Origin of the sequence: Cellulophaga sp. Hel_I_12 (assembly GCF_000799565.1) — a bacterium.
GTDB lineage: Bacteria > Bacteroidota > Bacteroidia > Flavobacteriales > Flavobacteriaceae > Cellulophaga.
On record NZ_JUHB01000001.1, the window covers coordinates 2427227 to 2484897 of the forward strand.

General features: G+C 35.8%; 41 protein-coding genes (2 of these 41 running past the window's edge). 28 read left to right on the forward strand and 13 right to left on the reverse strand.

The window, feature by feature from the left end; genetic code table 11:
• The 5 genes from GQ45_RS10545 to GQ45_RS10565 form a co-directional block, all read left to right on the forward strand.
• A protein-coding gene (locus GQ45_RS10545) for a primase-helicase family protein (RefSeq protein ID WP_047417644.1) crosses the window boundary here: on the forward strand, positions 1-57 show its 3' portion. 1140 nt of this gene lie to the left of the window's left edge; 57 of the gene's 1197 nt are visible here — the last part of the coding sequence; its start codon lies off the left edge, out of view; the stop codon is at positions 55-57.
• 363 nt (positions 58-420) lie between these two features.
• A complete protein-coding gene (locus tag GQ45_RS10550; protein WP_047417645.1) occupies positions 421-1281 on the forward strand; it encodes a toprim domain-containing protein in 861 nt (286 codons plus the stop codon).
• Positions 1259-1768 (forward strand): mobilization protein MbpA, encoded by a 510-nt coding sequence (gene mbpA, locus GQ45_RS18240; RefSeq protein WP_231555186.1) that lies wholly within the window; start codon positions 1259-1261, stop codon positions 1766-1768. Before GQ45_RS10550 ends, mbpA begins: the two co-directional genes overlap by 23 nt.
• A gap of 2 nt (positions 1769-1770) precedes the next feature.
• Positions 1771-2634, forward strand: coding sequence for a relaxase/mobilization nuclease domain-containing protein (locus GQ45_RS10560; protein WP_047417646.1), 864 nt, complete (start codon positions 1771-1773; stop codon positions 2632-2634).
• A 16-nt stretch (positions 2635-2650) separates the two neighbouring features.
• Complete coding sequence (locus GQ45_RS10565) at positions 2651-2965, forward strand: DUF6730 family protein (protein WP_047417647.1); 315 nt, start codon at positions 2651-2653, stop codon at positions 2963-2965.
• 466 nt (positions 2966-3431) lie between these two features.
• On the opposite strand, the gene GQ45_RS10570 is transcribed toward GQ45_RS10565, so the two are convergent.
• Positions 3432-3977: an RNA polymerase sigma factor gene (locus GQ45_RS10570; protein ID WP_047417648.1), complete on the reverse strand. Its 546-nt coding sequence runs from the start codon at positions 3975-3977 to the stop codon at positions 3432-3434.
• A gap of 112 nt (positions 3978-4089) precedes the next feature.
• Here GQ45_RS10570 and GQ45_RS10575 point away from each other — a divergent pair, with 112 nt between their 5' ends.
• From GQ45_RS10575 to GQ45_RS10630, 12 genes are all read left to right on the forward strand, one after another.
• Complete coding sequence (locus GQ45_RS10575; protein ID WP_047417649.1) at positions 4090-5250, forward strand: FecR family protein; 1161 nt, start codon at positions 4090-4092, stop codon at positions 5248-5250.
• Positions 5251-5399: 149 nt separating this feature from the next.
• A complete protein-coding gene (locus GQ45_RS10580) occupies positions 5400-8828 on the forward strand; it encodes a SusC/RagA family TonB-linked outer membrane protein (RefSeq protein WP_197056943.1) in 3429 nt (1142 codons plus the stop codon).
• A gap of 10 nt (positions 8829-8838) precedes the next feature.
• Positions 8839-10236, forward strand: coding sequence for a SusD/RagB family nutrient-binding outer membrane lipoprotein (locus GQ45_RS10585; protein ID WP_081980913.1), 1398 nt, complete (start codon positions 8839-8841; stop codon positions 10234-10236).
• Between the two features lie 201 nt (positions 10237-10437).
• A complete protein-coding gene (locus tag GQ45_RS18135; RefSeq protein ID WP_197056945.1) occupies positions 10438-11070 on the forward strand; it encodes a heavy-metal-associated domain-containing protein in 633 nt (210 codons plus the stop codon).
• Between the two features lie 223 nt (positions 11071-11293).
• Complete coding sequence (locus GQ45_RS10595; RefSeq protein WP_156125411.1) at positions 11294-12259, forward strand: hypothetical protein; 966 nt, start codon at positions 11294-11296, stop codon at positions 12257-12259.
• A 345-nt stretch (positions 12260-12604) separates the two neighbouring features.
• A complete protein-coding gene (locus GQ45_RS10600; RefSeq protein WP_047417652.1) occupies positions 12605-14083 on the forward strand; it encodes an aminotransferase class V-fold PLP-dependent enzyme in 1479 nt (492 codons plus the stop codon).
• A 20-nt stretch (positions 14084-14103) separates the two neighbouring features.
• A complete protein-coding gene (locus GQ45_RS10605; protein ID WP_197056947.1) occupies positions 14104-17142 on the forward strand; it encodes an amidohydrolase family protein in 3039 nt (1012 codons plus the stop codon).
• Positions 17143-17156: 14 nt separating this feature from the next.
• Positions 17157-18470 (forward strand): amidohydrolase family protein, encoded by a 1314-nt coding sequence (locus GQ45_RS10610; protein ID WP_052188200.1) that lies wholly within the window; start codon positions 17157-17159, stop codon positions 18468-18470.
• Entirely contained in the window at positions 18463-19833 is a 1371-nt protein-coding gene (locus tag GQ45_RS10615; protein WP_231555187.1) for a sodium:alanine symporter family protein, read from the forward strand. The genes GQ45_RS10610 and GQ45_RS10615 overlap by 8 nt, the downstream gene beginning before the upstream one ends.
• Before the next feature lie 19 nt (positions 19834-19852).
• Positions 19853-21118, forward strand: coding sequence for a M14 family metallopeptidase (locus GQ45_RS10620; RefSeq protein WP_197056949.1), 1266 nt, complete (start codon positions 19853-19855; stop codon positions 21116-21118).
• Between the two features lie 505 nt (positions 21119-21623).
• A complete protein-coding gene (locus GQ45_RS10625; protein ID WP_047417653.1) occupies positions 21624-22814 on the forward strand; it encodes an ATP-binding protein in 1191 nt (396 codons plus the stop codon).
• A 349-nt stretch (positions 22815-23163) separates the two neighbouring features.
• Entirely contained in the window at positions 23164-24615 is a 1452-nt protein-coding gene (locus GQ45_RS10630; protein ID WP_047417655.1) for an ATP-binding protein, read from the forward strand.
• A gap of 20 nt (positions 24616-24635) precedes the next feature.
• Here GQ45_RS10630 and GQ45_RS10635 read toward each other — a convergent pair whose 3' ends face one another.
• The 5 genes from GQ45_RS10635 to rnr form a co-directional block, all read right to left on the reverse strand.
• Entirely contained in the window at positions 24636-25844 is a 1209-nt protein-coding gene (locus tag GQ45_RS10635; protein ID WP_047417657.1) for a site-specific integrase, read from the reverse strand.
• Between the two features lie 465 nt (positions 25845-26309).
• Complete coding sequence (locus GQ45_RS10645; protein ID WP_047417664.1) at positions 26310-29312, reverse strand: hypothetical protein; 3003 nt, start codon at positions 29310-29312, stop codon at positions 26310-26312.
• A 354-nt stretch (positions 29313-29666) separates the two neighbouring features.
• Positions 29667-30344 (reverse strand): LysE family translocator, encoded by a 678-nt coding sequence (locus GQ45_RS10650; RefSeq protein WP_047417665.1) that lies wholly within the window; start codon positions 30342-30344, stop codon positions 29667-29669.
• A gap of 121 nt (positions 30345-30465) precedes the next feature.
• Positions 30466-31146, reverse strand: a complete 681-nt coding sequence (locus tag GQ45_RS10655) for a head GIN domain-containing protein (protein WP_047417666.1) — start codon at positions 31144-31146, stop codon at positions 30466-30468.
• A 64-nt stretch (positions 31147-31210) separates the two neighbouring features.
• Positions 31211-33400, reverse strand: coding sequence for a ribonuclease R (gene rnr, locus GQ45_RS10660; RefSeq protein ID WP_047417667.1), 2190 nt, complete (start codon positions 33398-33400; stop codon positions 31211-31213).
• Between the two features lie 612 nt (positions 33401-34012).
• On the opposite strand from rnr, the gene rpiB reads away from it, so the two are divergent.
• Both rpiB and GQ45_RS10670 read left to right on the forward strand, forming a co-directional pair.
• Entirely contained in the window at positions 34013-34444 is a 432-nt protein-coding gene (gene rpiB / locus GQ45_RS10665) for a ribose 5-phosphate isomerase B (RefSeq protein WP_047417668.1), read from the forward strand.
• A 64-nt stretch (positions 34445-34508) separates the two neighbouring features.
• The gene (locus tag GQ45_RS10670) at positions 34509-34949 is read left to right on the forward strand and encodes a GNAT family N-acetyltransferase (protein ID WP_047417670.1); all 441 of its coding nucleotides are present in this window, start codon (positions 34509-34511) and stop codon (positions 34947-34949) included.
• A 52-nt stretch (positions 34950-35001) separates the two neighbouring features.
• Here GQ45_RS10670 and GQ45_RS10675 read toward each other — a convergent pair whose 3' ends face one another.
• Positions 35002-35376, reverse strand: coding sequence for a hypothetical protein (locus GQ45_RS10675; protein ID WP_047417673.1), 375 nt, complete (start codon positions 35374-35376; stop codon positions 35002-35004).
• 160 nt (positions 35377-35536) lie between these two features.
• Here GQ45_RS10675 and GQ45_RS10680 point away from each other — a divergent pair, with 160 nt between their 5' ends.
• The gene (locus GQ45_RS10680; RefSeq protein ID WP_047417676.1) at positions 35537-36733 is read left to right on the forward strand and encodes an SH3 domain-containing C40 family peptidase; all 1197 of its coding nucleotides are present in this window, start codon (positions 35537-35539) and stop codon (positions 36731-36733) included.
• 428 nt (positions 36734-37161) lie between these two features.
• Here the strand turns inward: GQ45_RS10680 and GQ45_RS10685 are convergent, their stop codons facing one another.
• Both GQ45_RS10685 and GQ45_RS10690 read right to left on the reverse strand, forming a co-directional pair.
• Complete coding sequence (locus GQ45_RS10685) at positions 37162-39309, reverse strand: type IX secretion system membrane protein PorP/SprF (RefSeq protein WP_047417678.1); 2148 nt, start codon at positions 39307-39309, stop codon at positions 37162-37164.
• A 28-nt stretch (positions 39310-39337) separates the two neighbouring features.
• Positions 39338-41596, reverse strand: coding sequence for a gliding motility-associated C-terminal domain-containing protein (locus tag GQ45_RS10690; protein ID WP_047417680.1), 2259 nt, complete (start codon positions 41594-41596; stop codon positions 39338-39340).
• Between the two features lie 273 nt (positions 41597-41869).
• Here GQ45_RS10690 and GQ45_RS10695 point away from each other — a divergent pair, with 273 nt between their 5' ends.
• A complete protein-coding gene (locus GQ45_RS10695; RefSeq protein ID WP_047417684.1) occupies positions 41870-43555 on the forward strand; it encodes a glutamine--tRNA ligase/YqeY domain fusion protein in 1686 nt (561 codons plus the stop codon).
• Positions 43556-44173: 618 nt separating this feature from the next.
• On the opposite strand, the gene GQ45_RS10700 is transcribed toward GQ45_RS10695, so the two are convergent.
• Together GQ45_RS10700 and gltX are read right to left on the reverse strand one after the other, a co-directional pair.
• A complete protein-coding gene (locus tag GQ45_RS10700) occupies positions 44174-45106 on the reverse strand; it encodes an SPFH domain-containing protein (protein WP_047417685.1) in 933 nt (310 codons plus the stop codon).
• A gap of 89 nt (positions 45107-45195) precedes the next feature.
• Entirely contained in the window at positions 45196-46698 is a 1503-nt protein-coding gene (gene gltX, locus GQ45_RS10705; RefSeq protein WP_047417690.1) for a glutamate--tRNA ligase, read from the reverse strand.
• A 191-nt stretch (positions 46699-46889) separates the two neighbouring features.
• Between gltX and GQ45_RS10710 the strand changes: the two genes are divergently transcribed.
• From GQ45_RS10710 to GQ45_RS10735, 6 genes are all read left to right on the forward strand, one after another.
• Positions 46890-50390: a hypothetical protein gene (locus tag GQ45_RS10710; protein ID WP_047417692.1), complete on the forward strand. Its 3501-nt coding sequence runs from the start codon at positions 46890-46892 to the stop codon at positions 50388-50390.
• Positions 50383-50802, forward strand: coding sequence for an rRNA maturation RNase YbeY (gene ybeY, locus GQ45_RS10715; protein WP_047417693.1), 420 nt, complete (start codon positions 50383-50385; stop codon positions 50800-50802). Before GQ45_RS10710 ends, ybeY begins: the two co-directional genes overlap by 8 nt.
• A 5-nt stretch (positions 50803-50807) precedes the next feature.
• Positions 50808-52676 (forward strand): tRNA uridine-5-carboxymethylaminomethyl(34) synthesis enzyme MnmG, encoded by a 1869-nt coding sequence (gene mnmG / locus GQ45_RS10720; protein ID WP_047420320.1) that lies wholly within the window; start codon positions 50808-50810, stop codon positions 52674-52676.
• A 552-nt stretch (positions 52677-53228) separates the two neighbouring features.
• Positions 53229-53789, forward strand: coding sequence for a hypothetical protein (locus GQ45_RS10725; protein WP_047417695.1), 561 nt, complete (start codon positions 53229-53231; stop codon positions 53787-53789).
• Positions 53767-54600 carry a bifunctional 2-polyprenyl-6-hydroxyphenol methylase/3-demethylubiquinol 3-O-methyltransferase UbiG gene (locus tag GQ45_RS10730; protein WP_047417698.1) on the forward strand — a complete coding sequence of 278 codons (834 nt, stop codon included), beginning with the start codon at positions 53767-53769 and terminating at the stop codon, positions 54598-54600. The genes GQ45_RS10725 and GQ45_RS10730 overlap by 23 nt, the downstream gene beginning before the upstream one ends.
• Before the next feature lie 447 nt (positions 54601-55047).
• A complete protein-coding gene (locus tag GQ45_RS10735) occupies positions 55048-55554 on the forward strand; it encodes an OmpH family outer membrane protein (RefSeq protein WP_047417700.1) in 507 nt (168 codons plus the stop codon).
• Positions 55555-55742: 188 nt separating this feature from the next.
• Here the strand turns inward: GQ45_RS10735 and GQ45_RS10740 are convergent, their stop codons facing one another.
• A complete protein-coding gene (locus GQ45_RS10740; protein WP_047417701.1) occupies positions 55743-56141 on the reverse strand; it encodes a hypothetical protein in 399 nt (132 codons plus the stop codon).
• 11 nt (positions 56142-56152) lie between these two features.
• On the reverse strand, positions 56153-57310 hold the full coding sequence (locus GQ45_RS10745; protein ID WP_047417702.1) for an ATP-binding protein: 1158 nt from the start codon (positions 57308-57310) through the stop codon (positions 56153-56155).
• Between the two features lie 205 nt (positions 57311-57515).
• On the opposite strand from GQ45_RS10745, the gene pgk reads away from it, so the two are divergent.
• A protein-coding gene (gene pgk, locus GQ45_RS10750; RefSeq protein WP_047417703.1) for a phosphoglycerate kinase crosses the window boundary here: on the forward strand, positions 57516-57671 show its 5' portion. It continues 1032 nt past the right edge of the window; the window shows 156 of its 1188 coding nt (coding positions 1-156); it begins with the start codon at positions 57516-57518; its stop codon lies beyond the right edge, outside the window.

Genomic DNA, 57671 nt, shown 5'->3' on the forward strand with positions numbered 1-57671 from the left:
GGAAGATATTATTCCATAACAAAAGATTTTCTGAGGGAACATTTTGGGGAAGCATAGCAAAATGATGAGACGATGATAAAACGATGACATGGAAAATGCAATGTTTGCAGGTAATACGAGCGTTTACGCATCATTTCTCATAAAAACCACTGATGAAAAAGAAAAACACGTCAACATAATATACTTTTTTTGATGAAACGATGACAGAATCGTAGAGCCCCAGTGTTTACAAGGGCTAAGGCTGTCATCATTCTGTCATCATTTTGTCATCAAAAATAATAATGATGACAAGATAGAGGTATAAAAAACCACGAATGCTGAAATGATGAAAAATTGATATCTCTAAACCTCTAGTGTTTATAAGGCTTAAGGGTGTGAATCATCAAAACATCAAATTTTTTACAAAAAACACATTGGCTAATGAAAAGAAAAATAAATTGTGAAACAGCCCGTAATTTTTCAGTGTTAAAGGCACTGGAAAAATTAGGACACTTTCCAAATCGAACAACGGAAAAAGAAGCTTGGTTTCTGAGTCCCTTTAGGTCAGAAACCCAAGCCTCTTTTAAGGTCTCTAGAACCAAGAATAGATGGTTCGACCATGGTGAGGGTGTTGGAGGTAACGTGATAGATTTAGTATGCAGGATTTTAAAATGTTCCATAAAGGAAACTTTAGAATTCTTGAATGATGGTATAGCAATTAGCCCATTTAAGCAACAACTAGTTTTTAATGAAAAAGAAACCCAGATTGATATAACGAAAATTCAAGAGCTTACACATCCAGCACTCATTCAATATCTAAGTTCCAGGGGAATTTCAATAACCATTGCCAGGACCTATTGCAAAGAGGTTTGGTACAGATATAAAGACGCCCAGTATTTCGCCATTGGTTTAAGGAACGTTAAAAATGGTTGGGAATTACGCAATAAGATTTTTAAAAACAGTAGCAGTCCCAAATCCTATACCTATATCCAAAACAACAGCAAGCAATTAATCATTTTGGAAGGCATGTTTGATCTGTTAACGTTGGCCACTTTAAATGAAAAATTATTAAAAGCTTCAGATATCCTTGTTTTAAATTCCATTGCATTTATAAAAGCTATTGAAAGACATATATCCAAATATGAATCAATTCAACTCTATTTGGATAATGACAGAGCAGGGCAACAGGCAACAGAGTATTTGACTAAAAAATACAAACACGTCATTGACAAAAGAGACACCTATAAAAACCATAAAGATTTAAACGATTTTATATGTCATGAAAAAGGAAAACAAATATGATTTTAAATCCTTAGATAAACAGAAGCAGACGGTCAAGATTCCTACCGATGTACTTAACAGTTCGGATAGCATAGCCTTGGATCTGGAAAAGAATTCTTCGGAAAAGGGAATGGTCTTGGGTAGGAATTCGAGATGTGTGTCTGTGGACACATTCTCATTTGCTCCCGAAGGTCGCAAAGAAAAAAAAGTGTTTAAGGGGAAAGGGGATCTGGTTAAGTTTCGATGTTCCATCTACGAAAAGAAACTTCTGAAAGTGAAGGCTAAACGAAGCGGATTGACCTTAAGCGAATATATACGACGTAGTCTTTTTGAACAAGAAATTACAGAACGCTTTACAGAGGAACATATTGAGCTTTACAAAATGCTCATTAAGTACCATAACAATTTTAAGTCCATTGGAAACATGTTCAAAAAACGAAACCCTAAACTCATGCAAACAGTCTATGATTTAGCAGACGACATCAAAGCACATCTTAAAAGATTCTAATAATGATAGGTAAAGGGAAAAGCATATCGCATACCAGAGCTTCAATGTCCTACGGATGGAACCAGGAAAAGGACGCAGAAGTCGTACTCAAGGAATTTCTCCATGGAGATTCACCTGCAGAAATCACCAAAGAATTCAAAATGCTCCAGGACCAAAATTACCATTGTACAAAAAACACCTTGTCTTTTGTGATCAGCCCAACGATAGAAGATGGCAAGCGATTGGATAAAAATGAGTTGCAAGCTATAACCAAACGCTTTATGCATGAAATGAAACTGGGAGAGCGGCAGGCCATTGCATTTGTACATCAGGATAAAGAGCATAAGCACATCCATTTATATGTCAACCGTATTGATTTTAAAGGCGTGGCTTATAACGACAGCTTTATAGGTAAACGTAGTCAACTTGCTGCAGAAAAAACAGCGGAGCATATGGGTTTGACCTCTGTCAAACAAATCCAATTTGAAAAAGAATTTAATTTAATTGAAATACGAACTGAGATCAAACGCAGGCATGATCTGACCATGAAACAATTCCAGCCCAAATCCTTTGATGCCTATGTAAAAGCCATGGAAGCCAATGGAGTTAAGGTCATTCCAACGATAAACAAACAAAACAAACTACAAGGCTTTCGGTTTGAGTTTGACGGACATAATCTTAAAGGGAGTGAGGTGCATCGCAATATGTCAATGGGCAATATAGGAAAAGAGATGTCAGGGATTCAAGGAAAAAGTATTTTAAAAGACAATAATGTAAGTATAAAGCTTGCTGGTAAAGTGGTTGACTTGACGCCAAATTTAGCTTTAAAAATCACCAAGTTCATTATTAAAAGAGCCATTGATAAAGGGATGGACATAGGATATTAAATTAAATATAACTATCATGACAAAACTTGAAGAACTAACCGCTTTATTGGTTAATGAAATTGATGACTTTAAGAATGGTGTTGAAAACCTAGAGAAAATTAATGACCAAATAAAAGACACCAAGATCAAGATGGATTTATCGGAATATAAAACCATGATTTATTCACACCAAAAAGAAATGGCATCTCACTTAAAAGCCATTGAACGCTTTGAAAATCGGTTTAACAATAAAATCATCCAAGCTAAAATTTATCCTACTTGGGCGGTGATAGTATTTATAGTTTGTATTGTAGTTACTGTAGTGCTAGCCTCCTATATGTTTTTGAAATAATATATTATGTTGAAAGAAATTTCAGTAAACCATTTATAACTCCAATTTCTTTTTTAACTTTAAAGTCTCCTTAAAAATTATTTAATAATAGTCTCATGAGTCGCTTTATTTATTAAAAAGAATGATACAATAAATGGTATTTACATGGTGGTAATTCTAGTAAAATATTTAATAAAACCCGTTGTGCATTATGATTTAAAATAAAAAAGTTGTTCGTCTTATTGAGAATCAGTAAATTGATTTAACTGCAAATCATTAATAATGAATAACTTAAATGCAAATCGCGAAAGAATTTGGAAGTATTAAAAAAACATCAAAGGATTAGCTTTTAGACCACCAAAGACACCAACCATCAAAAATACGTTCCGGCTATAACATAAGTGTGCGTTTCCTATTACCTATTAAAAAAATATCTTTTACATATTTGGTACAATGAATCCATTTAAAAAAACAGAAATAAAACAGTTTATAACTTTCCCTCCATTTTTTTACGGATGGTAGAAAACGCTATGCTCATTTGATTTTCAACGGTTTTGATGGATACATTGAGATATTCTGCTATTTCAACATATGTAAGGCCATCTTTCTTACTTAATAAAAAGGTTTCTTTACATTTAGGAGGCAATTGTTCAATTTCATTTTCAACCAAAAGCATTAAACGATCCAACTCTGCATTTTTTTCTTCATATAGTGGATTGATGGTCTCAAAATACTTTTTTTCCATTTTACTAATGGAAACTTCTTTTCTATATTGGTTTACAAATTCATTATAAACTGTTTTATATAGAAAACTTTTTAAAGAAAATCCTGGTTTTAGTTTACTGCGTTGTTCCCAGATTCTAATGAGCACATTCTGGACAATGTCTTCTCCTTTGAATCTGCTTCTAGAAAGCCCAAAAGCATAGTCGCATAATGGTTTGTAGTAAGTTTTTACAAGAAGTGCATAAGCATCTTCATCACCTTTTTTTAGATGTTTAATAAATTTTCGGTTTGTGGGAAAAAAATTTTTCAAGGATGCAAGCGGAATTAAATTTTATGTAAACATATAATTTTTTTATTATTATTTAGGGGTAAAGCAGGTTGACTTACGTAATTGTAATGAACTAGACGAAATTTTTTTTAAAATGAACATTGAGCCCTTAATTATTAAATTTCTTTCCAATAATGCTTTTAGTATTTCAAAAGAAGAACTAAAGTATTTAGAGACTTGGATTGAAAACCCTGAAAACGAATCTACTTTTTTAGAGTATGTAAAAATAAATGCTTCCATAGAAAAACATCTGAATATCTATGATATAGAAAAGGCAGAGCTAAACATAAGAGACCAAATAAGACAAAAGAAGAATTTATTCTTTAGAAGAAAGGTTAAAAAAGTTATAACCTACACCGCTGCAGCATCCATTCTATTAATGGTAGCACTAAGCATGTTTTTTAATAAAGGTAGTGATGCAGTCCATGCGAAGCCAATCATAGTAAACAATACCATTCCAATAGGTACCGATAAAGCAACTTTAACTTTGGAAGATGGCTCGGAAATTGCCCTGAATAAAGGACAAGAATACAGAGCCGATGGTATCATAAGCAATGGGGAAGAACTGGTCTATGATTCAGAAGTAAAGTGCAAAGTTACCGCCTATAATACTTTAACCATCCCTAAAGGCGGGCAATTTCATGTCATTTTATCAGATAGCACAGAGGTTTGGCTAAACTCTGATTCTCAAATAAAATACCCCGTGGTGTTTACCGATGGAAAAACAAGACAGGTAGAGTTGATTTACGGCGAAGCCTATTTTGATGTGTCCCCAAGTACCAAACATAATGGTGCAACATTTAAAGTTCTTACAAAAGCGCAGGAAGTTGAAGTTTTGGGAACGGAGTTTAATATTAAAGCATATTCAGATGAAAATAGTATCTATACTACCTTAGTTGAAGGTATGGTCGCTGTTGATTTTGGTTTTGAGAAAGAAACATTGAGCCCCAATCAACAATCCATTTTAAATATTGATAATAAAAAGGTAATTGTTGATTTTGTTGATGTATATAATGAAACCTCATGGAAAAACGGAATTTTTAGCTTTAAGGGCAAAGCATTAAAAGATATTATGAAAGTATTGTCCAGATGGTATGATACCGATTTTGTTTTTTCAAATAAAGATCTTGAAGAAGTTAAGTTTAATGGGGTATTAAGTAAAAATCAAAATATTGAAGATATTCTATTAACCATAAAAAACACTAATTTTATTAATGCCTATGAGATACATAAAAATACAATCATTTTAAGATAAAAGGGAGCTGAGTTTACACCGTTCAAAGTATCACTTTCCCTCCCTTTTTCAAAGTCAATCAATCGTTTAATTAACTAATTCACAAATTTATGAAAATTAAATTAACCAAAGTCCTTTTCTATTTTAGAAAAAAACTCTTAATCACTATCATGAGAACCTTTATTTTCTTGTTCTGTACGATAACTTTTGGCTTTTCGTCAGATAATATATTATCGCAAAACACGAAAATTGTAATAGACAATGATAAAACTGTGACTGTCGATGAAGTTTTTGACTTGATTCGAAATCAAACCGATTACACCTTTATCTATCAAGAAGATTTGTTTAAAAATGCACCAAAGGTACATCTCCAAAAAGGAGTGATCAAGGCCAATAAGTTGCTTGAAAAAAGTCTTGCTTTTGGGGATTTCAACTTTAGCCTGTCTGATAAAAACACAATCATTTTAGAGAAAACAGTCGAAGATATTGCCACCGTGGCCCAAAGGAAAATCAGTGGAATTACTTCAGACAACGACGGGTTGCCCCTGCCCGGTGTAAACGTTATTATTAAAGGAACAAATAAAGGTGTTATCAGTGATTTTGAAGGAAGTTATTCCATTGAGGTAGGCAACGAAGATGTTTTGGTTTTTTCATACCTTGGTTATGCCACCCAAGAAGTAAAAGTTGGCAACCTAGTAACCCTAAACATTGTCATGCAGCCCAATGCTGATGAGTTGAGCGAAGTAATTATTACTGCCATTGGAACAAAGATGCTCGTTGACGAATCCGGTTCTACAAGCTCTATTGTTAAAACCGAAGGTATTGTTAAATCAGGAGAGGCAGGAGTCATCAATGCCCTGGCAGGTAAAGCTTCCGGTGTCAGGATAGGAAAATCCAATGGAGACCCAGGATCTGGATCATCCATTCAAATACGAGGTGCTAACACCATTCAAGGTGCCAGCCAACCTTTAATCATCTTGGACGGTATCCCGGTGAGCAACGACAATATAGGAGATGTAACCATCAGCCAACAATCCAGGTTGGATGATATCAATTCCAAGGACATCGAATCGGTGCAGGTGTTAAAAGGGGCTTCGGCCGCAGCTCTATGGGGCTCTCGGGCCGCCAATGGCGTTATTGTCATTACCACTAAAAATGGAAGTTTAGGAAAGAAACCTACCGTTCAATATTCATTTACACAATCGTTTGACGATATAAATGTAAGAACACCATTACAAAATAAATTTGGCCAGGGACGGGACGGCGTTTGGCAGATCAGTAGAGCCGAATCTTGGGGAGACAAGATTGCCGATCGAGCCGGAGGTGCCGATGAAGTCAATGAAACCGGCAGATATTTCCTTTCAAACACCACAGGAAATATATATTATCCCGTAACCACAAAAAACTCCAGAGAGACCTTTGTTGACAGTAATTACGATCAGGTTTTTCAAACCGGTGTGTATGCACAGCACAATATATCCATAAGTGGTGGAGGCGAAAAGGCGTCCTATTTTTTCAGTTACGAAAACCTTGTCCAAGAAGGGATTATCAAAAATTTCGATTATAAACGCCAAAACCTACGCCTAAATACAAAAACACAACTTACCAAATGGTTAAGTTGGAGCAATAGAATATCCTATACCAATACAGACTCCAACAGGATCAGACAAGCGGGAGAAGACACAAATGGTATTTTGCTGGGGCTTTTGCGAACATCTCCAGATTTTGATATTTCAGATTACAAAGGCACCTATGTGGCGGCCAATGGCGATGTGTTTCCAGACAGACAGCGATCGTACCGCGTACAGTTTGGGGAATCGGAAAACCCGGTTTACAACAACCCGTTATGGACTATAAATGAACAAAAATCACCCAATCAGGTCAATCGGTTTATTATCAACCCAGAACTGACAATCGATCCGGTCAATTGGCTAAAAGTCATTTTAAGGGGTGGTCTTGATTATTACTCAGATTCCAGAGGTTCCTTTTTCCCAGTAAGTTCAGCTAGTGGTGCAAGAAGTGCCGGTTTATGGACTCAATCGGATATTACAAGTCGGGAGCTTAATTTTGACGGTATTGCTATAGCGACACAAAATATTAATAAGGACGTAGAAGTAACGGCAACCTTAGGATTAAATTTTAATGACAGGCAGCGATTTTCCAATACGAATACCATTAGCCCGTTTGCGGTAAATGCAAGTCTTCCAACACCCGATCTTAATCCGGACCAAGCAGCCTCATCCTGGAACAGGTTTATACAGAAAATACGTTCCAATAGAGGGTATGGTATTTTAGGGTTCAATTTGTTCGATCAACTATTCGTTAATGTTTCCGGGGCCATGGAAGCCTCTTCTACCATAAAAGGGAGTTTCTTTTACCCATCGGCAGATTTGGCTTGGCAGTTTAGCGATTTGATCGAATCGGAAACCTTAAGTTTTGGTAAGTTGCGATTTGCATGGGGGAAAGTTGGCGTACAACCGGCAGCCTATAAATTCAACACCTTGGCAACAACTGGTTTTTCAACCTTTGGGGGTAGTTTTTTGGTGGACTCCGAAAAAGGGAACTCAAATCTGAAACCCGAAATAAAAACCGAATGGGAAGTAGGAACAGATCTAAGGTTTTTTAACAACCGGATAAGTTTGGGTCTAACCTACTATAACAACGAAACAAAGGACATCCTTTTTGCCGTGAATACAAATCCTAGTTCCGGCTTTAGTACTAATTATACGAACGCTGCCACAATAGAAAACAAAGGGTTTGAAATTGACCTGAACGGCAAAATAATAGATAACCAAGACCTAAAGGTTTCACTAAATGCCAACTTCAATAATAATGAAAATAAAGTTGTGGATATTGCGGGGGCAGAAACTGTTGATATTGGGGGTACATCCAAAGCGGTAAAAGGCTATCCCATGAGTTCTTTCTGGTTGCCCGGAACGCTCCGTAACGATGATGGCAGTTTGGCACTGGATGCCAACGGATTCCCACAGTTGGATACCGACAGACGCGTTATTGGCGATCCCAATCCGGACTGGCGCGGTGGTTTGGGTATGGAACTAAAATGGAAAAATATTGATTTTAGCTTCCTGTTTGAGCACTCACAAGGTGGTGATTTCATCAATAGGACCAGGGTAGTACTAAATGGTTTTGGGATGTCAGAAGAAGTTGGGAACGAAGTAACACTTACCGAAGATTTAACCAATATTAATGGTACTGTTTTTACTGCAGGGACCACCGTGCGTGGCAATATACAAAATTTCGGTGGCGGTAATGTACTGCTTGACGAGCTGTACTATCGCGGTATTGGTGGCGGATTGGGCTTTAACAAGCTTAACGACCTTTACATTGAAGATGCCACCTGGACCAAACTGCGAAACGTAACCCTGGGTTATACACTTAAAGGGCTTAAATTATCTTCAAAGCTCTCGCTCGAATCTTTAAGGATTTCCGTTACCGGTAGAGATCTTATCCTCTGGACAGACCTGGTTGGGGTTGACCCCGAAACCAATAACTACGGGGTCAGTAATGCATTTGGGATGAATTATTTCAATAATCCGGGGACCCGATCCATATTGTTTAATCTTCAAGCTAATTTTTAAACCTTAAATTATGAAATCTATATATATAAAATACATATTTGTTTTTACGACCTTGCTAATATTGGGTTGTGAAAGTATGGTTGATAATCTTAACGAAAACCCAAATCAGTTGACACTTGACGATGTCGATCCGGGACTCTTCCTTAATGGGGCTGAATTATCCAATATTAATACACAATTGGGGGCCTATAGCAGAATGGCAGGTTACTATTCTGGACAATTAATTGGTTTTGAGCAAGTTGAACAAGAACGATTTTTATATAATGTTACAAATACAACGTTTGGTTGGGACGGCTATCAGAGTGTGATTACACCTATGCGAGAAATGCGTCGCAGAACAACCGATAATCCATTTTATCAGGGCATTTCAAAAGTCATGGAAGCACATCTTATAGGAACGTATGCCTCACTTTTTGGAGACATTCCATATTCAGAAGCTGTAAGCGATGTTGAAGAGCCCAAATTTGATGACCAACGTGCGGTTTTTGATGCCTTACAGATATTGCTTCAGGACGCCATTGATGATCTTGAAAGTGCAAGCGGAAGCGTTATCATAGAAGATTATATTTTTGATGGCAACCGGATAAAATGGCTGGAATCTGCATGGACCCTTAAAGCGCGTTACTATATGCACACCAAGCAGTACGATTTGGCCTATACGGCTGCCCAAAATGGTATTTCTTCCAATGGGAACAGTATGATGTTTAACCCATTGGATATTCCCGGTGAAAACTCCACTAAAAATAAATTTTACATTGTGTTGTCCGGTACTCCTAACACAGGTACCGGAAATAGTTATTTGGTTCAATTATTGGATAATAGCAGTGGTATCTCGCGCAATAATGCCAAAACCGATGAAACCGCACGCTTGGGGTATTATACCATTGATCCAAGTAGCCCCAATGCCAATTTGGGCATTGCCAATGAACTGGAGCCACAACCACTCATTACCTATCAGGAAAACCTCCTTATCCTTGCCGAAGCAGGAGCGCGTACGCAAAGTTTTGCAACGGGTTTAGGACATTTAAACCAACTGCGCACTTTTTTGAATACGGGGGCTTTTTTGAATACCAATTTTTCTTCAGAACCATTCACTTATGATGCCTACGTGGCTTCAGATTTTGATGCTGGTGGTATGGAAAACATGGACAATATAGATCCAGACAGGGCATTGTTGAGAGAGATCATAGAAGAACGCTACGTTTCAGGGTTTACGACCTTTATGCCTTTTGATGATGCAAGACGGTTGAAAAAAAGTGATATGGACGTTGCGGTGCCGTTTCCTTTAAACGTGCCGACCGCAACCCAAAATGTGGAACGGTTTTTATATCCTGAAGACGAAATACTCTCCAATTTAATGGCACCAGTTGATCCAGGGTTGTATTCGGTTACAGAAGTAAATCAATAAATTCTTTTTATCTACAATACAGGCTTGGGTATTAAACCCTGGCCTGTTTAAACCTAAATAAAAATAATTCCGCATAAACAGCAAAGTTAGCAAGGTATATGTAACGCCCTCACATGGGTGATATTAAATATTGAATACAATAATGAGACATATAGACAAAACATAACCCATAAATATTTTACATAAATAAAATTAATAAGCATGAAAAAATCAATCTTATCAGTTACCATTATTGGTCTAATGTTATTATTTGTTACCAATACTGGGTTTTCGCAGGAAACCACAAAAGAATTCAAGGTGATGGGTAATTGCAATGGTTGCAAAAAGCGCATAGAAAAAGCGGCATTAGGTGTTGATGGAGTTTCGTTGGCCGAATGGGACAAAGAAACTAAAATGATTAAGGTCACTATGGACGAACAGGTTAATATTGCCACAGTTGCAAGTGCTATTGAAGCCATTGGCCATGATACAGAATTTAATAAAGCTATTCAAACCGCTTACGATGACCTTCCAGGGTGTTGCCAATATGACAGGGAAGATGCAAACACTACCGCTGCAAAAATTGTGAATACTTTTAGTTTTAAAGTATCTGGTAATTGTGGTATGTGCAAAAAACGGATAGAAAAGGCGGCAAAAACCGTTTCAGGTATAGAAAGTGCAATATGGGACAAAGAGTCGAAAGTAATCACTGTTGAAACCTCCATAGGCACCATCGGTAAAAACGATGTTTCTAAAGCGATAGCCATGGTTGGACACGATACCGAATTTGATAAAGCCGATCAAACAGCTTACGATGACCTTCCTGATTGTTGCCAATACGATAGAAATCAATAAATTAATAGATGGCCCTTGTTGTAATTGATTGTTTTGATGATAATTTTTAGTTCGAGTAATAGTCTTATATAATCGAGATATTATTGCGAACAAAATTATCATCAAGACTATAAAAGCATACCCTTATGTAAATAGGAATTAATGCAATGGCTGTTTTTATATAGTTAAAATGAATAATCTTTTAAAATTCAATCAATAATTAAAAATTAAATCGCCCAAAAAAATGCGTAAAGATTTATTTATTAAAGTATTTTTTAGAAAAGGTATGATCTTTTGTTTGCTCTGTGTCACTGCCCTTTTTCAAGTGCAGTGTTCTAGCAGTGAAAAAATAATGAAATCATCCGATAAGGAAAATGGAATATCGGTAAAACAAAATACCTTTGATGATAGCTGGCTGGAAACCGTCAACGGCAACATGCCCTTGGTCATAAGTGCTCCCCATGGAGGCACCATTTCCCCAGAAGGAATTAAGGACAGGGATTGTGGTACAAAGGAAATGGACAACAATACAGCTCAACTCGCACTTGAAATTGAAAATGCATTCAAGACTTCTGAAAAGAAACCTTATCTAATTATTGCCAAATTGGCAAGGAAAAAGATAGATTTTAACCGAGACTTGGAAGAAGCGACATGTGGAAACCCCCAAATGGAATATACGTGGAAACAATACCACAAGTATATTGAAGAGGCCATCGATGCAGCCATAAAAAAATTTGGATATGTCATGTATATAGACCTGCATGGACAAAGTCATCCAGTAAAACGATTGGAACTGGGCTATTTTTTAAGCACGACAGCGCTTAGGGAAGTGCAAGAAAGCACAGAGATGAATTCGGAAGTGGGCGCAAAAACATCCGTCAAAAATTTGTTGAAAAACAACAACCAACTAACCCTTAAGGAGTTGTTGATGGGCGAAAATGCTTTTGGCACCCTGATGGAAAAATCTGGTTTCCCTGCAGTTCCAAGCCTTGGTAATCCTTATCCAAAACAGGGTGAGCCCTACTTTAATGGCGGGTACAATACCCGTAGATATACCTCTTCCGATTATCCAAAGGTTTTCGGTATGCAAATAGAGGCCAATTTTCAAGGCGTTCGGGACAGTGAGGAAAACCGTAAAAAATTTTCCAAAGCGTTTGCCCAATCGGTGACCAGTTATCTGGACTTTATAGAACCCAAATGGGATTATTAGGCCATTGCCATTTGATTATTGATCGGAATAAAATAATAACTATGGCGGGACATTAAGTTCTCATAGTATATGAATTCCAAGCGATATGGTTCAAATCAAATTAAAATCAATAAACTATTAAAAGGCTGTCCTTGTTAATTGAATACAATTTAATGAATGTACATTCTTCCATTATGGGTTTGGAAAAGACATTTACTAAGATTATTTGAGTTAGTACAATATATTCATTAATAAAGGGCAGCTTTTAAAAAAGACTTATGAAACTTCCATAACAAGAATTCGATACCCAAGGAGATGATTATATGGAAGCTACATGTGACCATTGAACAACAATAAAATAAACACATGAAACTGAAACAAAAAACATTAGAGCAATATTTTCAAGGATTCAGGGAACATATCATCGGGATAGATACAACAATTGAAACGCCTTACGGCACGAAACCCCTTGTATATGCCGATTGGATAGCCAGCGGAAGATTGTACAGGCCCATAGAAACGATATTACAAAACCGTATAGGGCCCATGGTAGGCAATACCCATTCTGAAGCCAGCCATACAGGCCGGTTAATGACCTCCATATACCATGATGCCCATCAAGTCATCAAAAAACATGTCAATGCTTCCCCAGAGGATGTAATCATTACATCCGATTCCGGTATGACCGGTGTTTTATGTAAATTTCAACGCATATTGGGGCTGAAAATCCCTGAAAAGTATGCTGACCAAATCCAAATTCCTGAAGAAGACAGGCCAGTGGTTTTTTTAACCCACATGGAGCACCATTCCAACCAGACCACTTGGCTGGAAACTATTGCTGATGTTGTAGTTTTGGAACCCTCTGAAAACTTATTTGTTGATGCCAATATTTTAAAAAAGGAATTGGATAAATATAAAAACCGAAAAATAAAAATTGGTTCGTTTACCGCCTGTTCCAATGTTACGGGCATCGGATCCAACTATCATGAATTGGCTGAAATAATGCATAAAAATGACGGATTATGCTTTGTGGATTTTGCCGCTTCGGCACCTTATATGACTATGGATATGCACCCACAGAATGAGGCCCAACACTTGGATGCCATATTTTTTTCCCCCCATAAATTTTTGGGTGGCCCGGGCAGTGCGGGCGTACTTATCTTTAATAAATCCTTATATAAAAACCGAATTCCCGATCATCCCGGTGGAGGCACCGTAACCTGGACCAATCCTTGGGGCGAGCACCATTATTTTGACAATATAGAAGTGCGGGAAGATGGTGGTACACCTGGGTTTTTGCAGGCCATAAAAGCAAGTTTGGCCATTAAGTTGAAGGAAAAAATGACGGTCGATAAAATTCGCGTTCGCGAAAATGAACTGGTTAAGGAATGTTTTGGGAAATTATCAAACATGTCGGGCTTACATTTACTGGCCAAGGATGTCAGATACAGATTGGGCGCCTTTTCATTTTATTTTGAAAACATCCATTATAATTTAGCGGTTAAATTATTGAACGATAGATTTGGTATTCAAGTAAGGGGAGGCTGTTCGTGTGCAGGCACTTATGGGCATTTATTATTGGAAGTTACCAAAGAGCAATCCAAACAGATCACCGACAAAATTGATCATGGCGACCTCTCATATAAACCGGGTTGGGTACGTTTATCGCTCCACCCCACCATGACCAATAAGGAATTGCGGTATATTTTGGAGGCCATCCAGCAACTAATCAAACATCGGGTAGCATGGAGCAAAGACTATACGTATTCAGAAATAACGAATGAGTTTTATCACAAAGACGAAACAAAATATCAAATAAACACAGCAAGCTTTTTCGAAGTATGATTGCTTTTGAATACATAGCCATGAAAATACATAATAGTATCACTTGCAAACACACCTTTTGGATAATGCTTTCATTTATCATCCTACGGGTTTTAAATGTAAATGGCCAAGAAACATTTCCTAAAAATGATGTGTTGGACCAAAGGCCAAATACCATTGCCATTACCAATGCAACCATAGTTTACGCACCTGGGATGATGGTACAAAATGCTACCTTGTTAATACGCGATGAACATATTGAAAAAGTGGCCAGCACAAGAAACGTGCCTTTGGGATATACCGAAATTGACGCCAAAGGAAAATACATTTACCCTTCTTTTATTGATATGTTCAGTACGTACGGACAACCCGAAGTGAAAATACCGCCAAGAGGAAACCCTTATGTGAAAAGGGAACAAATCCAATCCAATACAAAAGGACCTTATAACGCTAACGAAGCCATTAAAGCACAGTACAAGGCATCCGAACATTTTTTAATTGATAAAAAACAAGCGCAACAACTTCGAAAACAGGGGTTTGGGCTCATAACCACATTCAGGCCTGATGGCATAGCCAGAGGAACGGCTTCTTTGGTCAGTCTTGGCGAAAATAATGAGAATAAGAGCATGTTAAAGCCTAAAGCAGCAGTTCATTTTTCTTTTGATAAAGGCAGTTCAACCCAGGACTACCCCGTTTCGCCCATGGGAAGTATGGCGCTTTTGCGACAAACGTATTACGATGCACAATGGTATGGCCAATTTGAGCACAAACCTTTTATAGATCAATCTTTAGGCGCTATTCTGGAAACAAAAAAACTTCCACAAATATTTGAGACCAACGGTTGGTTGGAAGCCTTAAGAGCGTATAAAATAGCGAAGGAATTCAATATCGACTATATTATTAAAGGAGGAGGCAACGAGTACCAACGTATAGACGAAATTAAGGCGTTAAACGCAACATTAATAATTCCGCTTAATTTTCCGGATGCTTATGATGTGTCCAATCCTTATGAGACCGAAAAAATTACTTTGGCCGATTTAAAACATTGGGAGTTGGCACCATCAAATCCCGCACGTCTTGAGGCAAAAGGCATTGAATTTGCAATAACAGCTTATGGACAAAAAAAGATAGAGGATTTTTTGGCCAATCTTAAAAAGGCCGTGAATTATGGTTTAAGCCCTAAACAGGCGTTATACAGTTTAACGGTGCTCCCGGCAAAATTGCTGCATCAAGAAGACCATATTGGAACATTGGAAAGTGGAAAATTGGCAAATTTCCTGATGGCTTCAGGGGATATTTTTGATGAAAATACCGTCATCTACGAAAATTGGGTACAAGGTAAAAGATATGCCGTAAGTCAAGAGGATGATCCTTCAATTCTTGGGACGTATTCTTTATCCATTGATGGCGAAAAGGCTTCCTTGTCTATTAAAAAGGGTAAAAAAGATTACAGGGCAACACTATTTTACCCAGATTCAACCGAAATAAAAACAGATTTAAAGATGGACGGCGCCATGGTAAGTTTTGAATTTAACAAAGGTCCTGATTCATTTTATCGGTTGGGAGGATGGATTAGCAATGAACCGAAAAAAATGGTATTGCAAGGTAAAGGGCAGCGAAACGATGGTAAATGGGTTGATTGGGAGGCGACAAAATTAAAAGAGCGTTCAGAAAATATAAAAAGCCAGAAGAAAGAAACCCCTTTACGAGGTAAAGATTTAGGAAACGTTATTTATCCGTTTGTTGCCTTTGGGAGTGCTGAACAACCAGGACAAGAGGATATTTTAATAAAAAACACCACGGTTTGGACCAATGAAGATGCTGGCATTTTAACAGAAACCGACGTCCTGCTTAAAGATGGAAAGATATCCCAGATTGGAAAAAACATTAAAGCCTCAAATACAAGAATCATAGATGGCAAGGGAAAGCATTTAACCACTGGGATAATTGATGAGCATTCACACATTGCATTAAGCGCCGTAAATGAAATTGCCACGGTCTCTGCAATGGTAAGAATGACCGATGTATTGGATTCAGAACGGATTCAAATATACAGGGCATTGGCAGGGGGTGTGGTGGCAGCACAGATATTGCATGGCTCGTCCGATCCCATTGGGGGTCAATCGGCATTAATAAAATTGAGATGGGGTAAAAATCCCGAAGGGTTATTGATAAAAGAGGCCAAACCCTTTATAAAATTTGCTTTGGGTGAAAATCCAAAACGATCAAAAAGCGCATCCTCAATCCGTTTTCCAAGATCGTTAATGGGATTGGAACAGCTATATTCCGATGTTTTTACCCAAGCATTGGCATATAAAAAAAATTGGCAGGAGTTTAATGCTTTAAAAAATAAAGACAATGCCATAAAACCAAGAGTGGATTTAGTCAATAAGGTCATGTTGGAAGTTGTGGAAGGGAAGCGGTTCATTTCCTGTCATGCCTATCAACAGGGCGAAATGTTGATGCTTATGGATGTTACAGAGAGGTTCAATTTTAAAATCAACACCTTTACGCATGTTTTGGAAGGCTATAGAATTGCCGACAAAATGTTGGAACATGGGGTTGGAGGCTCCACTTTTTCGGATAAATGGAATTTTAAATGGGAAACCAGAAATGCCATACCCTATAACGCTTCAGTTATGTACAAAGAGGGTATTGTTACTGCCGTTAATTCAGACAGTCAGGAAACCATCCGCCATCTTAATCAAGAAGCGGCAAAATCGGTTAAGTATGGCAATATGAGTGAGGAAGAAGCCTTAAAATTAGTAACCCTGAACCCAGCGAAATTGTTGCATTTGGATGATACCATGGGAAGTATTAAGGTTGGAAAATCAGCCGATGTTGTATTGTGGTCGGACAATCCGTTATCCATTTATGCCAAGGCCGAAAAAACAATCATAGAAGGTACTGTATATTTCGATATTGAAAAGGATATCCAATTGCGAAAGGACATTCAAACCGAAAGGAACAGGATAATGAATGCAATGAAAAATACGATTAACACTGGAGCCAACGTTCAGCCACGTATATCCTCATCAAAACCGGATTTCACCTGTGAGTACGTAGGGAATTTAAATTAACATTAAAACCAAGCATGATGAATTTTAATAAATATCTTATAATCTTAATTGTTATTTACTGCATACCATTGAAACCGTATGCGCAAGATAAATTTGATATTAAAAAGCCAGTAAAACCTACCGCATTGGTTGGAGGCACCTTACATATTGGTAACGGTAAAGTGATACCAAATGGAATTATTGGATTTGATAATGGTAAAATCTCAATAGTAGGCACAACAGATTCCATAAAGCTTGATTTGGAAACCTATCGAGTGATCGATGTTTCCGGACAGCATATTTACCCAGGCTTTATTTTGCTCAATTCCTTGATTGGGATTGAAGAAATAAGTGGAGATGAATACACAAACGACAGTATGGAAGAAGGAGGCATCAACCCCAATTTAAATGTGGCATATGCCTTTAAATCAGATTCAGAATTTTTGCCGGTCTTAAGGTTTAATGGTATTCTCACTGTTGAAACCGCTCCAAGAGGCGGTCTGGTTTCCGGAACATCTTCTATAATGAAACTCGACGGAAGGGATTGGGAGGAATCTTTGTACAAATTTGGCGCAGCCATTCATTTAAATTGGCCAAATGCCACAAGGTCGTCTTATGATGCAGCCACGCATACCAGGCAATTAAAACCAAATAGCAGCTACGATACCACCAAAGAAGAGTTACAAAATCTATTTATCCAGGCGATTGCTTATGGCAAGCAGGATTCTAAAATCCCTAATCTAAAGCTACAGGCCATGCAAGGGTTGTTCAACGGTACGCTATCGTTATTTGTTCATGCCACAGACCCGAAGGAAATCATTGAAAGCATTCAATTTTCAAAAGAAATGGGCATAGACCATGTGGCGCTTGTAACAGCTGAATCAGCATTATTGGTGAAGGATTTTTTAAGGGAACACAATATCCCTGTTATATTGCCACCAACCCATAGTATGCCAAATGAAGAGGATATGGACTATGATATGCGCTATAAACTTCCTTATCTTCTTACAAATGAAGGTATTGTGGTAGCAATTAGCCATACGGGGATGCTTTCCACCTCAAGAAATTTACCGTTTTATGCTGGTGTGGCAGTTGCTTATGGTCTTGATAAAGAAGAAGCCTTAAAAACCATTTCCCTAAATGCGGCAAAAATTTTAAGGGTAGATGATACGCTAGGGTCACTGGAAGTTGGTAAGGATGCCACCTTGTTTGTATCAAAAGGCGATGCCTTGGACATTAGGACAAATAAGCTTACACAGGCCTTTATTCAAGGAAAAAAAATAGAGTTGGAAGGGAAACAACAGGAACAATATAAACAGTATTCAAAATTATTTGGCCATAATGAATAACCTATTGCAGCGTATTGAAGACGCAATCGTAGCGTTTAGCAATTGGATTTGGGACATTCCCTTATTGATTTTACTGATTGGTGGAGGGGTTTATTTTTTAATGTATTCCAGGTTATTGCCATTTAAACATTTTTGGTATGCCATAGAAATCCTTAAAGGTAAATATGACAATAAAAACAATCCAGGACAAATAAGTGCTTTTCAGGCATTATCCACCGCGCTGTCCTCAACTATAGGAATGGGCAATATTGCAGGTGTTGCCATTGCCATTTCCATGGGTGGCCCAGGTGCCCTGTTTTGGATGTGGATAAGTGCCATCATTGGAATGACAACCAAATATTTTACGTGTTCCTTGGCCGTAATGTATCGAGGGAAAGACGATTCGGGTGAAATGCAAGGTGGCCCCATGTATGTCATTACGGAAGGCTTGGGTAAAAAATGGAAACCCTTGGCGATATTTTTTTCAATGGCAGGGCTTATAGGGTCGCTGCCCATTTTTACCGCCAACCAGTTGACACAAGCCTTAAATAATATTTTACTTCCGGCTTTAGGTTATCAAGAGTCAATTGCATCATCACTTTTGTTAGGAATCATTATCAGTGTTTTTGTGTCCATGGTAATTCTGGGAGGTATAAAAAGAATTGCAAGTTTTGCCTCAAAACTTGTACCCGCCATGGTCATACTATATTTCTTATCGGTCAGCTACATATTAATTGTTAATCATACAGCCATTATCCCCTCGTTTTATCTTATTTTTCAAGATGCTTTTACAGGCAATGCCGTTTTGGGAGGAAGTATTGGCAGCATCATTATCATTGGCGTAAGAAGAGCAGCGTTTTCAAACGAAGCCGGGATAGGTACGGCACCCATGGCTCACGGTGCATCCAGAAATCAAGAGCCTGTGAGAGAAGGGCTTATTGCTATGTTAGGGCCTTTCATCGATACCATTGTTGTTTGCACCTTAACGGCTTTGGCCATTCTTGTGACCAATAGCTGGTTGCAACCAAATATGGAAGGCGTAACCATAACGTTGAATGCGTTTATCCAGACCATGCCAAGATATGGGTCGTTCTTGCTGGCATTTATTGTGTCCATTTTTGCCTTTACTTCTTTATTTACATATTCTTATTATGGCTCAAAATGCATCTCGTTTTTATTCGGGACAAAATTCAAGAAGAGTTATAATTATATCTATATAGTTAGTATTATCGTTGGTGCGGTTTCTTCCATGACAGGAATTGTGGCTTTAATTGATATAAGCTTTGCGCTTATGGCAATCCCTACAATGATATCAGCAATTATACTGTCTCCAAAAGTAATGCATGCCACCAAATTATATTTTAACAAACTTGAAAACAAATAAAATCATAAACAAAATTAAAATGAAAAACATATTCCTACTATTTGCATTCATCATTACGCTAAATATATATTCCCAGAAGCCTGTTTTTAAAGGGCAAGAACCCATAGAGCAAGTCTCAACGGTTTCAAAACCGGTACAAATACAATGGAAAGGCATTTTTCCTTTTGAAAATGATTCTGTTTACTTTTCAAATGATTTTGAAGGTGCCCGATTGAATGGTATAATAAAAGACTACGACAGCACCTATACGGCCCTTATAACTTCTGAAAACACGCCAATAAACGTTAGTCCTTGGTATGCTTTTAAAGTGTGGTCCAAACACAAAAAGCAAATTTATCTGACCCTCACGTATGGTGAAGGCTATAAACACAGGTATTACCCTAAATTAAGTAACGACGGATTACACTGGACATCGATGGATTCTACAGATTATGTTGAATTTGAAAAAGGGGATAAAAATTTTGGTCCTGGGTCGCTTCCATTAAAAGTACAGATGAAGTTAAGCATTAATCCCGATACGTTGTGGGTAAGCGCCCAAGAGCTCCAAACCTCAAAGCATGTCAAGAAATGGGTGGAAGCCTTGTCCGAAAAGCCATTTGTTTCAAATCAGCAAATAGGTTTAAGCAGGGAAGGAAGACCATTGACGGCTTTAACCATTGGCAAAGAAAAGACCGCAAGAATGCTGATTGTTATTTCTAGGCAACATCCACCGGAGGTAACTGGATATTTGGCTATGAAAGCGTTTGTGGAAACCATAAGCTCCAATTTAAAACTCGCTAAAAAATTCAGAAAAAAATTTACGGTTTATGTTGTACCCTTGATGAATCCTGACGGTGTTGACAATGGATATTGGAGGCACAATGCGGGTGGCATTGATTTAAATAGAGATTGGACATTTTTCAACCAGCCGGAAACATTGGCGGTAAGCGAATTTATAAAAGAACGGGAAAAAAAGACAAACGGGAAGTTCTATTTTGGCATTGATTTCCATTCCACATGGGACGATATTTATTACACCATAGCTGATAGCTTTAAAGGTAATATGCCGGGATTGGTACCGGAATGGTTGGAGAATGTAAAAATGGCAATCCCTGGTTATAATCCAAATATTAGCCCAAGTGATAAAATGGAACCTGCTATTATATCACGCAATTATTTTTATGTTTCTCATGGTATGGAAGCATTGGTTTTTGAGGTTGGAGATAATACAAACCGAGATTTTTTAAAAAAGAAAGGACAAACAAGTGCCATTGAATTGATGAAACTGATGCTTTCCAGATTATAACTGACATTGCCCAAAAAGTGTATTATGTAAAAATGGACTTACAATATTAGGCTAGACATTAAGATGCGAGATTTAGAGTTACATAAATTAACTTTGAATCATAAAAAAAAGAAACCGAAATTACGGTCCGTCATTTAAGAAGAAGGCAGTAGAATTAAGTTATTCCTGAGGTAATACAAAACAGTATGTGAAGAACTGGACATATCTTATTTGGTAATGCGCCGTTGGTGACATGGTAGCGCAAAGTGAAGGTGCAAATCCTGTATTGTTGAGATCGGATATTGATACTTTTATTAATCCTTATTGAAACCTGATATGTCCAGAATTATATGTTAAAACAATTTTTTGGTAGAATCGGTAAAAATTAAGAACCTTATCCAAAGCATCGTCCATATCTTTATGGATAAACTTTGATTGATAGATTATTATAGTTGTTATAGATTTTTAATAACAGCACATCCTAAAATGCAAAAAATAACCTATATTGCACATATAAATATGCAACATGGAACAATTACTAGAAAAATCGGCAGCATTGGTACAACGAATACGTTCTGAAAAGAAACGCTATTTATACAATGAGATTAACTGGAACAACAAATTAATAGGCATAAAAGGCGCTAGAGGTACTGGCAAAACGACCCTTTTGTTACAAAAATTAAAAGAGTTAAAGTTGTTACCAACCCAAGGAACCTATTGGTCCTTAGATGATTTTTATTTCACAACACATTCATTGGTAGAAACTGCCGAAGCATTCTTTAAAAAAGGCGGGCAATATCTTTTTTTGGATGAGGTGCACAAATACGAAAATTGGTCCATTCATATAAAAAACCTGTATGATTTTTATCCTGACTTAAAAATAGTTTTCACAGGGTCGTCCATAATCGATATTTCTAGAGAAGAAGGCGATTTAAGCAGACGGATGCTAATGTACACCTTATCTGGACTTTCATACCGTGAATATTTGGCGTTTAATGATTTGTATAATTTTGAACCTATTGTTTTGGAAGACATACTTTCCAAAGACCGTAAATGGGCTGAAATGTTTCCTGTGGAGTTTAGACCATTGGAGTATTTTGAGGATTATTTGCAATACGGTTATTATCCATTTTCCATGGAAGATAAACAAGGTTATGCCACACGGCTGCAACAACTGGTGCGCTTAATTGTGGAATACGATATGGCAGAACTAAAGGGTTTCGATGTGCGTAATGCAAAAAAAATGTTGCAATTACTTAATGTGGTTGCCGCTAATGTACCCTTTCAGCCCAATATCACCAATATTGCTAAAAAAAGCAATATCCATAGAAACTCCGTGGTAGCCTATCTTCATTTTTTAGAGCAAGCCCAGTTAATAAAATTATTGTATGCATCTGGAATCAGTTTGGCAACACTTCAAAAGCCCGAAAAAGTGTATTTGGACAATCCAAATCTCGCCTATGCATTTTCAACATCAAGCCCAAATGTGGGTAATTTAAGGGAGACCTATTTTATTTCCCAAGTTTCAGTAAGGCATAAAATGGCATACCCAAAACAAGGAGACTTTTTAGTTGATAATACATTTACTTTTGAAGTTGGGGGTAAAGACAAAACAAGCAAACAGATAGATACTGTAAAAAACGGTTTTGTAGTTGCAGATGATGTTGAATTCCCTATTACTAAACTACCTCTTTGGCTCTTTGGATTTTTATATTAACACCTTATCGATATTAAGCATAAATTTAGTTAACCATTTAATAATGTTTTTTTTTGATTTTTAAAAAATTCAGAATTTTTGTTTAAAAAGAACTTAATACACAAACTATTAGTTTGTGTATTTGAGATAAATTAAACTATAATTATATTTTGGTGGTTTAAAAGAGATGAAAACAGAAACTTCCACATATTAAATTTTCTACCTCGAAACGAAGCACTAACTTCCTTAATTATTTTTTGCAGAAATAAAGATTAATAACGACAAAATTAGCCTTATAATTACAAAAAATATAAAATAGATATATTTGAACAGCCTTATTTTGTGTATATTTGCATAAATAAGAAATAAAATGAAGTTTTCAAGTATTATTCCAACAGAAAAAATTATTGAAAGATTACATTACGAGAATCCTTGGTGGTTAACGAAAGAGATTTCCGAAGCATACAAATCAATGTCAAAACGTTTATATTTTGACTTGTTCTATCCTTTCGTTGTCGAAAAAGATATTCGTAGAGCTGTTGTGCTCATGGGCCCTAGACGTGTAGGGAAAACTGTGATGATGTTTCATACAATTCAGAATTTGATTGATGATGGTACAGATCCTCAAAAAATATTTTTCATTGGTATTGATAATCCTATTTATATCAATTTAAGTTTAGAAGACATTCTCGGTCTTTGCAAAGAAGCACTTAAATTAGAAAATCTTAATGGATGTTATGTGTTTTTTGATGAAATTCAATACTTGAAGGATTGGGAGCGACATCTTAAAGTATTGGTTGATTCTTATCCTAACATCAAATTTGTCGTATCTGGTTCGGCAGCTGCTGCTTTGAGATGGCATAGTTCAGAAAGTGGTGCAGGACGTTTTACAGATTTCATGTTGCCGCCACTAACATTTCAGGAATATATTCATTTAAAGAATATGAATCACCTCATAATTGATAGCAATATTCAGTATGACGGTGTTGAAATTCCTTATAAAATTACGCATGATCTTAAGGCGTTGAATAAAGAATTTGTTAATTACCTAAACTTCGGTGGTTATCCAGAAGTAGTTCTTTCTGAGAAAATTCAAAGTGATATGGGAAGATATGTTAAAAATGATATCATAGATAAAGTCCTTTTAAGAGATTTGCCAAGTTTGTATGGCATTAAGGATATTCAAGAGCTCAATAGATTTTTTACTTATATCGCTTATAATACTGGAAATGAATTTTCTTATGAAGCAATATCTAAAGATAGTGGGATTCAAAAGGTAACCTTGAAGAAATATTTAGAGTATTTAGAGGCCGCATTTTTAATAAAAGTTTTGAATAAAGTAGACGTTAACGCTAAAAAGCTAAAAAGAGTGACTAGTTTTAAAGTGTATCTTACCAACCCCTCTTTGAGAACAGCCTTGTTTTCTCCAATTATAGAGACAGACCAAGAGATGGGGAACATGGTAGAAACCGCAATTTTGTCACAATGGATGCATAGAGAGAATCTGGATTTAACATACGCACGTTGGAAAGAAGGAAGAAAAGAAGGGGTAGTAGATTTGGTTCTTTTAGATGACAAAAAATTTAAACCTGTTTGGGGCGTGGAAATTAAATGGAGCAATCGCTATTACATGAAACCCCAAGAATTAAATAGTTTAATTCAATTTTGCAAAACGAATGATTTTACCAGTGCCCTGGTAACGACTATCGATCAATTGGGCAATAAGGAGATTGGCGATTTAAAACTCACATATTTACCTGCTTCAATCTATGCTTATAACGTAGGAGAAAATACATTGAGAATGAAAAACACGAATATTTAGAGTGACCATCAGGGAAAGCTTCAAACCAAAATTTCAATCGCCTCATCTAAAACTGAGTTATCAAATTCCTTAAGATAAGTTTGTGTGATACTTAGATTTTTATGACCCATAGATTCGCTAATAATATCGGTAGCTACTCCTTTTTGTTTTAAACAGTTAGCAAAACTATGTCTGGCCACGTAACTGGTTATGGATTTATCAATTCCACATATTTCGGCAATCTCTTTTAATTCTTTGTTGTAGCGTTGAAGGGTTTTATGTTTTCTGTTTTCCAATTGGGATGGCGTCAAGCTGTTTTTCAAAAGTATAGGAAACACATATTTAGTATCAAGGGCAAACGCTTTATAATAATTCAAAATCTCTCGAACAGGAGGAAGAATTTTAATTTTAAAATTTCCCTTGGTTTTAGATCTCGTATAATATATTTTATCATTGTCAATTGCTTTCCATTCAAGTTTCATCATATCGGCAAAATTCATACCTCTAGTGTAAAAACTAAATATAAAATAGTTCCTTGTATTTACATACCCTGGATATTTTGCTAAGTCGAAATCTCTAATCTGAAGGATTTCTTCCATTCTTAAAGCCTTTTTGAGACTTCTACCTTTTAGTTTTGACACTTTATAAATTTTAAAAGGATAATCTTGTTCTTTAGCTATTTTTCTTTCAATAGCAAAGTTATATAGTGCTCTTATAGCTCTCATTCGCACCCCTATGCCACCATCGCTTCCGCCTCTTGACCTCAAAAAAGCTTCATATTTATTTAAAAAGGATGGAGTAATGTCTTTAAAGTTAAGTCTGGTGCTTTTATGAAATAAATTTAAAGAAGCGAACACCTCTTTGTTTATGCGTGCATTGCCAGTTCTTCCGGCATAAATAAATTCACCAATAATCTCATGCCAAAAATTAAAAACATTTTGCTGCACTGGATTGGACACAATTCTAAAGCGATTTTCAAAATCTCTTAGAGTGAAATCATCTGTTTCCATTTCTAAGTCTGAAAGGATTTTTAGTGCCCTGTCCTTGAATTTTAATAGCAACCTGTTATTCTGGATGCTGTTTGAATTCTTATTGGTAAAACTACCCGTTGTTTGGTTCCACTCATTCGGAAAAGCTCTGAATATCGTTTGAAAAAATTTGGATTTTCTATCTTTAGATACCCTTATAGAGATTGGGTAACTGCCATCAGCGAGCTTTGTTTTTTTTAATACGGTTTTTACTGTTGCCATAGGTTTCGAATAAATTAGTACAACACTTATGAATTATTTCGTCACTATCTCAAAAATATCAATACTTTAGATAGCTTAAAATCAGTACAACATCTGTACAACAAATTGCCTTTTAAAGGTAAATCAAATGCAAATAGAAACAAAATAAAAAATCATAAATAACTGATAATGAGAACATAAGATGCTAAATGTTACTAAATGAAAATCAAAATAATGCATCTCATAATCAGGTGGTCCCTGGTTCGAGCCCAGGTGGGACCACAAAAAACCCTTAAAAATTAGTCATTTTTAAGGGTTTTTTTAGTTCAAGATTTAAAAATAGCAACTTCTGCTCTGCGTCGCGGATCATTTCTATACCCTCTTGAATAGTGAGTTTATTTTTTAACAAAAACCCTTTTACTAGTAAACTACTATAATCACTACTGGTGACTTTTAGGTTTTCATCCCGCAATTTTACTTGCTTTTTTATAAGGTGACTTCTGACTTTAATTTCTTTAATTGGGAGACCAATTCTGTATACCGTTCCTTGGCATCTTTGCCTATCTCTTTATCCGAATCATCAACGATATACGACAAATAAGAAATTTGGGCCACTAGCATTTGTTGGGGATATGCACCCTCATCATTTTTAAGTTGTTTCAATATATTTTCAAGTTTCTCCTTTTCATCCTTGTCTTTGGTCTTTTCTAGTTGAGTCTCTAAAGCCGCTTGTAATTTTCTTGCTTCGGATAATAATTGAATTACTTTATTCTGAAAATTCAGTTGTTCAGCAATCATTTGCTGTGTTATACCTTCCGTTTCTAGCCTTGGGTCTACAAGGACTTGAAACGATTGTTCGAAAATCTCTTTACCTACTGTTAGCTTAACGGTATAGGTGCCAGGAGGTACTATTGGACCATTTTTAAAACTTCGTGCTTTTTTATCGCTCCAAGCGCCTTTTTGACGCAAATCCCATGCAAATCTATTTAATCCTTTTTTTGTTTCCAGTTTGGCATCCGCATAACTAAAAGTCATGCTCAAGCCCATGTCAACTACCTCTTCTGAGGTCGAAGATAATTGGGTAGAATCACTAACAATAGTAACTACCGATTGCTGATCTGCATCTAGTACTTCTAATTGAACTCCTTCTTTATAATCGCTTGGTAAGTAGTAATCAATGCTTACCCTATTGGAAGGGTAGTTTGGAAATTCACTTGAGCCCCTTGAAGTTCTATATCTAATAGTATTGTCTGGCTTAAAAAGTACGGGGGAGCTCTGTAAACTAGCCATTTTAGGATCTCTTAAAGAGGTAATATTATCTAAAATCCAAAATCCACGTCCCATGGTACTCAAAATTAAATCTCCTCGATGAATAACAATGTCTGTGATTGGTGTAACCGGTAAGTTTTGCTTAAATTTTTTCCAAGTGGTACCATCATCAAAGGAAACAAACATACCAAATTCGGTTCCTGCATATAACAAACCTTTCGTTTTTGGGTCTTCCCTCAAGACAAGGCTAGTAAAATCAGAAGGAATTCCATTGGAATCAGTACTAATTAACTCCCAGTCTTTTCCGTAATTTTCCGTTTTGTAAAAATATGGCTTTGCATCCCCTAACAAATGTCTATCCACTGCAATATATGCCTTGGCCGGGTCAAATTGTGAAGGTTCTATAGACTCTACACGCCCACCTTTGGGTAGCTTTTTTGGGGTCACATTTTCCCAAGTTTGGCCTGCGTCCTTGGTTAAGGATATAACACCGTCATTAGAACCTGTCCAAATTAATCCTGGTTTTAGTTTTGATTCTCTTATAGAATACAAGGTACTATAATACTCTTCTCCTGTGATATCACGGGTGATCGGACCTCCAGAAATCACCTGCTTATTTTTCTCAAATGCCGTTAAATCTGGAGAAATAATTTCCCAAATAAGGCCATCATTTCTAGTTTTATGAACAAATTGTGAGCCCATATAGACCACATTTGGATCATGTGGGGATACATGAACAGGTGCTACACGTTGAAACCGATAGGTTAAATCTTTAGGGTTGTGCCCATAAATATTAGAAGCACCGATGGAGTATTCTCGATCTGTTCCTGTAATTTTATTATATACACTAAAGCGTCCTTTACAATTATTATATACTATGTTATGATTTCCAGGTTTTGGAATGGTTGGACCTGTTTCACAACCCCCTACATCTATCATTAACTGTGTTCCTTGTGGTGAAGTTCCGCTTGGAGCAACGCTAGGAATGGCAATCGTGGTATTGTCTTGTTGAGCTCCATAAACCCAATAGGGATACTGGTCATCTACTGCCACTTGATAAATTTCCGCAGTGGGTTGATTGAATTGGGTAGACCAGCTTTTACCTCCGTTATGAGAAACGTTTGCACCTCCATCATTAGATTGGATTAATAAATCAGGATTGTTAGGATTAAGCCAAATATCATGATTATCACCGTGGGGTACAGCCATCTGTTTCCAAGTTTTACCACCATCTTTAGATTTTAACAAGGGGTTGGCATTGGAGTAAACAATATCAGGATTGGTAGGGTCTAACTCTATATTCGTATAATAAAAAGGTCTATTAACCAGACCTTCGTTACTCGAGGTTTGTTTGAATGTTTTTCCTTGGTCCACCGATTTATATACTCCCCCTTCATCTCCAGGAGCCTCAATAACCGCATACAAAATACGCGAATCTGCAGGCGAAACGGCCAAATCTATCTTACCGATTAAACCTTTTGGCAAGCCATTTTCTAATTTTACCCAATCCTTGCCTCCGTTAATGGATTTGTAGATGCCTCCTTCTTTATTTTCTCCCCCCGAAATAATGTTCCATGGGCTGCGTTGAGCTTTCCATGCCGCTGCGTATACTATATTTGGATTGCCTGGCAGTAATTCTAAATCGGCAAAGCCTGTTTGCTCTGAAACAAACAAAACCTTTTCCCAAGTTATTCCACCATCGTTAGTTTTATAGATACCGCGTTCTGAGTTCGGTTTAAAAGCATTTCCAATTGCTGCCACCCAAACAATATTGTTGTTGGTAGGGTCTATTTCAACAGCTCCAATTTGCCCAACATTACGCAAGCCAATATGCTCCCAGGTTTTACCAGCATCAATAGATTTATACACCCCTTTACCTTCAATGACATTGCTACGGAGCCCGTCAGAACCCGTACCCACATAAACAATATTTGGATCATTTATAGCAACTTCAATAGCCCCTATAGAAGGTGTTTCAAAGAATCCGTCAGATACGTTGTTCCAAGTAGTACCGTAATCATCAGATTTCCAAACGCCACCGCCTGTAGCACCTAAATAAAAAGTGCCCGGTAGCATGGGGGTGCCTGTTACCGTCGTTACGCGACCGCCTCGTGCTGGCCCCAAGGTACGATATTTAAATACAGAAAAGTCCTGAGCAAATAAACTCACGGAAACAAAAATTGATAGCAAACTAGTTAATAAACAGGATAAAGTCTTCATAAAATTCTTAATAAAGGTTGGTAAAACATAAAGTCAGTCAAACTGAAATAGATGACATAGTCATGGTAGTATTTTTATAATTTTCTAGCAGCATTTAAAAAATATCAATCTACTCCAATAAGTTTGTCATCTAGCAGAACAATTTAGAGAATTAAATTGAATATAAAATTTTGAGGCTTCAATTCTTATTAATTCAATGCTTGGTATTTGGTACCCGGGTTAAAAATGAGGTCTTGGTGACCAATACTAAAGCTACATTTAGCAAAATTCTCAACAGGCTGTTTTTATACCTCTTAACTGGTATTTGTCTGTTTTTTATCTCCACAATCTCAGTTATAAATATTTTAAAAATAGTTACTTCTGCTCTGCGTCTCGAATCATTTCTATACCCTCTTGAATATTGAGTTTGTCTTTTGGTAAAAATCCTTTTACAATTAAAACAACACCACAGATAATAAGGACCACGCCTAGTCCTTTTTTAACTAGAAAAATACGTTTTGGTGTTAGTTTTTTACGCAGTTGTTTCGCTAATACTATTTTTATAAGATCTGTTGCGAAATAAGCGGCCATTACAGTCGTAAAAAATACAAGTATTCTATCATTGTTATTTTCTAAACTTGGCCCTACGATAATAATGATGCCTAACCAAAAAACGAGTACTCCTATATTTATAAAGTTCAGTAAAAAACCTTTTACAAATAAACTAACATAATCACCACTAGTGACTTTTACGTTTTCATCCCGCAATTTTACTTGCTTTTTTTTAAAGGTGATAATACCATAAACGAGTAAAATAACACCTCCAAAAACATATAGCCCCGGCTGATTACTTAAATTTTGAAGCAATTGAAAACTACTGAAATAAGCTATTGTTATAAATATAATATCTGCCAATATAACGCCTAAATCAAAAACTAATGCGGCTCTAAAACCTTTGGTAGCACTGGTTTCTAAAAGCACAAAAAAAACAGGCCCAATCATAAAGCTTAAAAAAAAGCCCAATGGTATTGCTGCCTGTATATCGTCTATCATAAATCGTATTTCTGAAAATTCTTTATAGCTAATAAACTACTTCTCTATATCTTTTAGTTTAGAATTCACTGCAAAGAAAATACTTAAAAGGATGCTTTTAAGTAGGTATAAATTAGTAAAACTACATTCTTTTTATAGTGCCTCCAAAAACTGTTTTTTCATCCATTTTCTTGGGATCTCCGTAAACTAAAACTTCTCCTCCGGCTTTAACACTTGCTTTTACGTAATTAACGGCATATATCTCTGCTTTAGAGCCCGCATTTACATTTACGGTGGTGAAGTTAGTTTTAAAATTTTTCCCTTGGTAAATGCCTCCTGTGTTAATCATTACATCTTGATTATCCGAAAAACCTTTCGTAGTAATAATACCACCAGTAACAGTCTTTATCAGTAATTGTTCAACTTGTGTGTTGATGATTAATTCACCACCCTCCTGTGCTTTTAATTCTAATAAATCTTGTTTGATCACGTCTTTATTAACAATTTTAGCATCTTCGTTAACATCAATAGTGACTAATTTTTCTGTATAGTACAAATCAATGAAAGTCCGGTACCCACTAAAAATTTTTACAAATTCCATACGTAATTTAAGCACTCCATCGCTATTTACAATGACCACTTTATTGGTATTTGCGCCCGTAATAACCGCTTTATTTACGTCTGATTTAATCAAATTTATAGATAAACCATCAAATGCTTTGATAGTTGTAAATTTTTCAAGATTTTGAATTATTTTTTCGTTTTGCGCTTGTATAGTAACGAGCGTAAACACCGAAAAAATAAGAATCAAAAATTGTTTCATTTTTTTGTTTTTAGGTAATTGTATTCATTACTAAACAAATTCTGTTCCAAAGTACAAAAAATACCTACTCTGCCTTACCAATCAAAGTAAAATCGAGATGTCTTTTTACTAAATCGGTATTTTTTACCATGACAACTACTTCGTCGCCCAATTGATATACTTTTTTAGTCCGCTCCCCTATAATAGCATATTGCTTTTCATCAAAGTTGTAATAATCACCTTTAATGTCGCTAATACGCACCATTCCTTCGCATTTATTTTCAACGATTTCTACATAAATACCCCAATCAGTAACACCTGAGATAACCCCAATAAATTCTCTGTCTTGATGGTCTTGCATAAACTTAATCTGCATGTATTTGATAGAATCACGTTCTGCATTAGCTGCTAAAGATTCCATATCAGAAGAATGCTTACATTTTTCTTCAAAAACCTCTTCTTTAGCGGTCGCTCCGCCATCTAAATAATGTTGTAATAATCGATGTACCATCACATCAGGGTACCTTCGAATTGGTGACGTAAAATGGGTATAAAAATCAAAAGCCAATCCGTAATGCCCAATATTATCCGTAGTGTAAATAGCTTTACTCATACTGCGTATGGCAAGAGTATCTACTAAATTTTGTTCTCCTTTCCCTTTTACATCTTCTAAAAGTTGATTTAAAGAAGCACTGATAGATTTTTTATCTTTAAAATCTAATTTATGACCAAAACGAGATACAATACCGTTTAATGCCATTAATTTTTCTTCATTGGGTTCATCATGAACTCTATATACAAATGTTTTTTTAGGTTTTTGCTTCCCTATAAACTCTGCTACTTTTTTATTGGCTAACAACATAAACTCTTCAATAAGTTTATTGGCATCTTTAGCTTCTTTAAAATAAACACTTTCTGGTTCTCCAGCTTCGGTTAAATTAAAACGCACTTCTACTTTATCAAATGAAATTGCGCCTTCATTCATTCTTCTAGAACGCATTATTTTAGCTAATTCATCTAATTTTAGCGTTGCTTCTACTACATCATTGCCAACTTTATACGCATTTCCACGGATAGAAATATCCTCAGGAATGGTGTTTTGTTTAGTTTCTATAATATGTTGCGCTTCTTCATAGGCAAAACGCTCGTTCGAGTTGGTTACAGTTCTACCAAACCATTGATTAATAACATAGGCTTTTTTATCGATTTCGAAAACTGCGGAAAAGGTATACTTTTCCTCATTCGGTCGTAAAGAACAGGCATTATTAGATAATATTTCAGGCAACATTGGTACAACTCTATCTACTAAATAAACAGATGTGGCTCTTTCGTACGCTTCATCATCCATAATGGTATCAGGTACTAAATAATGCGATACATCTGCAATATGAATACCAATTTCATAGTTGCCATTTTCTAAAACTACAAAGGAAAGTGCATCATCAAAATCTTTCGCATCTTTGGGATCTATGGTAAAAGTGAGCGTTTCGCGCATATCTCGGCGCTTCGCTATTTCTTCTGGTTTTATTCCAGTGTCTAAAGTATTTGCATATTGTTCTACTTCAGCTGGAAATTCATAAGGCAATCCGTATTCTGCTAAAATAGCATGAATTTCAGTATTGTGTTCGCCAGGTTTTCCTAGAACGTTCGTTATTTTCCCAAAGGGAGAGTCTGTTTTATCTGGCCATTCTATAAATTCAACAATAACTTTGTCCCCATTATTAGCCTCATTGATATGTTCATTAGAAATAAAAAAATCGGTATACATTCTAAAATCGGAAATACGAACAAAAGCAAATGTTTTTTGCAATTCTACTACACCCACAAAACTTGTTTTGTAACGTTCTATAACCTTAGTAACTTCGCCTTCTAATTTTTTACCCTTTCTACGTGGATACACATAAACTTGAACGGTATCTTTATGAAAAGCTTTATTTAATTTATTAAAGGGTACAAAAACATCATCTTCAAAACCTTCAATGATGATATAGGCATTTCCTCTGCCCGTTACATCAACCCTTCCTGTATGGTAACTTTTTGTAGCTTCGATGGCTTTATATTTACCACGAGACTCTTCTAGTATTCTTTTCTTTTCTTTTAATTCAACGAGTCTTTTTATTAAATCATTGCGATCTGAGGCATTTTCAATTTTTAACTTAGCTGCAATCTCCTTATAATTAAAACTCTTATCAGGTGCTGCTTCAAGTACAGTAAAAATACCTTTGGTAATTTCGCGTTGTTTTTGATTTGAAGCGCTTTTTTTTTTCTTTGACATTAATTTTTTAAATTTTTGGAAAATTACAAATTATATTCCATAGCAGTCATTAACTAGGGAGTAAACTAAATAATTTCTATTTTCTATTGACTTATAAACAAGTATACTATTTATATTTCTTTTTTTTTAAATTAAATTAAATAAATGGTGATTATTATAGCTTGTTAATAGCGAGTATAATTATTTTTAGATAAACTTGATTTGTATTGATAAAAGAGTTTATTGAAAACTTATACCCTATATTATATTTTAAAAATCAGCGATTTAAACAAGTTATGAACCTATCTTAATAACCTATTTAAACATATAATTTTTAATAAGTAAATGTAAATGAATTGTTAATTTCTACTGAGTGAGGTATGAATATCTTCTTTGTATTCTTTTAGAAGTTTAAAGGAAAAGTATCAACTAGTTTTGTAATTCACTTTTTAAAGTTCTTATAAAAATTTACTAGTTACTTTTTGTTATCATGTTATGAACAGAATACAAATCTTCCTAATACGCTAAGAAACAACAGAACTAGCTTTTTAATAAATTTTTGTTGTTAATAACCTAAATTCTGTTGTGAAAGCATAGGTATTTGTACATTTACGATATCTTAAATATTACATTATGAAAATTTCTATTGGTAACGATCATGCGGGTACGGAATACAAATTAGCTATTGTTGGGCTTTTAAAATCGATGCATATCGAGGTTAAAAATTATGGTACGGACAGTAATGACAGTGTAGATTATCCAGATTTTGTGCATCCAGTTGCAAAAGATGTAGAAGCAAATGAGGCTGATTTTGGGATTATTATTTGTGGAAGTGGTAATGGGGCTAGTATGACGGCAAATAAACATCAAAGAGTACGTTGTGCTTTATGTTGGAATAAAGAAATTGTGTCATTAGCACGGCAGCATAATGATGCTAATATTCTAAGTTTACCGGCGCGCTATATTTCATTAGCACAGGCATTAGATATGGTACAAACTTTTTTAGAAACCGGTTTTGAGGGAGGTAGACATGAACGAAGAGTGGAGAAAATAGCCTGTCAATAAGTATAAATACCTTTAAATTATTTTAGTACCCATAACAAATCGTTCTATCTAACTAAATTCCCTAATGCTAACTATCAAAGTAAAAACCTTTCAAGAACTTTCGACCCTAGAATTGTATGCTATTTTACAATTGCGAAGTGAGGTGTTTGTGGTTGAACAAGATTGTGTGTATCAAGATGTAGACGACAAGGATCAGAAAGCATTGCATGTCATTGGTTTTAAGAATAACAAAGTAGTAGCGTATACCCGTATTTTTAAACCAGGTGATTATTTTAAAGAATCTAGTATTGGTCGAGTGGTCGTTGCATCTTCAGAACGCAAATACGGCTATGGGATCGAAATTATGAATGCCTCAATTTATGCGATTCAAGAACATTATAAAGAAACTAGTATTAGAATTTCAGCCCAAACATACCTGCTAAAATTTTATTCTTCATTAGGTTTTAAAAAAGTGGGAGAAGAATATTTAGAAGATGGTATTCCACATGTTAATATGATAAAATAAAAAAGCACCTATTTTCATAAGTGCTTTTCTAATTATTGGTTTTAAATGCTAGCTATAGTTTAATAGGCTCTTTATTAGATAGGTTAATATCTTCAAGCATCATATCGGTAAATTTATAATGACCTTTTGTGGTGATGATTCGAAAGCGATTTGATTTCATTCGGCTTATGGTATCTAAAAACAACCATTTACTCTTTAATAATCTTGGTTTTTTAGATTTTAAACTGATTTCAAAGTAGTATTTTCTACCATTTTTTATAGCTACAATATCTGGTGTTATTTTTGAATCGGTTCCTTTTCTTAAATAAGATTTTGGGATGTCGTATCCCTCCATATCAGCTTTGATTTGCTCAAAGCCAGTGGCTTCTAAATGTTGAATAGATTTTTCTAAAAAGGCCGAGTTTTGTGTTTTATCTGATGCTGTCATAATTTACAAAGTACAAAAATTAAATGAAAAATAAAAGTAAAATAGATTGATTAACAGCGGATTAACAAAAAGACGAGACTTGTTTGCTAAAGATTAAACTTAAAACCACGTCTAAGTTCTTATAATTTTATAATTTGTTCCTGTCAAAAAAGCACCATCTATGATTCAAAATACCATAAAAGCGAGCTTTATTTTTTTAGCTATTTTTTTCCTCTTTAGTTGTACGTCTAAAATTGAAAACACCGATTATTTAGTAGATGAACTAGAAGCTATTAAAAAAGAATTTGCTCCAGATAAGCGCGTGGCCTTGCTGGAAATTGATGTGGAAAAAATTGATACTACTTATGTTTTGAAGGGTGAAAGTAATTTACCTCATGCTGTAGAAGTTTTTAAAAATAACCTGAATAAGGCTAATATTAGTTTTATAGATAGCATTGAACTACTTCCTTCATCAGCCTTAAACAATAACATTTTAGGTTTGGTGACTATTTCTGTAGCTAATTTAAGAAGTAACCCAAAACACTCCGCGGAACTTGCTACTCAGGCAACCTTAGGAACACCGGTAAAGATTTATAAGAACGACGGTAGTTGGTCTTTAATACAAACCCCTGATAATTATTTGTCTTGGGTTGATAATGCAGGAATAGTTCCCATGACACCAGATGATTTTGAAAATTGGAAGGGCAGGCCTAAAATTATCTATACCAACATCTTTGGAAGTACCTATTCAGCGCCGGACACTAGTTCACAAGTAGTTTCAGACATTGTGGCGGGTGGCATTTTAATCCTTGTAAGCGAAGAAAGCGATTTTTACAAGGCTGAATATCCGGATGGAAGAATGGCATATATAAACAAAGCGGAAGCCGAAGTTTATGAGCTTTGGTTATCAGAAACAAATCCATCAGAAGAAAATTTAGTAGCCACTTCAAAACAATTAATGGGTTTGCCTTATTTATGGGGAGGTACTTCTACAAAAGGTGTGGATTGTAGCGGCTATACCAAAACAATTTATTTTTTAAACGGAATTATTTTACCCAGAGATGCATCACAACAAATACATACGGGTGAGTTAATAGACGAAAGCGAAGATTTTAAGAATTTAAAACCAGGTGATTTATTATTTTTTGGTAAAAAAGAAACCGATACTAGTGCAGAAAGAGTTATTCATGTAGGCATGTGGATTGGTAATAACGAGTTTATACACTCATCTGGTCAGGTACGTGTTAGTAGCGTGGATAAAAATGCAGCTAATTTTGATGCCTATAACCTAAACCGTTATTTACGTACTAAGCGCGTGGTGAACAGTACAACAGGTGCATTTATTAATTTAACGAAAACACCTGTTTTTACAAATTAAATTTTATTTCCTTGAGAGGTCTAACTAGTATAATTTTTGAATAAACCTAGCGTTAGTTTTCTTTGAAGGAGTAAGGCTTAGCTAAAAAAACTATTTAGGGTTGAATTGATTTTGCCAAAAGGGCCATGAAAGTAGTTCTCAATCTTCAGGCCAAGCATAAGATTTTTTCTTAGCACCGGGGTTTTCAATGAAGGACATAACAGACCAAAAACACCAATCAGCATATAAATAAGCTTTGTGAACTTGTTACCTACAAATAAAACAAGTTTTGTAGCACCTGGATCTTCTCAATGTAATAGTAAATGTAGTCCGTTTATTTTTTATGCCATCTCCTATACAGCTAATCAATACGGAGATATAAATAATTATAGAATGATTGGTATTTTTGCTTGTGATTTGTTCTAGAAAGAATTATAGCCTAGTGCTTTCTAAGCCATCAATTTTTGGGATACTTTCATGACCCACATCTTTTGTTGGTAGGCATTATTTATTTTTGAATAATAAGACACCAATGCATTACTCCAAGAATCGTGTTTTTTTAGATAAACATACCGATAGTTATTTTCTGGATTAATAAAATAACTAGCATTTAGTCCCTGAGAGTTTAAAAGCTTTACAAAGTTATTTGCATTTTTAGCACTAGCAAAAACATTAGCAATTATATAGTAGCCACCATCAACACCTGACACTTTGTAGCTTTGTACTTTAGGAGTTATAGCTACAGCCATATTATCTTTAGTAATCACATTTTTTTGTAAATTAGTAACACTGTATTTTGAGGATTTTTCTCTTATTTTTTGACTATTTTCTGCATAGGCAGTGTTGTCATAAGTAGAATTGTCAACATTCATAATCCATTTTTCGCCAGTATACTTCTGATCTACATTCGATGCATAAGAAGCCATTGCGCCATCTAAACTTTGATCATGTTTTAAATACACGTAATGCAATCCGGTTTTTTTGTTTTCAAAATAATCTGCTTCAATTCCCTTTGCTTTAAGTTCATCTATAAACTTGTGCATATAATGGGTATTCTTGTATACGTTGGCTACCACATAATAGCCATCACGTACCCCTTCTAAGTTTCTAAATTTTCTACTTTTAATAGATTTGCTTTTGGTAACTTGAGTAAAGGCATCTTTTTCCTGTTCTGGTACAATTGTAGTTTTTACGCTCGTGCTTTGAGGTATTGCAGTTGTAGAAGCGACAACAGTTTCTTTCGTGGTTTCTTGCTGGTCTGCGGCAGGTTTTTTGTTATTAGATGCGAGGGCAGCAGTATTATAATCTTCGGTATTTTTTGTCTCATTCGATGCCAAGCTTGTAGCATCTTGTGTTTTTAAGTTATTGAGTAAATATATTTGTTTTGCTTTTTCTTCGATTTCTGGGTTTTCCCCATTGGTTTCTCTTCGCACCATGCGCATAACCATATCAAAGCGGCGTTCTAAATCACTATTTCTACTGGCCTCAATAGAATCTTGTCTAAACATAAGTTCAGCTAAAATTTCATTGTTTTCTGCTAGGGCTTTTCTTAATTTATCAAGTTCTTCATCTTTTGAACTTAAAGGCATTACATCTTCTAGAGTGTTTTCTACCAGTTCATTGTCGTCTTCAAACAATACCCGATCTTCAGTTAGGTTTGGTGTAATAGAGTAGGCAAATGATATTTCATGGGTAAGACCGAAATCTGCAAAATTGTTAGACAAACCTTTCTCCATGGTATAGCCAAGGGACAACCTTTTACTAAGGTTAAACCCAATACCTGCCGAAGCTCCAAAAAAGTTATCATAGCCCCCTTGAACCCAACCCAATTTAGGTAAATCTAGTATTAGACTTCCACCCAGAATAAGATCACTGTCTGCAATTTGGTATTTTTCACCCCCTTTTTTAATCCGCGCCAAAGGCATTAAACGACCCCCTTCAAGAATGCCATTTCCATTTTCAAACTGATGGGTATATTGGATATGTCCTGAAAAGGTTTTATCTGCGAACTCAGTAAGTGAGCTACTTGTTTGTAAGTTATAATCGAAAAGGTTTTCGGCAAAAACGCCAAAGTCGAACTTGCCATATGAAATATTAAAACCTGGTTGAAAGGTCAATAAATTACTATCAGGAATGCCATTTAATAAGGGATCGTTTGGATCTACAGTACTACTTCTGCCTCTGTCAAGGCCACTGCGGTAATATGAAACGTTTGCACCAAAGGTAAAATTACTTTTATCGCTTAACTTAACGCCATAAGCGTAGTTGGCAAGTACGCCATAATTACTAATGGCACCAAATTGTTGTGTAAACAAACTTAGACCCAATCCAGTTCTATCGTTGATACGACCACTGTAACTTAAAAAATAGGTTTGAGCATTATCGTTGATCGTTGCCGATTGGTTTCTATGCAGTAAGTTAAAATACGATTTATCTTCCCGAACCGTAGAAAAGGTTGGGTTTATTAAAAATCGATTAAATTTTAATAGATTCTGACCAGGCATATCATAAGTTAAAAAAGGATTGCTATCCTGCGCATTAACTTTGAGTAGTGCTAGTAGGCCTATAAAAATAAAAAGTAAACTCTTCTTAAACATATTTTAGATACTGGTTATTGAATAACGGTTACTTGATAACGGTTATTGTTCCTTGTTTCAATATTTCACTGCCTTTTTTAATGGTGTAATAAAAAACCATATTTTGAGATGGAAATTCGGTGGTTGATTGTGGCCAATTATTTTGATAATCGGTTACATTAAACACTTCTACTCCTTGACTATTATAAATGACTACGCCGATATCGGCCTTTTTAGAGTAGGTATTGGGCAATAACCACGAGTCGTTAATACCATCACCGTTTACTGTTATAACGTTTGGTATTCTAAATGTATCTTTATAGGTAACTGTAATTTCTTTAAGGACTACACAGGCATCAATATAGGCTTTCAGCATATAAGTACCTTCTGTTGTTAAGGTAACAGAATTACTGCTACTTATGCTAGTGTTGGCGGCATCAGTCCACTCATAAGCAGTACCACCGCTGGCAGTAATTGTTTTAGAGCTGCCCTCTGGGAAAACTACGGCCGATGGGGTGTCTAAGCTTATTAAGGTGGCGTCAAAGGGCTTAATGGATATTTCATTTGAAGTTACTGGGCAGCCCCCTCTAGAAATAACCAATTGGTATATTCCAGTGTCTGTTGTCATTAAGGTGGCGTCTGTTGTGTTGATGCTAACACCATTTTTAAGCCACTGGAAAGTTTCTCCTGTTAAATTGGTAGCAGTGCTTATATTTATTGGATCTGTAGTATTACAAACCGTTAAATCACTTGCCGTAATTTCTAGAGTTTCGCTGGTAGTTAAAACTACACTTAAGCTGTTTGATACCATGTTAAAAGCATCTATACTTGCTTCTAAAACATAGTTTCCATTTTCTGATACATCGCTTAGGCTTAAACTTGATGTGGTTCCTCCACTAACAGCAGCACCATCTTTTTTCCACTGGTAGCTTAAGGCAGTCTTTAGGTCTGCGGTGACATCGATTTTTGTACCATTTGGTGCTACGGCGTTAATAGCAATAACATCTAAACCAATAGCACTGTTTTTACAATTTTCATAGGCTGTGGTGTAATTGGTACTAAGTTCTAAGCTCGCAGGAGCAACAACTGTTGTGTTTTTCGAATTTGTGTTGGCTGCACAGGCGCCACTTTGGCTTACTTGTACATAATACACCCCGCTCTGAGTTGTGCTTAAACTACTATTGGTTGCGCCCGATACAGCACTTCCGTTGCGATACCATTGGTATGTTGGGCTAGTAGCAGTAGTGCTAATACTTAAAGACTTAGTTTGTCCAGGAAGTATAACGAGGTCTAAGGCATTATTTTCAGTTATAGTAAATTCTCCTGTTTTACTAATGGCTACGGCCGTTGTTGTTTCAGAGCAAATGCCGTCACCTTCAATTTTTACAGTATAATCTCCATTAAAGTTAGCAGCGTTGGTATCTATGTTGTACGAAAATTTTCCTTGTGTTTTAGGACTTACGACTGTTCCATCTTTATACCAGGTGTAAAAAATAGCCGCATTATTTAAGGTAGCCTCTAATGGCGCCGCTGCTTCTCCAGCACAGAATGAAGTCTGTGCAGGTGTATTGATAGAAATACCGATTTTTGTCCCCGCTTCTACCGTAATTAAGTTCGATAAGGTTCCTGCCGAACCAGAACAAACTGGACCATAATCAATTTCAACGGTGTACATACCACTATCAGAAACTGCGATAGAGGGTCCTTTTGCGGCTAGTATGGTAGAACTTTTTCTCCATATATATTGGTAGGTCTCGGCATTTGGCACGTTATCTACGGCTATGACGGCAGATCCACCATCGCATACAGATATTTTCCCATTTCCAATAACGCCACTGCCGTTTTCTGTTATTCTAATCGGGCTTTTATAATCAATATAGTACATATTGTAGCCTATGGTAGAAGGGCTGTATAAAACAGGACTTGTACTTTTTACTCTGAGCTTGTAACCGCTCCCTCTAGTATTCGTGGGGAGTACAAATCTGATATTGAAGTCAGTGCTATTATTTTTATCAGTGATGGTTGTTAGGGCGGTTGGATTCGTAAAATCGCCACTGGCATTAGAAAGTTCTAGAACAAAATTATTGTCACTATTTACATTTGGACTTGCTACCCAAGTAAAATTGACAAAATATTCGTTGAATGTGGCAGAAGCACAGGCCGAAGTCCAAGCGCTACCACTTCCACCAAAATTTGGGTTTTTTATGGGCGTTGGCGTATTTAAGGTTTGCGCTATGAGCCCAAGGCTAAATAGCAGTAGTGCAAAGGTTAAAACGAGGTTTTTTGAGTGCATAGTAGGGTTTTTCATGAGTTCTAACTTTAGGTTAGCATTTGGGATTGTAGCGCTAATACGTTTGGTATTCCTTCAAATTACAGTTCAACTGATTTTTTCGACAACACACCTCCAGTTAGCTCTGCTACAGGAATTAACACCAAATATGGTATTTTATAAAGCATTACAATATTTTATGTTGTAGCTGGGTTTAAATATGTTGTGAAATACATTTTTTATAGGGTCTGCCTTTTTTTATATCGAGCTATCCTTGCATTTTTGCTACCTTTGCAAGACAAAATTTTTGTAATGAGTGATGTGTCAAAGTCTCTAAATTTTATAGAGCATATTATTGAAGATGATTTATCAAAAGGTTTCTCAAAAGATAAGCTGCGTTTTCGTTTTCCACCTGAACCTAATGGGTATTTACACATAGGTCATGCTAGTTCTATCTGCTTGAATTTTGGTTTGGGGCTGCGTTATTCGGCTCCAGTAAATTTAAGGTTCGATGATACCAATCCTGCAAAGGAAGAACAAGAGTATGTAGATGCGATTAAAAGAGATGTAGCATGGTTAGGTTTTACTTGGGATAAAGAGCTATATGCATCTGATTATTTTCAGCAGCTGTATGATTGGGCCATTAAACTTATAAAGGAGGGTAAGGCCTATGTTGACAGCCAATCCTCAGAAGACGTGGCAATTCAAAAGGGAACACCAACAGAGCCTGGTACCAACAGTCCGTTTCGAGATCGTAGTATCGAAGAAAATTTAGCTCTTTTTCAGGATATGAAGGCTGGAAAATACCAAGCGGGAGAACATGTACTACGGGCTAAAATAGACATGGCATCAAGCAATATGCTCATGCGAGATCCAATTATTTACCGCATCTTACATAAAGCACATCACAGAACAAATACCGATTGGTGTATTTATCCGATGTACGATTGGACCCATGGAGAAAGCGATTATTTGGAGCAAGTTTCGCACTCCTTTTGTACCCTTGAATTTGCAATGCACAGAGAGTTGTATGATTGGTTTTTAGATCAGGTCATTGAACCGAATAAGGTACGCCCAAAGCAACGAGAGTTTGCACGAAGAAATTTTAGTCATACGGTGGTAAGTAAGCGAAAATTACTTCAATTGGTTGAAAAAGGTGTCGTTACAGGATGGGATGATCCAAGAATGCCTACTATTTCGGGTTTAAGAAGAAAAGGCTATACGCCCGAAGCTATTGTGAATTTTGCAAATACAATCGGGATTGCAAAGCGCGATAATGTTGTGGATGTTTCATTGCTAGAATTTTCTATTCGAGAACATTTGAATAAAATTGCACCTCGAGTAATGGCTGTTTTAGATCCAGTAAAATTGGTAATTACGAATTATCCAGAGGGCCAAGAAGAATGGTTGGAAGCAGAGAACAATCCTGAGGATGAAACGGCAGGCACCAGAGAAGTACCTTTTTCTCGAGAATTATTTATTGAACAAGAAGATTTTAAAGAAGAAGCGAATAAAAAATTCTTCAGGCTTAAACTTGGTGGAGAGGTTCGCCTTAAGAATGGCTATATTATTAAAGCCGAGAGCTGTACTAAAGATGCTGATGGTACTGTTACAGAAATTCAATGTACCTATGACCCTAAAAGTAAAAGTGGTAGTGGCAATGAAGAAAGTTTACGAAAAGTAAAAGGTACTTTGCATTGGGTTAGTATTAAACATGCGGTTACTGCCGAAATCCGAATGTACGACCGCTTGTTTACCGATGAAACTCCAGACCAACATAAGGATAAAGATTTTATGGATTTTATTAATCCAGATTCATTAAAATGTATTACCGGCTATCTGGAACCAAGTTTGCAAAATGCAAAAGTTGAAGATATTTTTCAATTTCAACGTATTGGATATTTTAATGTAGATAAGGATAGTACTGCTGAGAATTTAGTTTTTAATAAGACCGTTGGGCTAAGAGATACTTGGGCAAAAATCCAGGACAAACACTAGAATAGATTTCTGTTATTAAAAACAAAATAACGATTGGTATTTATTATTTAAAACGACGTCTTACGGTAAGTTTTAAGAGCCTTTTAAATGGTAACAATACGAATGGTGTCCTAGTGTTGTCAAGTGCTCCTTAATCAATTTAAAATGTTTTTTTTGCATTTTTAATGAGATGCCCTAGACGATGAAGCGCTTAGTCGGCTATTGGAGTGATGTGAAAGGTATTGAATTTTAACCTAGTGTTTTTTGTGAGGATTAGACTCCTTTTTTTAAGAATTTTACAGGCGTAAAAAGCTGTTCTTATGATATGAGGTATAAATGAGGGTTTTGGGTTTATCTAGACCTTAGCTGTTTTACCTTAGCAATTCTTTTTCCTGAATATTTTCTCATCTAGTGTAAAAGGAAAATCATGGTATTGATGTGCGTCGTTTGAAAAGAATTTCTGAAGTAAGGGAGATGCAACATCCTATAAATAAAAAATCCGATTGATACCAATCGGATTTTTTGTACTGATGTTTCTCTAAACCTTAGTACGGTAAAATCATTTATGAATTTGATTATTCAATAAATACTTCTTATTACACCTGTTATCTTTTAAGTTTTATGAAAAGGTGCTATTATCTATTCCTTTTTTTTAGGAGGCAAGCCTTTATTTTTCTTCATGCTTTCACCAATCATATTACTTGCTGTAAACGAAGCAACCATATTATTCAGCATATCGCTTCCTGCTTGAGGTGAATTAGGCAACAGAATTAAATTGGCATTGGTATGTTCTCCTATAGATTGTAAGGTATCATAATGTTGGGTAACCACAATAAGGGCAGAGGCTTCTTGTGAATTTATCCCTACTTTATTTAATACTTCAACGGATTCTTCTAAACCTCTAGCAATTTCTCTACGCTGATCTGCAATACCCATACCTTGCAAACGTTTTGATTCAGCTTCGGCTTTTGCTTTTTCAACAATTAAAATACGGGCAGCATCACCTTCAAATTGGGCTGCGATTTTTTCACGTTCAGAGGCGTTAATACGGTTCATAGCTTGTTTTACCTGGGCATCAGGATCGATATCGGTAACCAAGGTTTTGATAATATCGTAACCGTAAACAGACATGTATTGTTGCAGTTCGCGTTTAACAGCAATGGCAATATCATCTTTTTTAACAAAGACATCATCAAGTTTCATTTTTGGAACTTCCGCTCTGACCACGTCGAAAACAAAAGAGGTTATCTGCTCATGAGGATATTCTAATTGATAAAACGCGTCGTATACTTGTTCTCTTAGAACAACATATTGTACCGAAACTTTTAATTTTACAAAAACATCATCTAAGGTTTTGGTTTCAATGACTACATCTAATTGCTGAATTTTTAAACCCACACGGGCGACAATTTTATCCACAAGCGGAATTTTCATATGTAAACCAGATGTTCTAACGCTCTGGAATTTTCCAAAACGTTCAATGATTACGGCGGTCTGCTGTTTTACAGTAAAAAAAGATGAGAATAAGATAACCAAAGCAAATAGTACTAGTGGTATTAATAGAAAATTCATAGGTTTTATTTTAAGTTATGGAATGAAGTTACAAACAGTTTAGTACATAGGTATATACTTTAACATTATTGTTACATAAGGAGCGTTAATTATGTTAAAACTGCAATGGCTGTTTTTATTCTTTGCATAGTCGGTTCTTTGCCTATTAGGGCAATGATGTCAAAAATATGAGGTCCTTTCATGTCTCCGACAATAACCAATCTCAACGGTGGCATTACTTTTCCAAAGGAATAGTCTTGTGAAGTTATCCAGTCTTTTACAATTCTTTCAATAGTTAAGGAAGAGAAGTCTTCAATAGCATTTAAAACAGGAAGCAAGTTGTTCATAATTTCAGAAGATTCTTCTTTCCATTGTTTTTTAACGGCTTTATCTTCATAGAAAGTTGGGCCAGTAAAAAAGTAATTGCTTAACTCCCAAAAATCTGAAACAAAAGTGGCGCGCTCTTTTATGAGGCTAATTATTTTTTCTAAGTGATGCGCGTCTTGGTTTAAAACACCGTGTTTTGAAAGTAGCTCTTGAAAGGCAGGAATCAATTCGAAATTATTTTTTTCTTGCAAATAGTGCTGATTATACCATTTGGTTTTATCAGGATCAAAACGAGCACCGGATTTTTGAACGCGTTCTAAAGTAAATAGTTCAACCAATTCTTCTAAAGTAAATACTTCTTGTTCTGTGCCAGGATTCCAACCTAATAATGCCAAAAAATTAATGACAGCTTCTGGAAAATAGCCTTTTTCTTTATACCCATCAGATTCTTTCCAAGATAAAGGGAACACGGGGAAGCCTAGTTTCTCTCCATCACGTTTGCTTAATTTTCCCTTCCCAACGGGCTTCATGATTAGAGGTAAATGAGCAAATTCTGGTGCCTTCCACTCAAAAGCGTCATATAATTGTTGGTGTAGGGCTAAGGATGGCAACCATTCCTCACCACGAATAACATGTGTAATTTCCATTAAATGGTCATCAACTATATTAGCTAGATGGTAGGTGGGCATGCCATCACTTTTAAAAAGAACTTTATCGTCTAGAACATTGGTGTCAATAATCATGGTGCCTCGGACGGTATCTAACAAGGTTAATTTTTCGTCGGGTGGTGTTAAAAAGCGAATAACATAGTCCTCTCCAGCAGTTATACGTCTCTGTACTTCCTCTGGCATCATTGACAACGAATTATCTAATTTTAATCGATTATGCCAGTTATATATAAATGTTTTTCCTTGTTCTTCGTGATTTTTTCTGTGGAAATCTAATTTTTCTGTGGTATCGAAGGCATAGTATGCTTTTCCCCTCTCTATAAGTACATCAGCATATTTTTTATACAAGTGTTGACGTTCGCTTTGTCGGTAAGGGCCAAAGGCTCCTTCTTTTCCCGGTCCTTCATCAAATGGTATCTGGCACCAATTTAAAGCGTCGATGATATATTGTTCAGCGCCTTGAACATACCTGTTTTGGTCTGTATCTTCTATGCGAAGAACAAATGTTCCTTTATTTTTTTTGGCAAATAGGTAATTGTATAGTGCAGTTCGGACGCCACCAATATGTAGTGGGCCAGTGGGACTTGGTGCAAAACGAACACGAATTTTTGTGGGCATAGCTTGTAATTTAGTGTGTAAAGATAATTAATTCAAATGGTGTAGTTGAAGAATACGGAAAGGTCTGTAGGGTTTAATTAACTAAAATTTATATTTTTTTTATTCGGTATGAACTAAATTTATATTGAAAATTGTTTTATGAATGGCTAAGGTTCTTTTTTCCAGTATCTTAGCAAAAAAAATGGTAGCGTTTGAGTAATTATATTAGGATACAAGACAAATTACAGGGCTTTATTAAAAAATATTATACACTTCAGTTGGTAAAAGGTGTTATTCTTTTTTTGAGTCTTGGAGCTCTTATATTTTTCTTTGTGGTCAGTTTAGAGTATTTTTTGTGGTTAGGATCTGTAGGAAGATTAATGCTTTTATTGGTGCTGGGGGCGTTCGAAAGTGTTTTGTTGTACAGATATATTCTGGTTCCTGTGTTATATTTATTAAAACTTAAAAAGGGACTAACGGATAGTACTGCATCGAATATCATAGGGAAGCATTTTCCTGAAATTAATGACAAGTTGTATAATTTGGTAGATCTAGCTGGGCAGCCTAAACAATCTGAATTGGTAGTGGCAAGTATTGAACAACGATCAAAAGGCATGGGATCCTTTAATTTTTCAAAGGCCATTAGTTTTAAGGGAGCATTTAAACATTTAAAATATTTGGGTGGCCCTTTGATTATTATCGCATTGTTGTGGTTGTCAGGTAATATTAGTTCTTTTTTTGGTAGCTATGATCGAGTACTCAGTTATAATGTTGGGTTTGAGCCACCAGCTCCTTTTTCATTTGTCTTAATTACCGAGAAAATGACGGTTTTGGAAAAGGAAGACCTTACGCTAAAAGTGATGACTGAGGGTAAAGTTCGACCAGAGGAAGTTTATGTTGATATCGACGGTACAGAATATAGGATGCAACAAAGTAATGGTTATTTTACCTATGTTATAAGGTCTCCTTTAAAATCTAAGAAGATCAGGTTTTTATCCGGGGAACTCAAATCTCGGGAGTATACCTTAAAAGTTTTGGAAACACCTGGCATTTTAGATTTTAGTTTACACTTAGAATACCCCAAGTATATTGATAAACAAACTGAAATAATCAAAGGGGTTGGGAATGCCCTTATTCCTGAAGGGACCAAAGTTAACTGGCGTATAGAGACGCAAAATACCAATACAATTCAGCTCAAAGTTAGAGATACAGCCTATGATTTTAATACCGAAGAGAGTCAATTTTTCTTGACTAAGGTAATACGCAATTCTATGGAGTATGCGATAAGTACATCAAACCAAAATGTGATTGATTTTGAAAGTTTAGAATATTCTTTGAAAGTTATTAAGGATGAATATCCATCGATTCAGGTGCAAGAAGTATTAGATTCTTTACAACCCAATGTGCGTTATTATAAAGGGCAGATAACGGATGACTATGGGGTGAGCGCTATTTCCTTGGTTTATTTTGAAACGGATCGACCCGATAAAATCATTAAAGTGCCGTTGAACACGATTGGGGGAGTAACGGACTCTTTTTATTATACCTATCCCTCTGGTATGGATTTACAGGAGAATATTCCTTATAGTTTTTACTTCGAAGTTGTTGATAATGACGGAGTTAATGGAAGCAAAGCTACGAAAAGTAACACCTTTAGGGCATCATTGTATGATGAAAATTACTTAATGGATAAACAATTAGAAAATCAACAAAGCTTAATTTCTAATTTTGATAAATCAGTTGAAAAGTTTAAAACACAAAGCAGGTCTTTAGAGGAATTAAATAAAGATCAAAAAGAAAAATCTGAATTAAATTTTAATGACAAACAAAAGGTAAATAGGTTTCTAGAAAATCAACAGGTTCAAGAAGCTCAAATGCAAAAATTTTCGAAGCAGCTGAGGGAGAACCTTGAAAATTTAGAAAAAGAAGATGAGCTAAATGAATTGCTTCAAGAACGGTTGGAACGTCAAGAAAGGCAAGCTGAAAAGAACAAAAAGCTTTTGGAAGAATTGCAAAAGGTGGCAGATAAAATAAATAAGGAAGAATTATCAAAACGTTTAGATGATTTGGCTAAAAAGCAAAAAGGGGCTCAACGTAATTTAGAACAGTTGCTAGAGTTAACGAAACAGTATTATGTAACTGAAAAAGCTTCTCAATTGGCAAAGGATTTAGAAAAGCTGGCGGAAAAGCAAGAATTGCTGTCTAAAATGAAAATGCTTGATTTTAAAGAAGAGGATGCGTATGAAAATCAATCTAAATTAAATCAAGAATTTAATGAGTTGGATAAGGGCCTACAAGAATTAGAAAAAGATAATGATGATCTAAAGAAACCATTGGTTCTGAATATCGATGAACAATTATCTAGGGATGTTAAGGCAGATCAAAAGTTGGCTTTAGAGGAAATTAACAAACAACAAGGTGTTGAACAGTCATCCGAGTCAGGAATAAACCAAACAGAAACTAATAAGGCAGCGAAAAAACAAAAATCGGCAGCCGATAAAATGAAAGAAATGGCTGCTCGCCTGCAACAATCGTCGTCCGGTGCTGGTGGATCGTCAGTGGCCGAGGACGCTGAAGTATTACGCCAAATTCTAGATAATTTAATTGTTTTTACCTTTAAACAAGAGAATCTATTAGAGCAGTTGACAAATGATGAAGGAGCTTTTAAAAATCAAGCCAAGGCTATTTTGGAACAACAAGAACTGAAAGCCTTATTTTCCCATATCGACGATAGTTTATTCGCCTTATCCCTAAGGGTTCCGGAGATATCGGAAAATATAAACACCGAAGTGTCTGAGGTGTTTTATAATACGGATAAGGCCATGGAGGCTATTTCTGAAAATAATATGTTCCAAGGAATATCCTATCAAAAATATGTGCTAACTTCTGGCAATACCCTTTCTGATTTGTTGGCCTCCATTTTGGAGAATATGAATCAGAGTATGCAATCAGGGAAAGGAGAGGGTCAAGGGGAAGATTTTCAATTGCCGGATATTATCAAAGCCCAGAGTAAACTAAATAAGGAAATGGAGAAAAAAGGTGAGGGTTCTTCATCTTCTCAAGCTAAGAACGGAAAGGATGGAGAAGAGGGTACTGAAGGAGAAGGAACAGCGAAAGGAGAATCAGGTTCAAATGGTCAAGATGGTAAGGAGGGTCAGCAGGGTAAAGGGCAAAATTCTACAAAGGATGGGCCATCTGGGACAGGAGAAGGAGGCAAGGGAGAATCCCAAGGCAAAGGGAACAAGAATGGTGCTAGTGGCAATGGTGGAACTGGGGGTCAGGGGATCTCAGAAGAGGAAATGAAAGAAATCTATGAAATTTACAAACAACAAGAATTGATCAAACAAAACCTGGAAGAGCAATTGAATTCCTTGATTGAAAATTCCGATCGTCAATTAGCCCAAAAGTTATTGCAACAGATGACAGATTTTCAAAATAATTTATTGGAAAATGGAATAACGCAAAGTACAATAGAAAATTCAAAGACAATACAGTATCAGTTGCTTAAGTTAGAAGGAGCTGCTTTAAAGCAAGGGAAGAAAGACGAACGTGAAAGCGATCGAGCAAGAGTAAATTTTGCGAACCCAATCACCACAAAACCCAAATCCTTTATGGATTTTCAGCAAGAAGAAGAGATTTTAAACCGACAAGCCTTACCTTTGCGCCAAAATTTTAAAAAGAGGATAAAAGAGTATTTTAAAAATAATGATTGAATTTAATTATGAGATAGATTTTGAAATTAGTAATGAAGTCTACTACACAGATTGGATAACTAGGGTTATTTTATCTGAAAAGTTTGAAGTGGGTCCTTTGTCCTTTGTCTTTTGTAGCGATGAGTACTTAATTGATATAAATATTCAATATTTAAATCATGAAACTTATACTGATATTATCACTTTCGATTATTGCGAAGGGAATAGGGTTTCAGGAGACATCTTTATATCTTCCGAAAGAGTAGAAGAAAATGCACGAAAGTATGAGGTTGGATTTGAAGAAGAACTTTTACGGGTTATGGCTCACGGGCTGTTGCATTTAATGAAGTATAAGGATAAATCTGTAAAGGATAGTGAAGAAATGAGACTAAAAGAAGACGAAAAAATAAAATTGTTCCACGTGGAACATTGATGCATATGTTTGAAAAAGAGTACGATGTAATTGTAGTTGGAGCAGGTCATGCAGGTTGCGAAGCAGCAGCAGCGGCAGCCAACATGGGGTCGAAGGTTTTATTGGTAACCATGAATCTTCAAACTATAGGACAAATGTCTTGTAATCCAGCGATGGGAGGTATTGCTAAAGGCCAAATTGTTCGAGAGATTGATGCATTAGGAGGGTATAGTGGCATTGTGTCTGACAAATCAGCTATCCAGTTTAAAATGTTGAATAAATCTAAAGGGCCCGCGATGTGGAGTCCAAGAACTCAGAACGATAGAATGCGTTTTGCAGAGGAATGGCGCATGGCTTTAGAAAACACTCCGAATGTAGACTTCTATCAGGAAATGGTTTCTAGCTTGGTGGTTAAAAACAATAAGGTCATCGGGGTGACTACTTCTTTGGGTTTAAGCATTTATGCGAAGAGTGTTATCTTAACGAATGGTACCTTTCTAAATGGCTTAATTCATATTGGTGATAAGCAACTGGGAGGGGGTCGAGCAGGAGAAAAGGCGGCTACTGGAATAACGGAACAATTATTAGGTTTAGGTTTTGAAAGCGGTAGAATGAAGACAGGAACACCCCCTCGTGTGGATGGTAGGTCCTTAGATTATTCTAAAATGATACCCCAGCCAGGAGATGAACATCCGGAAAAGTTTAGTTATTCTCCAACGAAAAAACTAAATTATCAGCGAGAATGCCATATGAGTCATACTAGTGCCTTGGTGCATGATTTATTAAGGGAAGGATTTGATAGATCACCTATGTTTAATGGTAGAATTAAAAGCTTAGGACCAAGGTATTGTCCGTCTATAGAAGATAAAATTAACCGATTTGCAGATAAGGACAGCCATCAATTGTTTGTGGAACCTGAGGGCTGGGATACGGTTGAGGTTTATGTGAATGGGTTTTCAACCTCACTGCCGGAAGATGTTCAATTTAAAGCCTTACGCTCTGTTGTTGGGTTTGAAAATGTGAAGTTTTTTAGACCGGGCTATGCTATAGAATATGATTATTTTCCACCAACGCAGTTAAAGCACACCTTGGAAACTAAACTAGTGTCTAATTTGTATTTTGCAGGGCAGATTAACGGTACAACAGGGTATGAGGAGGCAGCCTCACAAGGCTTAATCGCGGGTATAAACGCGCACCAAAAAATTAATGAAAAGGAAGATGTAATTCTTAAAAGAGATGAGGCTTATATAGGTGTTTTAATTGATGACCTTATCACGAAAGGAACGGAAGAACCGTATCGTATGTTTACTTCAAGAGCTGAATATAGAACTTTGCTTCGTCAAGATAATGCAGATTTGAGATTAACGCCGAAGGGATTTGCTATTGGATTGGCGAGACAAGATCGATTGGCACGTATGGAGGAGAAGTTAGAGAAATCCGAAAAGTTTATACAGTTTTTTAAAGATACGAGTGTATTGCCGGATGCTATAAATCCTATTTTAGAGGATGTGAATTCTGCTATCGTGAGTCAATCAGATAAGATGTTTAAGTCTTTCTCTAGGCCCAATGTGACTATGGAACATATGCTAAGCTTGCCAGAAGTTGCTAATTTTGTAAAAGAGAATGATCTGAATAGTGAGGTATTAGAGCAGGCTGAGGTACAGATTAAATATGCGGGGTATATTGCCAAAGAAAAAAATAATGCAGATAAGTTGCATCGTTTAGAAAATGTAAAAATACCAACTGATTTTGATTACGCTAAATTAAAATCTTTGTCAACAGAAGCGCGACAAAAACTGGCTAAGATTCAACCTGTAACTATTTCTCAAGCTTCTAGAATTAGTGGAGTTTCGCCGAGTGATATTAGTGTCTTATTAGTTTTTTTAGGGAGATAATGGCATCATTGATAGATTAAAAACCTCAATTGTTCCACGTGGAACAATTGAGGTTTTTTGTTTTTGTAGAAGAATAGTGAGCAAGTTAAGCTTTTGGTTTGGCTACTATTGTTTCGGTAAAGAATAGACGCAAAATAACAAAATAAATGTTGTAAAAGAGCTGGTAATTGTGGCTATGTGAAGTACAAAATCGTAGTCTTTAAAATATATTTGGTCCTTAGTATTGTGAGAGGCTACCTGTCGTTTTTTAAGAAAAGTTGAACAGGCGTATAACTTGCTTTATCGTTTTGAGGCTACAAGCCGAAGCATGTTGGGTAAGTCAACAACGAATAAAAGCCCGGGTAAGCTAAGAATAAAGCAATGAGGTACAGACTAGCGCTTCAATTGTTGCTTTGGTTAAGCTGAAGGATCTGACTGTATATTGTTTTGTACTAATGGTGTTTAATTGAGGTAAAAGTTTCGGTATATCTTGAGCTGTTACATTTGTAATGTTGCATTAGCATATTGGACTGATTTTTGATGTTAAGTATACATAAATACTGTAAAATTTTCATGAAAAAGGTGATTAGTTTTTTGCTGTTATTAGCTATGGTACATTCCTGTATTCCGCTACGCATTGCTCCTAGAATTGATGATTTTAAGCTTGTAAAAGGCAAGAAGTTTAAACGAAGCTTGCCAAAGCGTTATATGTTTGTTTTTACAGATACAAAAGAAGCTGATGAATTTTACGGCTTTATCAACGCGAAGTTTAAGCTACATCATAACGGTGTTTACGATGATGTTCCGTTTAAAATAGTCGAGGATCAATTTTTCTTTTCATTTTACGAAGTGGCTATTTCGGATAAAAACATAAATGTAGTTACGCCATTTTTAGCGGCTGTCGGAAATAAACTATTAGAAGTAGGTGACGAACCTGCAAGCATATTTAATACTGATACCAGGGTATTGCGAACTAGTCATTATTACATTGCCATAGAAGTATATTCCGATGATGAAAATGATTGTTTAGCTAAAGATTCAGTTTCAAAGGAGGCTGTTTTAAACTATCTTAGCGCATTAAAAAAACAATATTTAGCTACGCATAATTATAATGAAGTGTTATTTACAAACTAAAGACTATTCAGTTTCGAGAGAAGAGTTTGAACTCAGGCATGACGAAAACCTCGATATGCTTGTAACTTTTCCCCAGCCCGAAGATGTTGAGAAATACTACGAAAGTGAAGATTACATTTCTCATACAGATGCCAAAAAATCGCTAACAGAAAAAGCCTATCAAATAGTTAAATCAAAAAACCTTCAACATAAGCTTAGAATTATAAATCGACATGCAAGCACGAAAAAATCTATTTTAGATGTTGGTGCTGGAACAGGAGATTTTCTAAACTATGCCAAAAGAAATTCGTGGCAAATTAGTGGCGTGGAACCAAACGAGAAAGCGCGAAAAAAGGCGGCAGAAAAAGGCGTTTTTTTAAACGCAGGTATCGGTGAATTGAAGGACAGAACCTTCGATGTTATTACCCTGTTTCATGTGTTGGAACATCTACCCAACTTAAACCATCAAATTTTTAGTTTAAATAATTTGCTAAATCCAGGAGGTGTTTTAATAATAGCTGTTCCTAATTTTAAATCTTTTGACGCTGCTTATTACAAAGAACATTGGGCTGCTTTTGATGTGCCTAGACATCTTTGGCATTTTTCTCAAACGTCTATTTCAAAATTATTTACGAAGCACAGCTTATATGTGAACAAAACCTATCCTATGATTTTTGATGCTTTTTATGTTTCGCTATTATCAGAAAAATACAAACATAAAAGACAAGGCTACTTTGCTGCATTTTGCATTGGCTTATGGTCAAATATCAAAGCATGGTCTTCGGGAGAGTATTCTTCTTTGATTTACGTTATTAAAAGGACCAAACAGTGATTTTAAGCCTGTTTAAGCAAGTTTATTCTATTAGACTTAAGGATTTGTTGTTTGGCGAGAGAAGATGAATTTATAAGCACCTTAGAGTGGCTTTTTGGATTGTAAATCCCAATTAAAAAATAAAAAACAATAGATATTTCTTATAGTTGTTTTATGTGAACTATTCACGGGTCGCTTCAAGGAGCTGTTCTTTATGATTTTAAAAATCTTCTTGTACAGCGTTAAATGATAATTAGAAATCAAGATGAACTTTAAAGTAGGATGCAAAGTCAAAATGTTACACTTTGACTACCCAAAATAAGATTGATGTTAGAAGGCTGAGATATCTTATCATCAGGTACTTTATGTCTAAAGAGCCTTTTTAAATTACTTGTTGCGCTTTAGCACCAAACTTTTGCAATAAATCCAAAAGCTTTTCTATTTTTGCGCAACATTTAAAATTAAAAGATGAAAAAAATAATTATGGCATTTGTAGTTTTTACTGCACTATCATGCCAAGAAAGTAAAATTGGCTTTATTGACAATCAAAAAATAATGGCTGATTACCAAGAGAAAAAAGACGTTGAGGCTAAATTTCAAATCAAGGTTGATGCCTTTTCAAAAAAGAGAGATAGTATTTCACAATCTTTTCAAATGAGAGGACAGGCCTTTCAGGTTCAGGCACAAAAAATGTCACAAGCTCAAGTAGAAGAGCAATCCGCTCAATTTCAACAAGAAGGTCAGTTTATTGGCCAACAGTTACAAAAGGAACAAGAACAACTACAAATGCAAAACCAAACCGAAATGGATAGCATTATCAGTAAAGTAAAAAGAGAAATTCAGGCATATGGTAAAGCCAATGGGTATTCTTTTATACTAGGTGGCGGTGATGGTGGTAGCGTTTTGTACGGTGAAGAAACAAAAGACGTAACGGCACCAATATTAAAAGTGCTTAACGATAAGTACAAAAAATAAGTATTAGTTACTTTTTAAAATAAATAAAGCCTCAAATTTCTTTGAGGCTTTATTTATTTTAAAAACAGCTAGCCAAAGCAATTCCTTTGTTTTATAGGGCAAAAGGCGCACAACAGCGTTTTAGTGTTTGGAGTATGACGACCTAGTGTGTAGTAGCCTTAGTAATATGCGATCCATAGATTCAAGTATTAGGACTGCAATAAAAACACTAAAAACATCGCTGGAATAAAATATACCGCAATTGTTTTTGCACCTTCATAGTCTTTGGCCATTCGCTGACCAAAAAGTAACATCAGTAAAGAAATACAGGAAAAAATAGCACCGTAAAAGGCAAACTCCGTTTTCTCTAAAGCCAAAATTTGATACATACCAGCCACACAAAGCAGGCCTGCCAACATTTCAGTCAACAAAACGATGCTTAGCAATAGGAGAACACTATTCTTTAGCGGGCTTTTTGCAAAATGCGACTTTAACCAAGATAGATTACCTGACCAATCGGTAATTTTATCAATACCACTTTGTAAAAAAGTGATGATTAAAAAAAGTAGTAAAAGTAGTTCTGTGGCGTTATTTAGAACATTATTCATGGGTTTAAGTTTTAAATGGTTTCAGGTTTTTTATGAAGCAAACGAGTTAATTTTATGGATAAATCTGTTAAAATTATTTTTGCGTTACCGTTTCGTTCTATGTGATACATGGCTTTTTCTAATTCTTCGGTAATTGTAACGATATTATTTTCATGCACAAAGGGTGCAAATTTATTGAGGTCAAAGCCGTCAACATGAATTTTCATGTAGGCTAATTCTTTTACGTTATAATTTACAAGCATTGCTTGTCTGAAAATTGCAATACAATATAACAAGAATTTTTTTTGTGTTTCTCTGCCGGTTTTTGCTACTTCATTGCTCCAAGAAATTAAATCATGGATAACGGCTTTGTTGCCGCTTGCTTTAAAAGCGGTACGTACCCACTGTACAAACCATTTTTCAAACACCAAATCTTCAGAGTCATTGCGCATTAAATCCAAGGCTTTATTATAGTTTCCGTTGGCTTCGTGTGCTAATCGTAATGCTTGTTCCGTTGCAAGGCCTTGAGTTACTAGTCCGTCAGCAATGGCATCCTCAGCTAAAGGTGGAAAATGTAAAACTTGACATCTAGAGCGAATTGTTTGGATAATTTGTTCTTCATCCTCAGCAATTAGAATAAAAACAGTTTTTTCGGGCGGTTCTTCAATCAGCTTTAGTAATTTATTTGAAGCAGCCATATTCATTTTTTCTGCCATCCAAATAATGCAAATTTTATACCCGCCTTCGTACGACTTTAGGTATAGTTTTTTGACAATGTCTTGTGCTTCATCAACACCAATTTGTCCTTGCTTTTTTTCAATATCGATTAAACGATACCAATCAAAAAGGTTGCCATAGGCTTGCTCCTTGACAAAGGTTCTAAAGTCGCTAATGTACGAATCGCTGATCGCATGACTTTTTATTTTATCAGATGTGGCCACAGGAAATACAAAATGCATATCAGGATGCGCCAAGGCATTGCATTTTAAATGACAGCTACTTTTAGCTTCTTCTGTTTTTTCACTTGCTATACTACAAAGTACATATTGTGCATAGGCAATCGCCATAGGCAAGGTGCCGCAACCCTCAGGCCCAACAAATAATTGTGCATGCGGAATTCTACCTGCATCAGCACTTTGGCTTAAGTGCTTTTTAATGTGTGCTAAACCAAGAATATGATCAAATATCATAGGCCAAATATAGTGTATTTACAGTAATCGTTTTTGCTGTATAGTTTCGCTGAAAAAGGATAAGCTATTAACTATTTATCTGACAATTTCTTAATAATCAATAGCATTAAAACTCATTTTGTTAAAACATAGCTAATAAGCATGTTTCAATAGCTATCAGTGCCTATAAATTTTTACATTTGTCGTTAGACAAAATTTGTAAATAATGAAAACGGTAGATAATTTTAATTTTAAATCAAAAAAAGCTTTAATCCGGGTAGATTTTAATGTGCCTTTAGATGGGAACTTAAAAGTTACTGATGCCAGTAGAATAGCAGCAGCGAAGCCTACAATTATTAAAATTTTAGAAGATGGTGGAAGC

Bases quoted from the DNA above. Each gene is read 5' to 3' on its own strand.
- mbpA (WP_231555186.1), top strand. From the start codon at position 1,259: ATGAAAAAGGAAAACAAATATGATTTTAAATCCTTAGATAAACAGAAG.
- rnr (WP_047417667.1), bottom strand. From the start codon at position 33,400: ATGTCAAAGAAAAAAAAAAGCGCTTCAAATCAAAAACAACGCGAAATT.
- GQ45_RS10740 (WP_047417701.1), bottom strand. From the start codon at position 56,141: ATGAATAATGTTCTAAATAACGCCACAGAACTACTTTTACTACTTTTT.
- GQ45_RS10625 (WP_047417653.1), top strand. From the start codon at position 21,624: ATGGAACAATTACTAGAAAAATCGGCAGCATTGGTACAACGAATACGT.
- GQ45_RS10600 (WP_047417652.1), top strand. From the start codon at position 12,605: ATGAAACTGAAACAAAAAACATTAGAGCAATATTTTCAAGGATTCAGG.
- GQ45_RS10585 (WP_081980913.1), top strand. From the start codon at position 8,839: ATGAAATCTATATATATAAAATACATATTTGTTTTTACGACCTTGCTA.
- GQ45_RS10650 (WP_047417665.1), bottom strand. From the start codon at position 30,344: ATGATAGACGATATACAGGCAGCAATACCATTGGGCTTTTTTTTAAGC.
- ybeY (WP_047417693.1), top strand. From the start codon at position 50,383: ATGATTGAATTTAATTATGAGATAGATTTTGAAATTAGTAATGAAGTC.
- GQ45_RS10565 (WP_047417647.1), top strand. From the start codon at position 2,651: ATGACAAAACTTGAAGAACTAACCGCTTTATTGGTTAATGAAATTGAT.
- GQ45_RS10670 (WP_047417670.1), top strand. From the start codon at position 34,509: ATGCTAACTATCAAAGTAAAAACCTTTCAAGAACTTTCGACCCTAGAA.
- GQ45_RS10735 (WP_047417700.1), top strand. From the start codon at position 55,048: ATGAAAAAAATAATTATGGCATTTGTAGTTTTTACTGCACTATCATGC.
- gltX (WP_047417690.1), bottom strand. From the start codon at position 46,698: ATGCCCACAAAAATTCGTGTTCGTTTTGCACCAAGTCCCACTGGCCCA.
- GQ45_RS10745 (WP_047417702.1), bottom strand. From the start codon at position 57,310: ATGATATTTGATCATATTCTTGGTTTAGCACACATTAAAAAGCACTTA.
- GQ45_RS10575 (WP_047417649.1), top strand. From the start codon at position 4,090: ATGAACATTGAGCCCTTAATTATTAAATTTCTTTCCAATAATGCTTTT.
- GQ45_RS10725 (WP_047417695.1), top strand. From the start codon at position 53,229: ATGAAAAAGGTGATTAGTTTTTTGCTGTTATTAGCTATGGTACATTCC.
- GQ45_RS10630 (WP_047417655.1), top strand. From the start codon at position 23,164: ATGAAGTTTTCAAGTATTATTCCAACAGAAAAAATTATTGAAAGATTA.
- GQ45_RS10690 (WP_047417680.1), bottom strand. From the start codon at position 41,596: ATGAAAAACCCTACTATGCACTCAAAAAACCTCGTTTTAACCTTTGCA.
- GQ45_RS10685 (WP_047417678.1), bottom strand. From the start codon at position 39,309: ATGTTTAAGAAGAGTTTACTTTTTATTTTTATAGGCCTACTAGCACTA.
- GQ45_RS10675 (WP_047417673.1), bottom strand. From the start codon at position 35,376: ATGACAGCATCAGATAAAACACAAAACTCGGCCTTTTTAGAAAAATCT.
- GQ45_RS10680 (WP_047417676.1), top strand. From the start codon at position 35,537: ATGATTCAAAATACCATAAAAGCGAGCTTTATTTTTTTAGCTATTTTT.
- GQ45_RS10695 (WP_047417684.1), top strand. From the start codon at position 41,870: ATGAGTGATGTGTCAAAGTCTCTAAATTTTATAGAGCATATTATTGAA.
- GQ45_RS10700 (WP_047417685.1), bottom strand. From the start codon at position 45,106: ATGAATTTTCTATTAATACCACTAGTACTATTTGCTTTGGTTATCTTA.
- GQ45_RS10730 (WP_047417698.1), top strand. From the start codon at position 53,767: ATGAAGTGTTATTTACAAACTAAAGACTATTCAGTTTCGAGAGAAGAG.
- GQ45_RS10580 (WP_197056943.1), top strand. From the start codon at position 5,400: ATGAGAACCTTTATTTTCTTGTTCTGTACGATAACTTTTGGCTTTTCG.
- GQ45_RS10620 (WP_197056949.1), top strand. From the start codon at position 19,853: ATGAAAAACATATTCCTACTATTTGCATTCATCATTACGCTAAATATA.
- GQ45_RS10550 (WP_047417645.1), top strand. From the start codon at position 421: ATGAAAAGAAAAATAAATTGTGAAACAGCCCGTAATTTTTCAGTGTTA.
- GQ45_RS10635 (WP_047417657.1), bottom strand. From the start codon at position 25,844: ATGGCAACAGTAAAAACCGTATTAAAAAAAACAAAGCTCGCTGATGGC.
- mnmG (WP_047420320.1), top strand. From the start codon at position 50,808: ATGTTTGAAAAAGAGTACGATGTAATTGTAGTTGGAGCAGGTCATGCA.
- GQ45_RS10655 (WP_047417666.1), bottom strand. From the start codon at position 31,146: ATGAAACAATTTTTGATTCTTATTTTTTCGGTGTTTACGCTCGTTACT.
- GQ45_RS10615 (WP_231555187.1), top strand. From the start codon at position 18,463: ATGAATAACCTATTGCAGCGTATTGAAGACGCAATCGTAGCGTTTAGC.
- GQ45_RS10610 (WP_052188200.1), top strand. From the start codon at position 17,157: ATGATGAATTTTAATAAATATCTTATAATCTTAATTGTTATTTACTGC.
- rpiB (WP_047417668.1), top strand. From the start codon at position 34,013: ATGAAAATTTCTATTGGTAACGATCATGCGGGTACGGAATACAAATTA.
- GQ45_RS10595 (WP_156125411.1), top strand. From the start codon at position 11,294: ATGCGTAAAGATTTATTTATTAAAGTATTTTTTAGAAAAGGTATGATC.
- GQ45_RS10605 (WP_197056947.1), top strand. From the start codon at position 14,104: ATGAAAATACATAATAGTATCACTTGCAAACACACCTTTTGGATAATG.
- GQ45_RS10645 (WP_047417664.1), bottom strand. From the start codon at position 29,312: ATGAAGACTTTATCCTGTTTATTAACTAGTTTGCTATCAATTTTTGTT.
- GQ45_RS18135 (WP_197056945.1), top strand. From the start codon at position 10,438: ATGAAAAAATCAATCTTATCAGTTACCATTATTGGTCTAATGTTATTA.
- GQ45_RS10560 (WP_047417646.1), top strand. From the start codon at position 1,771: ATGATAGGTAAAGGGAAAAGCATATCGCATACCAGAGCTTCAATGTCC.